The 54,695-nt window shown below is 66.9% G+C and carries 56 protein-coding genes, 1 tRNA gene and 1 pseudogene (1 of these 58 running past the window's edge); 27 read left to right on the top strand and 31 right to left on the bottom strand.

What is annotated here, in order from left to right:
* The 4 genes from HWY37_RS28790 to HWY37_RS28775 form a co-directional block, all read right to left on the bottom strand.
* Window positions 1–932: the start of a xanthine dehydrogenase family protein molybdopterin-binding subunit gene (locus HWY37_RS28790; protein ID WP_176090369.1), read on the bottom strand. 1,360 nt of this gene lie to the left of the window's left edge; only the first 932 of its 2,292 coding nucleotides appear in the window; the start codon lies at window positions 930–932; its stop codon lies beyond the left edge, outside the window.
* Window positions 929–1,402 (bottom strand): (2Fe-2S)-binding protein, encoded by a 474-nt coding sequence (locus HWY37_RS28785; protein WP_176090368.1) that lies wholly within the window; start codon window positions 1,400–1,402, stop codon window positions 929–931. The genes HWY37_RS28790 and HWY37_RS28785 overlap by 4 nt, the downstream gene beginning before the upstream one ends.
* A gap of 284 nt (window positions 1,403–1,686) precedes the next feature.
* On the bottom strand, window positions 1,687–2,487 hold the full coding sequence (locus HWY37_RS28780) for a phytanoyl-CoA dioxygenase family protein (RefSeq protein ID WP_175206082.1): 801 nt from the start codon (window positions 2,485–2,487) through the stop codon (window positions 1,687–1,689).
* Between the two features lie 106 nt (window positions 2,488–2,593).
* Window positions 2,594–3,115 (bottom strand): DUF1697 domain-containing protein, encoded by a 522-nt coding sequence (locus HWY37_RS28775; protein WP_176090367.1) that lies wholly within the window; start codon window positions 3,113–3,115, stop codon window positions 2,594–2,596.
* A gap of 141 nt (window positions 3,116–3,256) precedes the next feature.
* Here HWY37_RS28775 and HWY37_RS28770 point away from each other — a divergent pair, with 141 nt between their 5' ends.
* The 7 genes from HWY37_RS28770 to HWY37_RS28740 all read left to right on the top strand — a co-directional run bounded on the left by HWY37_RS28770 (window position 3,257) and on the right by HWY37_RS28740 (window position 7,145).
* The gene (locus HWY37_RS28770) at window positions 3,257–3,829 is read left to right on the top strand and encodes a methylated-DNA--[protein]-cysteine S-methyltransferase (protein ID WP_175206084.1); all 573 of its coding nucleotides are present in this window, start codon (window positions 3,257–3,259) and stop codon (window positions 3,827–3,829) included.
* Complete coding sequence (locus tag HWY37_RS28765; RefSeq protein ID WP_176090366.1) at window positions 3,826–4,557, top strand: 2OG-Fe(II) oxygenase; 732 nt, start codon at window positions 3,826–3,828, stop codon at window positions 4,555–4,557. Before HWY37_RS28770 ends, HWY37_RS28765 begins: the two co-directional genes overlap by 4 nt.
* Window positions 4,558–4,559: 2 nt before the next feature.
* Window positions 4,560–4,751 carry a hypothetical protein gene (locus HWY37_RS28760; protein WP_176090365.1) on the top strand — a complete coding sequence of 64 codons (192 nt, stop codon included), beginning with the start codon at window positions 4,560–4,562 and terminating at the stop codon, window positions 4,749–4,751.
* Window positions 4,752–4,827: 76 nt separating this feature from the next.
* Window positions 4,828–5,532, top strand: coding sequence for a 2OG-Fe(II) oxygenase (locus HWY37_RS28755; RefSeq protein ID WP_176090364.1), 705 nt, complete (start codon window positions 4,828–4,830; stop codon window positions 5,530–5,532).
* Window positions 5,533–5,546: 14 nt separating this feature from the next.
* Window positions 5,547–5,855, top strand: a complete 309-nt coding sequence (locus HWY37_RS28750) for an Ada metal-binding domain-containing protein (RefSeq protein WP_176090363.1) — start codon at window positions 5,547–5,549, stop codon at window positions 5,853–5,855.
* A complete protein-coding gene (locus HWY37_RS28745) occupies window positions 5,852–6,610 on the top strand; it encodes a 2OG-Fe(II) oxygenase (protein ID WP_176090362.1) in 759 nt (252 codons plus the stop codon). Before HWY37_RS28750 ends, HWY37_RS28745 begins: the two co-directional genes overlap by 4 nt.
* A gap of 139 nt (window positions 6,611–6,749) precedes the next feature.
* Window positions 6,750–7,145, top strand: coding sequence for a hypothetical protein (locus HWY37_RS28740; RefSeq protein WP_175206090.1), 396 nt, complete (start codon window positions 6,750–6,752; stop codon window positions 7,143–7,145).
* Between the two features lie 3 nt (window positions 7,146–7,148).
* On the opposite strand, the gene HWY37_RS28735 is transcribed toward HWY37_RS28740, so the two are convergent.
* Window positions 7,149–8,204: a LexA family transcriptional regulator gene (locus tag HWY37_RS28735; RefSeq protein WP_176090361.1), complete on the bottom strand. Its 1,056-nt coding sequence runs from the start codon at window positions 8,202–8,204 to the stop codon at window positions 7,149–7,151.
* Window positions 8,205–8,421: 217 nt separating this feature from the next.
* Here HWY37_RS28735 and HWY37_RS28730 point away from each other — a divergent pair, with 217 nt between their 5' ends.
* The 3 genes from HWY37_RS28730 (at window position 8,422) to HWY37_RS28720 (ending at window position 10,930) form a co-directional block, all read left to right on the top strand.
* Window positions 8,422–8,775, top strand: coding sequence for a hypothetical protein (locus tag HWY37_RS28730; RefSeq protein WP_176090360.1), 354 nt, complete (start codon window positions 8,422–8,424; stop codon window positions 8,773–8,775).
* Between the two features lie 63 nt (window positions 8,776–8,838).
* Window positions 8,839–9,252: a hypothetical protein gene (locus HWY37_RS28725; RefSeq protein WP_176090359.1), complete on the top strand. Its 414-nt coding sequence runs from the start codon at window positions 8,839–8,841 to the stop codon at window positions 9,250–9,252.
* Window positions 9,227–10,930 (top strand): glycosyl hydrolase family 28-related protein, encoded by a 1,704-nt coding sequence (locus HWY37_RS28720; protein ID WP_175206094.1) that lies wholly within the window; start codon window positions 9,227–9,229, stop codon window positions 10,928–10,930. The genes HWY37_RS28725 and HWY37_RS28720 overlap by 26 nt, the downstream gene beginning before the upstream one ends.
* 161 nt (window positions 10,931–11,091) lie before the next feature.
* Here HWY37_RS28720 and HWY37_RS28715 read toward each other — a convergent pair whose 3' ends face one another.
* From HWY37_RS28715 to HWY37_RS28700, 4 genes are all read right to left on the bottom strand, one after another.
* A complete protein-coding gene (locus tag HWY37_RS28715) occupies window positions 11,092–11,697 on the bottom strand; it encodes a hypothetical protein (protein WP_176090358.1) in 606 nt (201 codons plus the stop codon).
* Window positions 11,698–11,753: 56 nt separating this feature from the next.
* The gene (locus HWY37_RS28710; RefSeq protein WP_176090357.1) at window positions 11,754–12,872 is read right to left on the bottom strand and encodes a glycosyltransferase family 4 protein; all 1,119 of its coding nucleotides are present in this window, start codon (window positions 12,870–12,872) and stop codon (window positions 11,754–11,756) included.
* Entirely contained in the window at window positions 12,847–13,803 is a 957-nt protein-coding gene (locus HWY37_RS28705; protein ID WP_176090356.1) for a glycosyltransferase family 9 protein, read from the bottom strand. Before HWY37_RS28705 ends, HWY37_RS28710 begins: the two co-directional genes overlap by 26 nt.
* 176 nt (window positions 13,804–13,979) lie before the next feature.
* The gene (locus tag HWY37_RS28700; RefSeq protein ID WP_246302428.1) at window positions 13,980–14,342 is read right to left on the bottom strand and encodes a hypothetical protein; all 363 of its coding nucleotides are present in this window, start codon (window positions 14,340–14,342) and stop codon (window positions 13,980–13,982) included.
* Window positions 14,343–14,726: 384 nt separating this feature from the next.
* Here HWY37_RS28700 and HWY37_RS28695 point away from each other — a divergent pair, with 384 nt between their 5' ends.
* Window positions 14,727–15,125 carry a PRC-barrel domain-containing protein gene (locus HWY37_RS28695; protein WP_176090355.1) on the top strand — a complete coding sequence of 133 codons (399 nt, stop codon included), beginning with the start codon at window positions 14,727–14,729 and terminating at the stop codon, window positions 15,123–15,125.
* 12 nt (window positions 15,126–15,137) lie between these two features.
* Here HWY37_RS28695 and HWY37_RS28690 read toward each other — a convergent pair whose 3' ends face one another.
* From HWY37_RS28690 to HWY37_RS28645, 10 genes are all read right to left on the bottom strand, one after another.
* On the bottom strand, window positions 15,138–15,374 hold the full coding sequence (locus HWY37_RS28690) for a DNA-3-methyladenine glycosylase (protein WP_175206100.1): 237 nt from the start codon (window positions 15,372–15,374) through the stop codon (window positions 15,138–15,140).
* A gap of 66 nt (window positions 15,375–15,440) precedes the next feature.
* Window positions 15,441–15,998, bottom strand: a complete 558-nt coding sequence (locus tag HWY37_RS28685; RefSeq protein ID WP_175206101.1) for a DUF4142 domain-containing protein — start codon at window positions 15,996–15,998, stop codon at window positions 15,441–15,443.
* Between the two features lie 102 nt (window positions 15,999–16,100).
* Complete coding sequence (locus tag HWY37_RS28680) at window positions 16,101–16,358, bottom strand: hypothetical protein (protein ID WP_176090354.1); 258 nt, start codon at window positions 16,356–16,358, stop codon at window positions 16,101–16,103.
* A gap of 80 nt (window positions 16,359–16,438) precedes the next feature.
* Window positions 16,439–17,557, bottom strand: a complete 1,119-nt coding sequence (locus HWY37_RS28675; protein WP_176090353.1) for an NAD(P)/FAD-dependent oxidoreductase — start codon at window positions 17,555–17,557, stop codon at window positions 16,439–16,441.
* Window positions 17,554–18,942 carry an FAD/NAD(P)-dependent oxidoreductase gene (locus HWY37_RS28670; protein ID WP_176090352.1) on the bottom strand — a complete coding sequence of 463 codons (1,389 nt, stop codon included), beginning with the start codon at window positions 18,940–18,942 and terminating at the stop codon, window positions 17,554–17,556. Before HWY37_RS28670 ends, HWY37_RS28675 begins: the two co-directional genes overlap by 4 nt.
* Entirely contained in the window at window positions 18,933–19,235 is a 303-nt protein-coding gene (locus tag HWY37_RS28665; RefSeq protein ID WP_176090351.1) for a (2Fe-2S)-binding protein, read from the bottom strand. Before HWY37_RS28665 ends, HWY37_RS28670 begins: the two co-directional genes overlap by 10 nt.
* Window positions 19,232–20,917 (bottom strand): thiamine pyrophosphate-dependent enzyme, encoded by a 1,686-nt coding sequence (locus HWY37_RS28660; RefSeq protein ID WP_176090350.1) that lies wholly within the window; start codon window positions 20,915–20,917, stop codon window positions 19,232–19,234. Before HWY37_RS28660 ends, HWY37_RS28665 begins: the two co-directional genes overlap by 4 nt.
* Window positions 20,914–22,650 carry a hydantoinase B/oxoprolinase family protein gene (locus HWY37_RS28655; RefSeq protein WP_176090349.1) on the bottom strand — a complete coding sequence of 579 codons (1,737 nt, stop codon included), beginning with the start codon at window positions 22,648–22,650 and terminating at the stop codon, window positions 20,914–20,916. The genes HWY37_RS28660 and HWY37_RS28655 overlap by 4 nt, the downstream gene beginning before the upstream one ends.
* A 10-nt stretch (window positions 22,651–22,660) precedes the next feature.
* Window positions 22,661–24,736 carry a hydantoinase/oxoprolinase family protein gene (locus HWY37_RS28650; protein ID WP_176090348.1) on the bottom strand — a complete coding sequence of 692 codons (2,076 nt, stop codon included), beginning with the start codon at window positions 24,734–24,736 and terminating at the stop codon, window positions 22,661–22,663.
* A 124-nt stretch (window positions 24,737–24,860) separates the two neighbouring features.
* Entirely contained in the window at window positions 24,861–25,805 is a 945-nt protein-coding gene (locus tag HWY37_RS28645; protein ID WP_175210567.1) for a LysR family transcriptional regulator, read from the bottom strand.
* Between the two features lie 130 nt (window positions 25,806–25,935).
* On the opposite strand from HWY37_RS28645, the gene HWY37_RS28640 reads away from it, so the two are divergent.
* The gene (locus HWY37_RS28640; RefSeq protein WP_175210569.1) at window positions 25,936–26,907 is read left to right on the top strand and encodes a Bug family tripartite tricarboxylate transporter substrate binding protein; all 972 of its coding nucleotides are present in this window, start codon (window positions 25,936–25,938) and stop codon (window positions 26,905–26,907) included.
* Window positions 26,908–26,945: 38 nt separating this feature from the next.
* Here the strand turns inward: HWY37_RS28640 and HWY37_RS28635 are convergent, their stop codons facing one another.
* From HWY37_RS28635 to HWY37_RS28620, 4 genes are all read right to left on the bottom strand, one after another.
* Window positions 26,946–27,419, bottom strand: a complete 474-nt coding sequence (locus HWY37_RS28635) for a DUF4148 domain-containing protein (protein ID WP_175210571.1) — start codon at window positions 27,417–27,419, stop codon at window positions 26,946–26,948.
* A gap of 198 nt (window positions 27,420–27,617) precedes the next feature.
* On the bottom strand, window positions 27,618–28,958 hold the full coding sequence (locus HWY37_RS28630) for a heavy metal sensor histidine kinase (protein ID WP_175210573.1): 1,341 nt from the start codon (window positions 28,956–28,958) through the stop codon (window positions 27,618–27,620).
* Entirely contained in the window at window positions 28,958–29,647 is a 690-nt protein-coding gene (locus HWY37_RS28625) for a heavy metal response regulator transcription factor (protein ID WP_175210574.1), read from the bottom strand. The genes HWY37_RS28630 and HWY37_RS28625 overlap by 1 nt, the downstream gene beginning before the upstream one ends.
* A gap of 157 nt (window positions 29,648–29,804) precedes the next feature.
* On the bottom strand, window positions 29,805–30,146 hold the full coding sequence (locus HWY37_RS28620) for a DUF4148 domain-containing protein (protein WP_176090347.1): 342 nt from the start codon (window positions 30,144–30,146) through the stop codon (window positions 29,805–29,807).
* Between the two features lie 245 nt (window positions 30,147–30,391).
* Here HWY37_RS28620 and HWY37_RS28615 point away from each other — a divergent pair, with 245 nt between their 5' ends.
* From HWY37_RS28615 to HWY37_RS34810, 5 genes are read left to right on the top strand one after another with little or no spacing between them, the layout of a single operon-like run.
* Window positions 30,392–31,642, top strand: coding sequence for a TolC family protein (locus HWY37_RS28615; RefSeq protein WP_176090346.1), 1,251 nt, complete (start codon window positions 30,392–30,394; stop codon window positions 31,640–31,642).
* A gap of 14 nt (window positions 31,643–31,656) precedes the next feature.
* Window positions 31,657–32,856, top strand: a complete 1,200-nt coding sequence (locus tag HWY37_RS28610; RefSeq protein ID WP_175210577.1) for an efflux RND transporter periplasmic adaptor subunit — start codon at window positions 31,657–31,659, stop codon at window positions 32,854–32,856.
* A gap of 14 nt (window positions 32,857–32,870) precedes the next feature.
* The gene (locus HWY37_RS28605; RefSeq protein ID WP_176090345.1) at window positions 32,871–36,065 is read left to right on the top strand and encodes a CusA/CzcA family heavy metal efflux RND transporter; all 3,195 of its coding nucleotides are present in this window, start codon (window positions 32,871–32,873) and stop codon (window positions 36,063–36,065) included.
* Complete coding sequence (locus HWY37_RS28600) at window positions 36,062–37,081, top strand: glycosyltransferase family 2 protein (protein ID WP_175210579.1); 1,020 nt, start codon at window positions 36,062–36,064, stop codon at window positions 37,079–37,081. The genes HWY37_RS28605 and HWY37_RS28600 overlap by 4 nt, the downstream gene beginning before the upstream one ends.
* Window positions 37,072–38,541: an ArnT family glycosyltransferase gene (locus HWY37_RS34810; protein WP_175210581.1), complete on the top strand. Its 1,470-nt coding sequence runs from the start codon at window positions 37,072–37,074 to the stop codon at window positions 38,539–38,541. The genes HWY37_RS28600 and HWY37_RS34810 overlap by 10 nt, the downstream gene beginning before the upstream one ends.
* 84 nt (window positions 38,542–38,625) lie before the next feature.
* Here HWY37_RS34810 and ggt read toward each other — a convergent pair whose 3' ends face one another.
* Window positions 38,626–40,221: a gamma-glutamyltransferase gene (ggt, locus tag HWY37_RS28590; protein WP_217706412.1), complete on the bottom strand. Its 1,596-nt coding sequence runs from the start codon at window positions 40,219–40,221 to the stop codon at window positions 38,626–38,628.
* A 24-nt stretch (window positions 40,222–40,245) separates the two neighbouring features.
* The gene (locus tag HWY37_RS28585; protein ID WP_175210583.1) at window positions 40,246–41,220 is read right to left on the bottom strand and encodes a Bug family tripartite tricarboxylate transporter substrate binding protein; all 975 of its coding nucleotides are present in this window, start codon (window positions 41,218–41,220) and stop codon (window positions 40,246–40,248) included.
* 193 nt (window positions 41,221–41,413) lie between these two features.
* On the opposite strand from HWY37_RS28585, the gene HWY37_RS28580 reads away from it, so the two are divergent.
* Both HWY37_RS28580 and HWY37_RS28575 read left to right on the top strand, forming a co-directional pair.
* Window positions 41,414–42,070, top strand: coding sequence for a GntR family transcriptional regulator (locus HWY37_RS28580; RefSeq protein WP_175210585.1), 657 nt, complete (start codon window positions 41,414–41,416; stop codon window positions 42,068–42,070).
* Between the two features lie 52 nt (window positions 42,071–42,122).
* A complete protein-coding gene (locus HWY37_RS28575) occupies window positions 42,123–42,611 on the top strand; it encodes a cupin domain-containing protein (RefSeq protein ID WP_175210587.1) in 489 nt (162 codons plus the stop codon).
* A 24-nt stretch (window positions 42,612–42,635) separates the two neighbouring features.
* Here HWY37_RS28575 and HWY37_RS28570 read toward each other — a convergent pair.
* Window positions 42,636–43,534, bottom strand: a pseudogene (locus HWY37_RS28570) (DMT family transporter).
* Between the two features lie 343 nt (window positions 43,535–43,877).
* On the opposite strand from HWY37_RS28570, the gene HWY37_RS28565 reads away from it, so the two are divergent.
* A complete protein-coding gene (locus HWY37_RS28565) occupies window positions 43,878–45,146 on the top strand; it encodes an MFS transporter (RefSeq protein ID WP_176090344.1) in 1,269 nt (422 codons plus the stop codon).
* Window positions 45,147–45,208: 62 nt separating this feature from the next.
* Here the strand turns inward: HWY37_RS28565 and HWY37_RS28560 are convergent, their stop codons facing one another.
* Window positions 45,209–46,081: an NAD(P)-dependent oxidoreductase gene (locus tag HWY37_RS28560; RefSeq protein ID WP_176090343.1), complete on the bottom strand. Its 873-nt coding sequence runs from the start codon at window positions 46,079–46,081 to the stop codon at window positions 45,209–45,211.
* Between the two features lie 161 nt (window positions 46,082–46,242).
* On the opposite strand from HWY37_RS28560, the gene HWY37_RS28555 reads away from it, so the two are divergent.
* Window positions 46,243–46,671, top strand: coding sequence for a PaaI family thioesterase (locus tag HWY37_RS28555; RefSeq protein WP_175210592.1), 429 nt, complete (start codon window positions 46,243–46,245; stop codon window positions 46,669–46,671).
* Between the two features lie 12 nt (window positions 46,672–46,683).
* Here the strand turns inward: HWY37_RS28555 and cls are convergent, their stop codons facing one another.
* A complete protein-coding gene (gene cls / locus HWY37_RS28550) occupies window positions 46,684–48,141 on the bottom strand; it encodes a cardiolipin synthase (protein WP_176090342.1) in 1,458 nt (485 codons plus the stop codon).
* 184 nt (window positions 48,142–48,325) lie between these two features.
* Here cls and HWY37_RS28545 point away from each other — a divergent pair.
* Both HWY37_RS28545 and HWY37_RS28540 read left to right on the top strand, forming a co-directional pair.
* Window positions 48,326–48,401, top strand: a tRNA-His gene (locus HWY37_RS28545).
* A gap of 308 nt (window positions 48,402–48,709) precedes the next feature.
* Complete coding sequence (locus HWY37_RS28540; RefSeq protein WP_176090341.1) at window positions 48,710–49,210, top strand: DUF4189 domain-containing protein; 501 nt, start codon at window positions 48,710–48,712, stop codon at window positions 49,208–49,210.
* A gap of 35 nt (window positions 49,211–49,245) precedes the next feature.
* On the opposite strand, the gene HWY37_RS28535 is transcribed toward HWY37_RS28540, so the two are convergent.
* The 3 genes from HWY37_RS28535 to HWY37_RS28525 form a co-directional block, all read right to left on the bottom strand.
* Complete coding sequence (locus HWY37_RS28535) at window positions 49,246–49,683, bottom strand: acetyltransferase (RefSeq protein ID WP_176090340.1); 438 nt, start codon at window positions 49,681–49,683, stop codon at window positions 49,246–49,248.
* Between the two features lie 68 nt (window positions 49,684–49,751).
* Window positions 49,752–50,840, bottom strand: a complete 1,089-nt coding sequence (locus HWY37_RS28530) for a glycosyltransferase family 9 protein (protein ID WP_176090339.1) — start codon at window positions 50,838–50,840, stop codon at window positions 49,752–49,754.
* A gap of 193 nt (window positions 50,841–51,033) precedes the next feature.
* Entirely contained in the window at window positions 51,034–52,119 is a 1,086-nt protein-coding gene (locus HWY37_RS28525; protein WP_176090338.1) for a S24 family peptidase, read from the bottom strand.
* Window positions 52,120–52,409: 290 nt separating this feature from the next.
* On the opposite strand from HWY37_RS28525, the gene HWY37_RS28520 reads away from it, so the two are divergent.
* The 4 genes from HWY37_RS28520 to HWY37_RS28505 are packed head-to-tail and all read left to right on the top strand — an operon-like array spanning window position 52,410 to window position 54,576.
* Window positions 52,410–53,240 (top strand): YdaU family protein, encoded by an 831-nt coding sequence (locus HWY37_RS28520; protein WP_176090337.1) that lies wholly within the window; start codon window positions 52,410–52,412, stop codon window positions 53,238–53,240.
* A 40-nt stretch (window positions 53,241–53,280) separates the two neighbouring features.
* On the top strand, window positions 53,281–53,970 hold the full coding sequence (locus HWY37_RS28515) for a hypothetical protein (RefSeq protein ID WP_246302441.1): 690 nt from the start codon (window positions 53,281–53,283) through the stop codon (window positions 53,968–53,970).
* A complete protein-coding gene (locus tag HWY37_RS28510; protein WP_175206795.1) occupies window positions 53,963–54,319 on the top strand; it encodes a hypothetical protein in 357 nt (118 codons plus the stop codon). The genes HWY37_RS28515 and HWY37_RS28510 overlap by 8 nt, the downstream gene beginning before the upstream one ends.
* Window positions 54,316–54,576 (top strand): hypothetical protein, encoded by a 261-nt coding sequence (locus HWY37_RS28505; RefSeq protein WP_175206794.1) that lies wholly within the window; start codon window positions 54,316–54,318, stop codon window positions 54,574–54,576. The genes HWY37_RS28510 and HWY37_RS28505 overlap by 4 nt, the downstream gene beginning before the upstream one ends.
* The last annotated feature ends 119 nt before the right edge of the window (window positions 54,577–54,695 follow it).

Genomic DNA, 54,695 nt, shown 5'->3' with positions numbered 1-54,695 from the left:
TAGCTGCCGTTGGGGCCGTCGTCCCATTCGATCTCCAGCGCGTCGCGGCCTTGGCGGGCCGCCCAGGTATTGCGCGCGACGACCGCGACGCCGCCCAGGGGCTGGAACGCGGGCGCCCCTTGCATCGGCGGAATCTCCACCACCTTCAGCACGCCGGGCACGGCCAGCGCCTTGGCGCTGTCGAAGCGGCGCAGCTTGCCGCCGACGACCGGGGGGCGCGCCACCACGGCATAGACCATGCCGGGCAGATGCATGTCCATGCCGTAGCTGGCCTGGCCCTTGCCGATGGCCTCCAGGTCCACCAGGCGCACCTGGTCCTTCCCGATATAGCGGAACTCGGCCCGATCCTTGAGCTTGAGCGCATCGCCCGCGGGAACCGGCTGTTTGGCCGCGTCGGCCGCCAGCTCGCCATAGGCCAGGCGGCGTCCGGTGGGTTGATGCAGCACCTCGTGCTGAACCGCCTTGACCTCGGCCACGGGAACGGACCAGCGCGCCGCCGCCGCGGCTTCCAGCATCTGGCGGGCGGCGGCGCCGACGCGCCGCATGGGCATCAGGAAGTGGCGCACGCTGCGCGAGCCATCCACGTTCTGGTTGCCATAGCGCGCTTCATCGGCCTGCGCCTGCACGATCTTTACGCGGTCCCAGCGCGCTTCCATCTCGTCGGCCACCACCATGGGCAGGCTGGTGCGCACGCCGGTGCCCATTTCGGCCCGGTGCGCGACGATGGTGACCGTGCCGTCCGCCGCGATACTGACGAAAACCAGCGGGTCGTCGACGGTGCCGCCGGGCATGCTGTCGGCGCCGTACTTCTGGGCGCCGCTCTCGGCGGCCCAGGCGGTCGTGACCAAGCCCTTGGACGTGACTGCCAGGGTCAGCGCGCCCAGGGCGCCCTGCAGAAAGCCGCGCCGGGAAAGTTGAGCGGTGTGCGTCATTGCTTGCCTCCCTGGGCCAGCAGCTTGGCAGCCTGCTGTATGGCTGCGCGGATGCGGGGGTAGGTGCCGCAACGGCAGATATTGCCGCTCATGGCGTCCTCGATGTCTTGATCCGTCGGCTGCGCCGTGGCCTTGAGCAGGCTGACCGCGGTCATGATCTGGCCCGCCTGGCAGTAGCCGCATTGGGCAACGTTCTGCTCTATCCAGGCTTGCTGCACCGCCCGGCCGACCGCATCCGCCTCTATCCCTTCGATGGTCGTGATGTTGTGGCCAGCCACGGCCGAGAGGGGGGTGAGACAGGAGCGGATCGGCGCGCCGTCCATGTGCACGGTACAGGCGCCGCACAATGCCATGCCGCATCCGAACTTGGTGCCAGTCATGCCGAGCTCATCCCGCAGCGTCCAGAGCAAGGGCGTTTCGCCGGGGACGTCGATATCCTTCGCCTGGCCATTGATTTGAAGTTGGGTCATAGGAGGAATCCTTGGAGGGCGGACCTGGCAGGCGGGGGGGGGCTTGCCTGAACCTAGAGTGAAGCATCTTTTTATATCGGAATTTCTGCCTAAAAATTCAAAATTTCTGCCTAATTGTTCCAAACGGAATCATGGGCGCTCCCGGAAGGATCTGCTACTGCAACCGCTGCTTCAACAGCTGATACAGCTCCTGCGCGCGGCCTGGCCTCGTGTTCAGCGGGATCGGAAAGATGAGGGTGGCGGTGCGTTGAAGCCGGGGCCGCCTGCAAGAACTCGGGCGGTCCTCAAGCCCGTGGGAACGACAGCCCGCAAGCTTGCCGTATGGCGACCTGCACCGCGGAGGGGGGCCGGGCCGGATCAAACTCGCCCTTGGGCAGGAGCGGCGGTTGCGCCATGAAGCGCGGCCGTTGGCCCCGGTGCGGTTGCGCGGCATGGACCAGGAACGGGTGGCACAGATAAACCGTGCCTGCCGCGCCGGTCGCCAGTTCCACTTCGCAATCCTCGGTCGAAGCGTAGCCGCCGGCGGAGAGCTGCCGCAGCGTCGCGCCCGTTGCGCCATGCGGCAGCAGTTCCCGCGCAATGACGGCATGCGAGCCTTTGCGTATCCGCGTCGGCGCGTCGTCGGGGCCCACGTCCGAAAACAGGAACAGCATCAGCAACGCGCGTCCGCTGCTTTTCACGTTGGCCCGCCACTCCATGAAATCCGGGTTGTCCGTGCCAAAGCTTGCGTCCACGTGCCAACCATCGTCGCCAGGGGATTCGTGGGAAGGAAAGCGGATCGGAAACGTTCCGAGGCCATTGGGAGCAAGCCAGCGGCCTTCGCCGGCGAGCTGATCGTACGCATCGTGCAGTTGGGGCGTGTTGGCGGCTTCGACGAAGGCGGGCGAGAACTTGAATCCCACGCGGATGACGGGTTGAGTCCACTTTTCAGGCTGGTCCGGGGACAACCCGATATCGGCCCACAATTCGTCCCTGCATCGCCGTGCAAGATCGGCGCTGAAAGCGCTCTCGATCTTGACGAAACCATCGTCTATGAAACTCTGGACCTGGCTGTGAGTCAGGCCGATACGCTCGATTCTGGGCATTGCAATGCTCCGTTCGGCCTGCGCGCCGGGTGCGGCTGTTTTGGTCCGATTGGCGGGCAGGCGCCGGAACCGCCTTCAGCCTTTCAGATCGGCGGGAAGGATGCCGTCATTTGCCGCCAGGCGTGGCTGCGAGTTCAGCTAGCTTGGCTATGGTGTTGATGTTGCGGGCCGTTCCGTCAGCCCCGGCCGGGATCCTGAGTTTCGACCGGCCCATGCCCGAGCCGTAAGCGACATAGATTTCCCGCTTGCCCAGGCGGACCTCCTCATCCTGCCTGCCCTTTATCGCCTCCAGCGTGCCGGCGGGGGGCGGAGCATCCAGAAAGATGGCGACGGTCCAGTTGGGAGGGGCATCGGGGAATGGATTGGCCTTGAGCACTGCGGCCATCTCTTTCGCGCTGCGCACGATGACGCCCACCGGCTTTTCGGCATAGGCCAGCAGACGCCGTTCCAACGCCGCCTTGACTTCAACCTCGGACCCTTCGGCCGAGAAGACGACATTGCCGCTGGCGATATAGGTCTGAATATTGCCGAAACCTTCAGCCGCGCACATCGCCTTCAGGTCGGACATCGGCAACTTGCCCGTTCCACCGACATTCACGGCGCGCAATAGGGCAACATATGAGGTCATCTGGTCTCCTTGTTGCGCCATTCTACGTGACGCGTGCCTTGCGGCCAGCCGGCGGCCTGGCAATCCGGAGCAAGGAGCGGAGTTTCAGGAAGACGGTGAATTCCTACACTGGCCTTGTCAATCAATCGCCAGGAGATTTCCATGAAGACCCTTTCCACTGCCACGTTCAAATACGACTTCCGCGCGCCGGGCAGCCAGGTGGAAGGCCCTGTCCGCTACGCCATCGGCCAGACGGTGCTGGGCAAGGTGCTGGTGGCCCGCAGCCAGCGCGGCGTCTGCGCGATCTTCCTGGGCGAAGACGAGCCCGCGCTGCGGGATCAGCTGATCGCCGAATTCCCGGACGCGGAGACGCGCGCGGATCAGGCATTGCTGGCGCGTGAGCTCAACCAGGTGGTCGGATTCATCGACAAGGACACGGCCGAAGGCGTGATCAATCTCGATATCGGCGGGACCGCTTTCGAGCAGAAGGTCTGGCACGCGCTTTGCGGCATACCTGCGGGCAAGACGCGCAGCTATGGCGACGTGGCGCGCGATCTGGGCGTGCCCGAGGCCGTCCGCGCGGTGGCCGGCGCCTGCGCCGCCAACGTGCTTGCCATTGCCATACCCTGCCACCGCGTGGTGCGCCGCGACGGCTCGATCTCCGGCTATCGCTGGGGCGTCGAGCGCAAGCGCGCCCTGCTGGCCGGCGAGGCGGGCGCGGAGCCCGCGGCATGAAACGCGTGGCGGGCCCGGGCGTTGCCGCGCAGGCGGATGCCTGCGAGGGCTACGATTGGGCGCAGGTGGGCCGCATGCTGGATGCGCACGGCAATGCCGTGCTGCCCGGCCTGCTGAGTGCCCGTCTATGCAAGGCGCTGGCCGCGCGCTACGCCGGGGACGAAGGTTATCGCACGCGGATCGTCATGGCTCGCCATGGATTCGGGCGCGGCGAGTACAAGTATTTCGCATACCCCTTGCCGCCGCTGCTCGACCAGCTGCGCATTGCGCTCTACCGCCGGCTGGCGCCGATCGCCAATCGCTGGAATCGCAGCCTGGGACTGGACGCGCGGTATCCGGACGAGCTGGACGAATTCCTGCAGCGCTGCCATCAGGCAGGCCAGACGCGGCCGACGCCGCTGATCCTGCAGTACGGGGAGGGCGACTACAACTGCCTGCACCAGGATCTCTATGGAGACCACGTGTTTCCGCTGCAGGTCGCCATTCTGCTATCCCGGCCCGGCGAGGACTACACCGGCGGCGAGTTCGTGATGACCGAGCTTTCGCCCCGCGGCCAGCGCGCGGAGGTGGTGCCGCTGAGGCAGGGCGATGCCTTGGTCTTCACCGTCAACCAGCGGCCCGTGGCAGGCTCGCGCGGCGTCCACCGTGTCGCCATGCGGCATGGCGTCAGCCGCATTCGCAGCGGCCATCGTCATACCCTGGGCCTCATCTTCCATGACGCGAGGTAGCGGTGCTGACGGACCGTGCGGATCTGACGGACCAGGTTTCCGAAGCGCGCCGCGAGATCGAAGCGCATTGCCAGTCGCTGGTGGATGCAGGCATTGCGCAATGGCGCATCAACGCCGACGGCGGCCGGGAATTGCACATGGGTAGCGGAGAGAAGTATCTGTTCGCTTGCGATGGCGTGACGCGGTTGAAGTAGCCCGCGGACTGTTCACTGCGCGCGCCCGGGCGCGAACCGTGACGCCGCGAACCAAAGATTGAGGAGTACCTGTTTCATGATTTCATTCGACACCGTTCTCGACGGCCTGGATTGGGCGGGCATTGAATCCGAGCTGGACGCCGAGGGGTACGCCGTGTTGCCTGGGTTGATGGGCGTCGAGATGGCGAAGGACCTGGCGCGAGGGATCGCGCCGTCGGCCGGAAGGCGCGTCACGCTGGAGTCCGGCGGCCTGGGGCGCGGCGAATCGTTCTACTTCGACGCAGGCCTGCCCGAGCCGCTGGAGCAGTGGCGCGCCGCGCTCTACCGCCGCCTGGCCGCCTGCGCCAATCGCTGGCAGGCGTTAATGGGCCAGGAATTCCGCTATCCGCCGGAGTTGCAGGATTTCCTGGATGCCAACCGGATCGCCGGCCACACGCGCGCGCTTTCCCACCTTAGCCGGCTGGACGTGGAGGACCATGTGTTGCTGCATCAGAGCAACGAGGGCGCGCAGGTGTTCCCCTTGCAGGTCGTTGCCGTGCTCTCCGCGCCGGGCGTCGATTTCCATGGCGGCGAGTTCGTCATGACCGAGCAGCGGCCGCGCATGCAGTCGCGTCCCATGGTGGCGCCGCTGCAGCTGGGAGATGTCGCGGTCATCGCCACGGCGGAGCGTCCATTCAAGGGCGCCAAGGGCTACTACCGCGTCAATCTCAAACATGCGATCAGCCGCGTGCGCCAGGGCGAACGCATCGGGCTGGAGCTGTCGTTCCACAATGCGCCATGACGCGGAACGCAACCATGCCGGAGCCAGCCATGACCTACCTCCTGCTGGGAGGGGACGGCAGACCCTATGCGAGCTCCGTGCCAGGCGCTTTCGGAGGCCACCGCGGCGGTAAGCGCTATGGCCGCCTCGACTGCCGGGCCGCGTTGCAGGCGCTGGCCCGCGGCGGCTATGCAAGACACCGCGTATTCTTTGCCGACGAGGCCACGGCCGTCGCCGCCGGCTACCGGCCGTGCGCCGTCTGCCTGCCCCGGGAATACGCGCTTTGGAAACAAGGCCAGCCGGTCCGCGAGACCGGCGGCAACCGCAAGAGGCCCTGCCCATGAATTCACGATGCTTCCACGCCGCGCAAGCGGAACCTCTTACGCATGGCGGCCAGCCCGAGAGCCGCATCGCGGCAGTGGATTGGGGCGCGGTCGAGGACGGGCTCGGGCGCGACGGCTTTGCCGTGCTGCCCGCGCTGCTGACGCCGGCCCAGTGCGAGCAAATAGCCGGCGGCTTCGCCGACGAGTCGCGCTTTCGCAGCCGCATCGTCATGGAGCGCTACGCCTTCGGCCGCGGCGTATACAAGTATTTCAGCTATCCATTGCCCGATATGGTCGGCCGCCTGCGCCAGGCCCTGTATCCCCGGCTGGCGCCCATCGCCAACCGCTGGCATGCGGCGATGAAGCTCGATGAGCGCTTTCCGGCCAGCCATGACGAGTTCCGGGACATCTGCCATGCCGCCGGCCAGCGGCGGCCCACGCCGCTGTTGCTGCGCTACCAGGCCGGCGATTACTGCTGCCTGCACCAGGATCTATACGGCGATCACGTCTTCCCGTTCCAGGCCATCTTCCTGCTGAACGAACCCGGGCGTGATTTCCAGGGCGGCGAACTGCTGCTGGCCGAGAGCAATCCCAAGGGGCCGGGCCGGGCGGACGTGGTGCACCTGAGCCAGGGTGACGCCGTGGTGCTGGCGGTGAACCACCGCCCGGTCCGCTCGGCGCGCGGCTATTACCGCGCAAACTTGCGCCATGGCGTCAGCCGGCTAAGCCATGGGCAGCGGCACACGCTGGGCATCATCTTCCACGACGCGGCATAGCGCAGCGTCTGACTTGTTCCTGAATTTCGCCATATATATAATTTCCGGCCATCCCAAACATCTCCCTGGACGCTGCGTGAAAAACCGAGATGTTCCCCGGAAACGCGCGGCATCGTCGCGCAAATGGAGATAAGACGAAATGCCAGGAAAAGTCCTGAAAGCCAGCGCCGCGGCGATTCTTTCCATCAGCCTGGCCGGCTGCGCCATGGAGGCCTACGACAGCAAGGCGCGAAGCGACGCGATGTCATGGATCGGCGAACCGATAGCCAAGGTGATCAAGCGCTTCGGCCAACCGGAATCGGTATCCGGAGATGCGGCCAAGAAGAAGTACGTGTGGAAAGAGTACGAGAACTACAGCAACGACTACACCTACACGTACTACGAACAGGGGCACGGCTCGACCCCGAATAGCACCGTGCTGAACCAGAAGACGGGAACAGGGAACCAGAGCGGGTACTACACCTGCATCTACGTGTTCTACGCCGATGCCTCGGGAACGGTGGTCGACGCGACCGCCAAGGGCGAGTGCAGGTAGCGCTCAGGAACGCACCCACTGCTCGCCTTCGTCGCCCTTCAGGCGGGCGCCAGACCACACGACCTGACCCAGCACGCGTACCGGCGTGCCGCTTTCCAACGGTATGTCCTGGTAGGCAGGGTTGAACGAGCGGGCGACCCAGCGCTTGGTCAGACGGTCCCGGGTCACGGTCTTCACGATCATCTTGCCGTCGTAGTTGATGGCGTAGACGCCGCCCGCCGCCACGTCGCGCAGCGTGAGGCTTTCATTGGGCACCACGAGCAGGGCCGCGCCGTCGCGAATGACGGGCTCCATGCTGTCGCCCTTGGCGTACACCACGCATGCGTTGCCATTGTCCGCGCCGACGGATTTCAGAAACGACCGGCGGAACTGCACCATTCCGGTCTGATCCTCGTTGTAGTTTTCGATGCCATCGCCGGCGGCCAGACGCACGTCGGCAAGCTCCGGGACTTTTTGGAACCCGTCGTTGGCCGCTAGCGTTTCGCCCAGGCCGACATTGGCGATCACGCCGGTCTGCGTGCTAATGCGGATCCGGTTTTCACGCTCGGCCTGGGATGTCGTCTTGCCGCCGTTCCATGGCTCGGCCGCCAAGCCGTCGATACGCATAGGGAAGGGATCGTCCGCAGCGTCCAAGCTTGTTAACGGGCTTCGCGCGGAGCCTGCCTGAGAGCCCGCCACAGGGCTGGAGACATTGATCCCCAGCTTCAGTTGAGCAATCGCGAGAGCGATCGCGCCCTCCAGGGCGCTTAGCTGGGTGATGCCCAGCGCGCGCACTTCGTCCTCGGGGATGGAGGAGAAAGGCCAGTCGGCGGAACGGGGGCGTTTCTTCGCCGGCTCGCCATCTCCGGCTCCTCGTTTTGGTCCGCTGCCATCCATCAGCCATTCGACGTTCACGTTGAGCGCGCGCGCCAAGTCCAGGAACAAGGACGATCCCTTGTTCCGGCCGCTTTCAATGCTGGCGATCGTGGATTGCCCCGCGCCTACGGCTTTTGCCAGTTGGGCCTGGGACAGGCCTGATTCAGTTCTTGCCTGTGCAAGACGGTCTTTAAGAGGGCTCATATCGCAATTGTGATACACCGACCAATCGCAATGGTACTTGAATGTTGATCGCAATTGCGATTAAATGGTGCGTAGCCTGGAAACGAGGCATACGCGGATTGCGAGTGACCGGCCAGGCCTCAACGGCCCGATCGCGAATGCGATGGGCAGCATTGCGTAGACCTTCGCATCGAGGGGACGCGCAACGACTTTCAAAACCGGCAATGGAGCGCAGGTCATGGCATTCACCAGAAGCGTCGAAGATTCAAACAAACATATGCGCAATGCCGCGATCGCGCGCTTGCGCAACGAGCACGGCATCACGCTTACGAAGCACAACCGCTGCGCCACCCGGATCGCGGATGCGATACGGGTGGCCGAGCCCGACCTGCACGCGAAGGACGCGATGGCCCTGATCCGCATATGGGTGGGGCTGAAACCGTCGGACGCGGTCCCGAGCCGCCTGGCTTTTGCCACCGGCAGGCCGTACGTGTTCGACGAGCGCATGCGCATGGCCGCGGCGAGGGTGCGCGGGCTGCCTCGCCTGATGTCCATGAGCAGCAACGTCCTCTACAAGCCGGACGTAGCATGAACGGAGCCTTCGGGTTGCAAAATTGCAGCACTGGAACGAGCACTGCCCCATAGCGAGGATCACATGACTGAAGCGGAAAGCGAGGAACTCGAAGAATTGCTCATGACCTGGCACCGCTGGGCCAAGGCTTATCGGGAGCATCTGGGATATAGCCGCGTCGCTCCCGGATTTCGTGATGTGTCGGACCAGGACGGCTACGGAGATGACGACGAGACCGCCGCTCGCCTGAATCGCCATGTGGCGGAGCAGGTCGATGCGTGCTTGAACGCGTTGCCGCTGGATCTGCGCGCAGCCGTCGGGATCAGCCTGCGCAACAAGGATGCGCCGCAGCGGGTGTTCCGCAATCCTCGCTGCAGTCCGGAAGAACAGCAGCGCAGATATCGGGAAGCGCAGTCCCGTCTGCTGCCGATGTTGCGTCGGCAAGACGTGATGCAGGTTGCCGCACAAGGTCTTGCATACGCTGTACCGGCTCACTAAGATGAAACCAAGTGGACGGCGCACGTTCACGATAAACGAAGCCTCGGCATTTGCCGGGGCTTTTTTCATTTCTACCAACCCCGCCCTGGCGGGGTTTTTTATGGGCATTCAAATGACAACCGAAATTGGCATTCAACAGCAATCGCAAGGCGCGCAAGCAGATCTGGCCGCGGACGATCCGACGCTGCGCCAGGAACTGGAGAGTTCGTCGGGTTCTTCCATGGTCGGGTTCCTGCAGCGGGGCATGGGCGCCGTTGCGCGTCCTGTCGAGAAAAAGCTCCAGGATTTCATCAGCGTGTACGACTTCGGCGCGGACGGCAAGGGACAGATCGACGATACGGCCGCGATCAACGCGGCGCTGCAGGCGGCATTCGCGGCCAAGCTTCCCCTCAATCTGGGAGGCGGCACGTTCAAGGTCGACGACCCTGCGGGCCTGGGCTATGCCATTCTCAATCCGGGCGTGTCGGTCTATGGCGCGGGCAAGCAGAACTCGGTGATCGTGCCGGCGGCGACGATGCCCAATACGTCGCAAATCATGCTGGTGAAGCCGGCGGCGAATGTGCCGCTGGATTTTCTGTACATGCGTGATTTCATGATCTATCCGGGCTGGTCGGGCACCGTGCGCGGAAGGTCCGCCATCAAGTTCGACACGACCCAGACCACAAATGCAGGATGTGTGCACTTGCGCGGCCTGCATCTGATGCCGGGCAATTACTACTCCATAGACTGGGTCAACGACGGGGCCGTGAATGCGCAGGGTTGTCCCTCGAACTCGGTGATCGAAGGCTGCTCGATCTGGGATGGGCTGCTGTTCACGGACGCGGGCGACAACATCCGCATCGTCGACAACGCGATCCTGACCACCGAAGGCTCGTTCCGCCCGGGCGTGCAGTTCACCGCGGTGCACGCAGGCGGCGGCGTGGCTGGCGGCCTGCACATTGCCCGCAATGCAGGCAACTGCGACGGCGGCCTGTTGCTCATGCACGCCGGCCACATGCCGAGCATCGTCGGGAACAACTATGAGCAAAGCAAGGGTAGCGGGTCGGGTAACGGGGCCATGATAGATCTCGCGGGCGACGTCCGGCAGATCGGCGGCGCCATCGTAAGCGGTAATTTCTTCGGCGTCTTCGGCACGAGCACGGCGGCGAGCGCCATCCGGATCGGCAATGTGGTGGGAGCCCACGTCGAAAAGAACCGCATGATTTCCGGCAAGACGGTCGCCGTCGGCATCGCCGTCACTTCCGATGCGCTTGAAACCCGTCTCGGCGCCAACCAGATCTCGACCATGTTCTCCACGCCGATCGCTTCGGCAGGACCCGGAACGTCCGGCGTCACGCTGGCGCTGTATCCGCAGAATGGTTTCGTGAATGCGGGAGGGGGAAATGCCAACGCTTCGTTCTGCAAGGGAACCACGGGAGAAATCCAGCTGGCGGGCTTTGTGGTTCATCCCACGGGCGTTAGCGCAACCACGCAGATCTGCCAGCTGCCTCCCGGCTTTCGCCCCTTGCTCAGCCAGACGGCGATTGCCTATGCGCTGGTCAACGGCTTGCCGGGCACCTGCGCGGTGCATATCGACACTCAGGGGAACGTAAAGATCGATCCCGTGGGATTGGTCACGCAGGTCTCATTGGCGGGAATCAGCTTCCTGACGACGTCGGTCATTTCCAGCAACGCTTGATGCGCTGACTTGGCCTGCCTTGCAGCAAGGCAGGCCGCAAGCGCCAGAGGTCAGAGAAATCAAACCGGTAATCAACAATACATGAAGGAACCAAGCATGTCTGATCTTGCCTTGAATGCACCGCTCTTGGGGCGCGCCAGGCCCGGGTGTATAGCCCCTACCTACTGCCCGAACTCATAAACATAACTATTCGCCGACCCCGCCTTGCGGTTGTACACCGGGCACCAGCCATTGACCGGGGCCACTTCGCAGTACCGGTTGCGGCCATAGACCTGGGCGATTTTCCAGTCCTGGGTCTTGTCGGCGCGTTCCAGCAGGTATTGCATGCGTACGCCCCTGTCCTTGCGCTCGCGCTCGTCGGCGTCCACCGGGAAGCCGGGCGTGGAGGGCGTGGAGTTGCGGATCTGGGCGACGACGAAGGCGCGCGTGTCGGACTGGACGTCGACGTTGACGATGCTGCGCTCGTAGGTTTCAAGGCTGCACTTTTCGCTGCCGTTCTGCTTGGCCTGAAGGTCCGGCGTGGTCAGGGTGTCTTCCGCGCTGCTGAAGGGGCGGTACAGCTCGGCCATTTCCTTGCAGGCGGTGACGGTGTAGCGGTCGTGCGCGTCGCGGACCTGCCACCAGGATTTGACCGCCGCGTCCGGCGTGTTGGCGGCCAGCTGCAATTGCGGTGTCGCGGCTTGAAGCCGGGCCCAGGGTGTTTCTTCCTGCTTGGAGCAGCCCGCCAAGGCAAGGGCCAGGGCGAGCAGGAGGACGAGCTTGGTCACGGTACTGAATCGGGTAGATAAATCGGGGCACCATGATACCGCTTCCTCCCCGCCGCTCAGCCGCCGGCTAGTGTCCGTTTGTATGCTTCCAAAGTGCTGAACATCTTGCCGGCCAGCCGGAAGTTGGTTTCCGCGTAGGCCCTGGCGTTCGCGACCAGGATCCCGGCACGTTCGGGCTGGCTGCGTATCTGCATGATGCGATCCGCAAAGCCCGCGATGTCGCCCGGCGGCGCCAGCCAGCCCGTCAGGCCGGGGGCGACGATTTCAGGCAGTCCGCCGACTTCGCTGGCGACGACCGGGCGGCCCGCGGCGTAGGCTTCGGGCACGATGCGGGACCAGGCCTCGGTGGCGGACGGCACCAGGATCACGTCGGCGGCGCGGATCGTCTCCGACACATTGTTGCGGTGTCCGGCAAAGATGGTGTGCCGGACGATGCCCAGGTCCGCGGCCAGCTGGTGCAGCGCCTGGCCATAGGATTGCGTGCTGGCCGTCGGCCTGCCGACCACCAGCGCGGTCGCCGGCAGGCCCAGGCCGCGCAGGCGCTGCACCACGCGCAGCAGGTCGGCCTGGCCTTTCTCGGGGCGCAACATGCCTATGGTGGCGATGACGCAGGCGTCCTCGGGGGCGTCGATTCCCAGCGCTTGGCGGGTGCGCAGGCGCGCATGCGGGTCCTCTTCGCGCAGGAAGAATTCGTCCGCGGCCCATTCGCCGACCACGCTGATCCGATTGTCGGCCGCCAGGCCCGCGGCCAGGATTTCCTGCTTGCCCATGTGGCTGGTGGCGATGACGTGGTCGCAGCCGAGCTTCCATTCCAGCCGGCGGCGCGGCGAGCTGCGCATGGACTTGGCGAAGTGGCGCGTCCTGACGACCGCGCACAGGTCGCGGCAGAGCGCGGCGGTCTTGCCGTCCGCCCGGCTGTGGCTGTCGATGACGTCGATGCGCAGCGCCTTGACGGCGCGGCGCAGCTTCAGGATCGTCGATGGCGAATAGGCGCGGCTGAAGTCGAGATCCACGGTGCGCAGGCCACGCTGCCGGGCCACGCGGCTGATTTCACTGTCGGCGGGCGCGGCGATGGCGACTTCGTATCCATGGCCATGCAGCCAGCCTGATTGTTCGAGAACGCGGAACTCCAGGCCGCCCAGGCTGCGCTCAGCCAGCGTATGCAGGATGCGCATGATGCTCCAGGACTTTGCGGCAGGCGCCCAGCACGTCATCGGGCGTGATGGAGTTGATGCCGTCCCGCGGATGTTCGGGCACGACGGCGGCCGAGTAGGGCCGGTCCCAGAACCATTCGGGATTGGCTTCGTTGAAGATGCCGACGTAGGGCACGCAGGCCCCTTGCGCGATATGCGAGGGGCCGCAATCGTTGGACACGACCAGGCGCGCCCGCAGCATGATGGCGCTGAGCTCGCGCAGCGGGCGGCAGAAGGCAATGGAGAACTCCGGACGCCGCATGGTTTCCAGCTTCTGGCGTTCCGCCGCTTCCTGCGCGCCGAGCACGAACAGGAAACGGGTGTCCGGTCCCAGCAGCAGCTTGAGCCTCTCGGCCAGGCGCAGGTAGTTCAGCAGGCTCCAGCGCTTGAATGCGCCGGCGCCCCCGCCTGGAATCAGGACCACGTCGGCGCCCAGGACGTCGTGCCGGTGCGGATGGGCCAGCGTCTGGAAGCAGCGGCGGGCGGCGGCTTCGGCGTCGAAGCGCCGGTACGACGCCAGCAGGCGCAGGTTGGCCAGGCCGATGTATTCGCCAATATTCTTGCGGTGGCAGTGGGTCCAGACCAGGTCGCTGAGCCGCGCATTGCGAAAGCCGAAGCGCATGGCCGGCAGGCGCAGCAGGTTGAGCAGGCCGAAGCGTTCGCTGCTGTGATGCAGGCTCACGCAGACCCCGGTGTTTTTCTTCAGGCTGCGCAGGTAGTCGCCGAAGGTGGCGGCGCGGACGAACTCGTCGACCCAGGGAACCGAGCGATAGAAGCCGCCCAGGTCGTCGCGGGCGACGACCCGGATCCGCTTCGATGCCCACCAGGTCTTGAGCTGGTAGAGCGTGGGCAGGGCGACGATCTGGTCGCCCAGCTGCGGCTGGCTTCTGACATAGACAACGACTTCCGGCATGGACGACCTCGATTGGGCGGCTTTGTTTTCCGGTCTGGAGGACCGCAGCCGCGCAATGTATCGGCCGAGCAGGCCGAAACTTTTCGGGGTTCTTTAAGGAATGTGAAGAACCGGCCAGTCGCACTGCACACAAGTAAACAACTTGTCTTTCAAGCCGTTGCCCGTCGCGCCGCCGCCTACTTGGAACCACCGGTGTTCGGGTATCCCGGCGGCGGCGCGGAACCCCCGCCAGGGGTGCCCGGCACGTTGTCATTGGCTTCACGATGGTGACCCGGCTTTTCGTTGGGGTGCCTGTCCGGGTCCATGTGGCCGCGACGGTCCAGGTTGGGCGGATTGCTTGGCGTGTTGGGCGCCGCGTTGGGCGCCGGCGGCACCTGTCCCGGCGGCACGGGCCGGTTGGGCGGAACCGCCGTGCTGTCGTTGGGCGTATTGGAGGGAGAGGTGGGGGCCGCGGACTGCGCCAACGCGCTGGCCGATGTCAGGGCGGCCGCAAGGGCCAGGCCGTGGGCGAGGGTACGGATCTTCATCGATGCCTTCATGGATGCGCTCCTTTTTGAGAGTGGCGGGATCGGACCCGCAAGCGCCATTCCTGTCTCCATCTCCAGGCTGGCGCGGCGCTTGGCGGCGTCGGACCTGGCCCGCGCGGACCGGAGCCTGCCGAGCCGCGGATTGCGGCCTGCCGCTGGAACGGGCGCATCGGAAAAATCTACCGACGGCATGGCATGCCTGCGCGCGGAGCCGCCGGCGCTGTCACGACGGGCGGACTCACTCGATCCCGCCCGCGCGCATCCCTGCCGCACGGGTACGCCGCTTGCTGTAGCCATCTGCTCGAATCCGGAAACCTCCGGCCGAGGAATGATGGCGCGCCAATGCCGCCGTCATCGAAGTTCAACGCGGGGATGGTCCCCGCACAGGAGAGACGCATGGAGCATCAGACCAATATCGTTGGCGAATTCAAGGGCGCGGGCTCGGGGCCCGGTCCTGAAGTCATGGCGGCGGATACCCTGGAGGGCAACGACGTCGTCAATGGGGCAGGGGAAGGGCTGGGGTTCATCAAGGACATCATGATCGACGTGCCGCGCGGCCGGGTTGCCTACGCGGTGTTGTCCCGCGGCGGCATACTGGGCATGGGCGACAAGCTCTACGCCATTCCCTGGTCGGCCCTGACGCTGGACACGGACAACAAGCGCTTCATCCTGAACGTGGACAAGGAAGTCCTGAAGAACGCGCCTGGTTTCGACAAGGACGACTGGCCCAGGATGGCGGACGAAACCTGGGCCACGAGCCTGCACAAGTATTACAACCAGGATCCTTACTGGTAAACCGCTGGACGGCTAGGGCGGCGTGTTGCCGTCCCACACCGACGCGCGCCGGTATTGTTCGGCGCGCGCCAGCGTGCGGTAGAAGTCGGCGCCTACCCGGATGAGCTCCTCCATCTCCTCGCGCCGCAGCCGCAACTGGAGCGCCGCGAGGCATTCCGCGTAGTTGGCCAGCACTTCGGGCCATTCATGGAAACTCCGATCCGCCGCTGGCGTGGCGATCATCTGGGCCAATAGTTCCTCATGATCCATATGCGTGTCCTGCGGCAGGCGTATTGGTCTGGCTACACCTGCGGTTTGCGCCGGAGCCGGCGGGGCTTATTTCTTGGACGCGTTGGCCTGCTGCTGTTGCAGCTCGGTCGCCTTGTCCAGGTGCTGTTGCAGCACCGGCAGGGTCTGTATGGCGAACTGTCTGACGTCGGGGTCCTTGGCTTCATTGGAAGCCTCTGTGAAGAGCTTCACCGCATCCTGGTGCGCGGATACGCCGATTTCATCGATGTAGGCCGAGTCGAAGCTGTCATCCCGCAGCCCCAGGGCCTTCAGCTTGGCCTTCTGCACCAGGGAGGGCTCGCCGGGAGCTTCGTATCCCTTGCTTTGGGCCAGCGACGCCAACTGCTGGCCGGCCTTGCCGTGGTCATCGATGATCTTCTGCGCATAGGCCTTGATGTCCGGGCTGCGGGCCTTCTCCAGGGCAAGCTTGCTGCCCGCGATTTCCGTCTGACCGGCCTCGGCCGCGCTTTCCAGGAAGTCGCGGTCGGCGCTGTCGAGTTTCGCCTCCGAGGCGGCTGCGGGGGCAGGGGGCGGCGCCGTTTGCGCCTGGGCGGCGGCCAGCGCCGTCCAGGAGAGGATGGCGGCGGTCAGGTAACGGGTTTTCATGGGAACCTCCAGATAAGCTGCGGGGCTCTCGGCGAGAGCGCAATGCCGATAGCGGGCCAGCAATTGCCATGCCTGGCAGCGTTTCGGCGCTGCGTCGTGGGGCTAGCCCGGGCGCTTGCGCACGACGCCGGCATGCTCCGCGTCGGTGACGCGGTCGGCGGCGATGTCCGCGCCCTCGTGGTCGCGGTCGCGTGGATTGGCGCTTTCACGATCCCCGGTACCCTGCGCGTCGCTGTCCGTATGGACCAGATCCGGCGGCAGGTCGCTGGCCGAGTCCGAGGAATCGCTCGGGCCCAGGTCGGGGCGGCTGGATTCTTCGACGCCGTTTTCGGCGGGAGGGAAAACGCGGGGGCGGGTCATGGCGATACTCCGGATGGCCGCGATGGGGCGGGCGACAGCAAGCAGCGCAGCAAGCGGCATGCCCGGCTGGCGCGTCGACGCTATCCCGCCGCCGCCTCCCAACGGCTGGCCGAGTAGCGCTCGGCCATCATCAGGCCGCCTCGGCCCGTGGCCATTTCGGCGATGACCTCGCCCACCGCCGGCGCGATCTGGAAGCCCCCGCCCGAGAAGCCGAAGGCGTGCAGCAGGCGCGGCACCCGGGGGCTGAAGCCGATGACGGGATTCTTGTCGGCGAAGTAGCCTTCGATGCCCGACCAGCAGCGGATGACGCTGGCGCAGGCCAGGGCGGGCAGGACGGCGGGCGCCGCAAGGCCAAGTCCGGCCAGCGCCGCGCGGCCGGGGCGGCTGCGGTCGCCGGGCAAGGCCGTGCCGTAGCCGCCGCCCATGACGATATTGCCGCGCGCCACCTGGCGGGCGTAGAAACCGCCGCCTTCCACCCCCAGCGACACGCCTATCTGGGGTGTGAGTGGCTCGGTGACCAGCATGGTCGGATACTTGACCTGCAAGGGCAGATGGTCGCCGAACCAGCCCGCGACCGCGGCGCCCCAGGCGCCCGCCGCGTTGATGACCGTGGCGGCGCGGATGCGCCGGCCGTCGGCCGCCGTCAACAGGAAATCGCCGCCCTGGGTGTCCGCATGGGCGATGGCGCAATGTTCGAGCACGCTGGCGCCGGCGCGCGCGGCGGCCAGCGCGAAGGCGGGAGCGACCAGGCGCGGATTGGCCTGGCCGTCCTCCGGGCAGAGCGAGCCGCCCACGATGTCCGGGCTCAGCGCGGGATAACGGCGGCGCAATTCGGCGCCCTCGATGATCTCCAGGCCCAGGTCGAAATCGCGCACCTTGTCGCGGTAGGCGCAGAGCTTGTCCAGGTCGGCTGCGGTGCGGGCCAGCTTCAGGTGGCCGCTGCGCACGTATTCGGCGCTGGTGCCGATGAGTTCGGGCAGGCGCGCCCAGATGCCGTGGGCACGCTGCGCCAGGTAGAGCTGCTCGATGGAGCGGCCCTGCCGCCGCACGCCGCCGAAATTGACGCCGCTGGCGCGGGCGCCGCTTGCGCCGCTATCGATCAGCGCGGTGGCGACGCCGGCGCGGCGCAGCGCCAGGGCGGCGCTGGCGCCCACCAGGCCGGCGCCGATGATGGCCACTTCCGTGTGCAGAGGGGTCATGATTCCACCTTGCCCAGCATGGCGAGGTTCAAGGGCTTGACCGGCGCCTGGCCGCGCAGGCGGCCTATGTCCGCCAGCGCCACGCCGCGGCAGTCGGCCAGCAGCTCGGCGGCGCCGGCCTGGCACATGCGCCCCTGGCACAGGCCCATGCCTATGCGCGTCAGCGCCTTCAGCCGGTTGAGATCGTCGATGGCGTACTCCCTGGCGGCGGCGCGCAAGGCGCCCGCGCTCACTTCCTCGCAGCGGCAGACCATGACCGCGTCGTCGCAACCGCCGCCCGCGCCGGGCAGCGGAAAGGCCCGGTCCAGGCCGTGGCGGAAGCGCGCCAGCCGGGCCTGCCGGCGGGCCAGCGCCCGCACCCTGGCCGGGCTGACTGTGATGCCGCTGTCGGCCAGCATGGCCAGCGCGGCGCGCTCGCCCGCCAGCTCGGCCAAAACCGCGCCGCCTATGCCAGCTCCGTCGCCGGCCAGGTAGACGCCGGCTACCGAGCTGCGGCCGTCGGCGTCGCGGCGCGGCAGCCAGGCGCGCTGGGCCGGATCGAATTCGAAGGCGCAGTCCAGCAGATCGGCCAGCTGGGTTTCCGCGCGCAGTCCGTGGCCCGCGGCCAGCGCGTCGCAAGGGATCAGGCGTGTCTCGCCGCCGATGCGGGCGCGCACGCCCTCGACCCGGGATGCGCCCTGTGCGGATTCCAGTTGCGCGCCGTGGTGCACGGGCACGCCGCGGGCCCGCAGCCAGCCCAGGTAATACAGGCCCTTGGCCAGCATGGCGGGCTGGTTCAGCATCGCCGGCACGGCGCGGGCCTGGCCGCTCATGGGGGCGCTGTCCAACACTGCCTGCACCTGGGCGCCGGCGCGCGCGTATTGGTAGGCGACCAGGTAGAGCAGGGGGCCGGTGCCGGCGAACACGATGCGCGGTCCGAACACGCAGTTCTGGCTTTTCAGCGCGATCTGCGCGCCGCCCAGCGAGTAGACGCCGGGCAAGGTCCAGCCCGCGAAGGGCAGCACGCGGTCGGTGGCGCCGGTGGCCAGCAGCAGACGGGAATAGGGCAGCGTTTCCAGTGCGCCATCGCGGACCAGGTCCAGGTTGCCTGGCGCGGCATTCCAGACCGCCGTGCCCGCCAGATAGTCGGCGCGGGCGGCGAGGTCGGCGCCGGCGGCGTGGATGGCCTGCGCACGGCGCCATTCGAACCCGTAGCGCTGGCGCGCGCTGCCGCGCGGCGCAGCGCCTTGGCGGTAAATCTGGCCGCCGGCCCGGGCGGCCTCGTCGACGATCACCGGGCGCACGCCGTGGCGCAGCAGGGTCTGCGCGGCGCGTACGCCGGCCGGGCCGGCGCCTACCACCACCATGCGCGGCGCGCCGCTGGAGCCGGGCGGATTCAAGGGCATGGGAGTTCTCCAGGCAAGGCGCTGACCAGGACCATGCCGTCCTCGGCCTGGGTGGTACAGGCGCGCAGGCGTGCTCCGGCGGCCGTCTGCAACCAACAGTCCTGGCAGGCGCCCATCAGGCAGAAGCCTGCGCGCGGCGCGCCTGCGCCCAGCGTGATGCGCAGTTGTTGCTGGGCCAGCAGCACGGCCGTCAGCACGGTGTCGCCTTCGTGCGCCTGCAGCGGCTGGCCATTCCAGCTCAGCCGTAAGGGCGGCGAGGCGGGCGCCGATACGCGGCGCAGCAGCGGCTTCATGCAGCTGTCTCCGCCGGCCGCAGCTGCGAGAGCGTGCGGTCGGGCAGGATGATGTCGGCGTCGTAGCGCAGCTCGACGATGGCCGGCATGCGATGTTCCCGCGCATAGGCCAGCGCGGCGTCGTAGGCCGGCGCGAAATCCTCGCTGCGCTCGACCGCGGCGCCGTAGCCGCCATAGCTGCGCGCCAGCAGCGCGAAGTCGGGGTTGACCAGGTCGGTGGCCAGGGCGCGGCCGGGATAGGCGCGTTCCTGGTGCAGCCGGATGGTGCCGAACAGCCCGTTGTTGAACACCAGGACCACGATGCCCAGCCGGTACTGCGCGGCGGTGGCCAGTTCTTGCATGGTCATCTGGAAGCAGCCGTCGCCGGCGAAGCAGATGACCGGCGCATCGCGGCGGCGCAGCTTGGCCGCGATGGCCGCCGGCAGGCCGTAACCCATGGCGCCGACCGCGGGCGCCAGCTGGCTGCCGGGGCCCTTGAACGCGATGTGGCGGTGCGCGTAGAGCGCATAGTTGCCCGCGCCCACCGTGACGCAGGCTTGCGGCGGCAAGGTGGCGGCGACGTGGCGCGCCGCCGCGTTCAGGTCCAGCGGGCCGGGCGTGGGCGACAGCGTGGGCGCGGGCGCCGCGGCCTCGGAACCGCGGCGGCGCGGCCGCCAGCCCGGCGTCGGCGTCAATTGCGCGGCGGCCTGGGCGAAGCCGTCCACGCTGGCGACAATGCCCAGCGCCGGCAGGCACAGCCGCCCGATCTCGTTGGCGTCGGGGTGGATGTGCACCAGCGTCTGGCGCGGCGTGGGCGAGGCCAGCCATTCATAGTTGATGGTGGTGGGCTCGCACAGGCGCGTGCCCAGCGCGATCACCAGGTCGCTGTCCATGACGGCGCGCTTCTGGTGCGCGGGCATGCTGGCGCTGACCTGGCCGACGAAATTGGGATGGTCATTGTCGAACAGTTCCAGGCGGCGCCAGGCGGTGGCCACGGGCAGGTCGAAGCGCAGCGCGAAGTCGCGCACGGCGAGGCGCGCGGCGTCCGGCCAGCGCGAGCCGCCGAGCAGCAGCAGGGGGCGTTCGGCCGCTTCCAGCAATTCGCGCAGGCGCTGCATGTCGGCAACGGCGGGCTGCGACCGGGGCGCGGGCGGCAGAGCGGCCAGTTCGGCATGCGCCAGGCTGGCCAGCATGTCTTCCGGCAAGGCCAGCACGACCGGCCCCGGCCGGCCGCCGGTGGCGATGGCCCAGGCGCGTGCCAGGTATTCCGGGATGCGGTCGGCGCGTTCGATCTGCGCGACCCATTTCGCCAGCGGCGCGTACATGGCGCGGTAGTCCACTTCCTGGAAGCACTGGCGGTCTACGGTGTCGCTTCCCACCTGGCCGATGAACAGGATCATGGGCGTGGAGTCTTCGCGGGCGGTGTGCACGCCGATGGCGGCGTTGGTCGCGCCCGGGCCGCGCGAGACGAAGCAGATGCCCGGTTGGCCGCTCAGCTTGCCGTGGGCTTCCGCCATGTAGGCCGCGCCGCCTTCCTGCCGGCAGACCACGGTTTCGATCAGGTCGCGCCGGGCATGGAGCGCGTCGATGCAGGGCAGGAAGCTCTCGCCCGGCACCATGAACACGCGCTCCACGCCATAGGCCTGCAACTGCGCGACCAGCAGTTCGCCGCCGCTGCGCGGGGCCGGGGCGGACGCGCTCATGCCGCGTCTCCCTGCAACGCCCGCGCCACGCGTTCGGCGCCATAGTCGCGCTCGGCCGCGGCGCGGCTGACCTTGCCGCCCAGTACGTCGTTGCGGATGGCGGCCGCGCCGCGCTCGGCCGGCGCGCCGTAGCCGCCGCCTCCAGGCGTTTCCAGGCGCACCGACTGGCCGCTGGCCAGGGCATGTCCGGCGATCTTGTTGGGCAGGCGCTGCTCGTCCGCGCGGCCCGGGTTCTGCACCACGCGCGAGGTGCCTCCCGGCAATCCGCCGTTCAGGCCGGCGGCGCCGAACAGCGCCGCGTCGCAGCGGATGGTGCAGATCAGTTGCTCGTGCAGCGAGCGGATCTGGCGGGCGATGCCCATGCCGCCGCGGTGGCGGCCGGCGCCGCCGCTGTCGTTGACCAGCGCGTATTCCTCGACCAGCAGCGGGTATTCGATCTCCAGCGCCTCGGCGGGCAGGTTGGAGGTATTGGTCACGTGCACCTGGATGCCGTCCATGCCGTCGCCCTGAGCGCGTCCGCCCGCGCCGCCGCCCAGGGTTTCCAGATAGACGAAGGTGCCCTTGCCGTCCTGCATGGGCACGGAGAACAGCATCGAGGGCATGACGTCGTTGCACGAGGCCATGGCGCGGTCGGGCGGAAGCAGCTGGCCCAGGGCGCCGATGACCGTGCCGGCCACGCGCTGCGCGGTGGTCACGCGCGCGCCCACCGCCGCCGGAAAGCGCGGGTTGGTGATGGTGCCTTCGGGGGCGGTGATGGTGATGGGCTGGAACAGGCCGTTGTTGGGCATGAGCTCGGGATCGAGCATGGCCTTCACGGCGAAGTAGACGCTGGCGTTGAGGGCGCTGGCGGGCAGGTTGAAGGCGCCGCGCGCCTGCTTGCCGGTGCCGGTGAAGTCCACATAGAGCTGGCCGTCGCGCGCGTGCACATTGGCCTGGATGGTGACCGGGTCGCCGCCCATGCCGTCGTCGTCCATGCGCTCGGTGAAGGAATAGGTGCCCTCGGGCAATTGCGCGATGCGGTTGCGCAGGCGCCGCTCCGTGTACAGCATGATGCTGTCGATGGCGGACAGCACGGTCTGCAGTCCGGATTGCTGCACCAGGTCCAGCATCAGCTTCGCGCCCTTGTCGTTGGTGGCGATCTGGGCGCGGATGTCGTGCATCCGGTTGTCGGGTTCGCGGGTGTTGTGCGCGATCATTTCCAGCAGGTCCAGGTCCAGCTCGCCTTCGCGCACGATGCGCATGGCGGGCAGGCGTATGCCTTCCTCCCAGACGGTCTTCAGGTGGTGCGAGGTCGAGCCGGGGACGGCGCCGCCCACGTCGGTATGGTGGCCGATGTTGGCGGCGAAAAAGCGCAGCACGCCATCGTGGAAGATGGGCGTGATGACCGTGATGTCGGGCGCGTGGGTGCCACCCGCCAGATAGGCGTCGTTGCACAGGAAGGCGTCGCCCGGCCGCACGCCGGCCGCGCCATAGCGCCGCAGCACGGCGTCGATGCCGCCGGACAGCGAGCCCAGGTGCACCGGCACGTGGGCGGCCTGCGCCACCAGGCGGCCGGCCGCGTCGAACAGCGCCACGGAGCAGTCCTTGCGCTCCTTGATGTTGGTGGAAAAGGACGAGCGGATCAGGGTGTTGCCCATTTCCTCGGTGATGGACAGCAGGCGGTTGCTGAAGACCTCCATTTCTATGGGGTCGAAGGTGTCCGTGCCGGCGGCGGAAATCGATGAGGTGGTCATGGGGGGCGCCTTAGGGATTGAGGTTGACGATGAGGTTGCCGTATTCGTCGGCGCGCGCCTGCTGGCCCGGCAGCACGACGGTGGTCGAGCTCATTTCCTCGATCACGGCCGGCCCGTCCACCGGCGCATCCACCGGCAGCAGGGCGCGGCGCAGGATGGGCGTGTCGACCCATCCCGCTCCCTCGAAATAGACCTGGCGGCGTTCCTTCAAGGCGCCGGCCAGGCTGGCGCCGCCTGCCACGCGGGCCAGCGGCGCGCGCGGCACCAGGCCGGTGGCGCGGACCCGGCAGTTGACGATCTCGACCTGGCGGCCGGCCGCGTCGTAGCCATACTCGCGCACGTGTGCCGCGCTGAAGGCCGCGATGAATTCCTCCAGCGGCATCAGCCGCATGCCGTCCAGCGGCACCGCGATCTCGAAGTTCTGGCCCTGGTAGCGGGCGTCGATGACGGCGGACAGGCGCTGCTGCGCGTCGTCCACGCCTTCGCTGGACAGCCAGGCGCGCGCCTTGCCGGCCAGCGCGTCCAGCGCCTGCCGCACGGCGGCCCAGCCGTCGGCGGTGCCGTAGGCCATCAGCGTCTGTACGAAGTCCATGGAGATATCGGACAGCAGGATGCCGCGCGCGCACATGGTGCCGGGCTCCTGCGGAATCAGCAGGGTGCCGATGCCGCAGTCCCGCGCCAGTTCCGCGGCGTGCAGGCCGCCCGCGCCGCCGAAGGCGCACAGGGCGAACTTGCGGATGTCGTGGCCGCGCTCGGTCGAGACCGCGCGCACCGCGCGCGCCATGTTGGAGTTGGCGATGCGCAGGATGCCGTAGGCCGCTTCCTCCACGCTCAGCCCCAGCGGGCGGGCGATCTGCGCCTCCAGCGCTTCGCGCGCCTGGCGGGCATGGACGGCCATGCGGCCTTCCAGCAAAGCCACCGGATTCAGGCGCCCCAGCACCACGTGCGCGTCGGTGATGGTCACGACCTGGCCGCCGCGGTTGTAGGCGATGGGACCGGGCACCGCACCCGCGCTTTGCGGGCCGACCTTCAGGGCGCCCGCGTCGTCGATGCGGGCGATGCTGCCGCCGCCCGCGCCGATGACGTGCACGTCCACCATCTGGGTCTTGACCGGATAGTCGGCCACCAGGCGGCTGGAAGTGAACAGCGGCCGCAGTCCCGCCACCAGCGACACGTCGGTGCTGGTGCCGCCCACGTCGAAGGTGATGAGGTTGGGGAGGTTCGCCACGCGGCCCAGTTCCGCCGCGCCGATCACGCCGGCGGCAGGGCCGGACACGCAGGTACGCACGGGCGCGGTCAGCACCGAATCCACCGACATCAGGCCGCCATTGGAGTGCACGGTGGTCGGCTCGGCGGCCACGCCCATGGCGCGCACGGAGCTCACCAGGTTGCGCATGTACCCGGCCATGCGCGGGCCGACGTAGGCGTTGAGCGCGGTGGTCGACATGCGCTCGTACTCGCGGAATTCCGGCAAGATCTCGCTGGACACGCTCAGGTAGGCGTTGGGCAGGTGCTCGGCCAGGATGTCGCGGGTGCGGCGCTCGTGTGCATCGTTGCGGTAGCTGTGCATGAAGCAGATGGCTACTGACTCGATGCCGGCCGCGGCCAGCTCGCGCGCCACGGCCACCACCTCGTCCTCGTTCAGCGCCTGCAGCACGGCGCCGTCGGCGCCGATGCGCTCGGTGATCTCGAAGCGCCATTCGCGCGGCGCCAGCGGCTGCGGCTTGGTGACGTTGTAGTCGTACAGGTGGGGGCGCGTCTGCCGGCCGATCTCCAGCACGTCGCGAAAACCGCGCGTGGTGACCAGGGCGCAGCGCGAGCCCCTGCGTTCGATCACCATATTGGTGGCGACGGTGGTGCCATGCCCCACGTGCGCCAGTTCCGAGCCTGCGATTTCGTGTTCGCGGATCAGGTGGGCCAAGCCGGACTGGATGGCCTCGGATGGATCGTGCGGTGTCGAAGGCACCTTGAAGTAATGCAGTTCACCGGTGTGCTCGGCTAGCAGGGTGAAATCGGTGAACGTGCCGCCTACGTCGAAGCCGACGCGAAAACGGCGGGCGCCCGGGGCGGATGCGGTCTGGGTCACGCTGGTCTCCAGGATGCTGGCGCACAAGGCGCCGGGAGTGGGATGACCAGAATCCTATTGATGCCCCATCATTCGGTCCAATCAATGATCGGTATCAGGCATTATCATTTTGGTGAATTATAGTTCAGTAAGGGTGGGATTCCGCAGGCTGCGCCTGGTCGAACACCATCCCCTGCGCCTGGCAGACCTTGAGGATCTCTTCCCGCAGCCAGCGGTGCGCGGGGATATTGTCCGAGCGCTCGTGCCAGATCAGATTGACGGTGCGTTGGGCGAAGGGGAAGGGCGCTACGACCGCTTCCAGCAGATGGCTGTAGGGACTGTTGCGCACGGTGTTCAGCGGCACCACGCAGATCAGGTCGGTCTCGGCCAGCAGGCGCGGGGCCAGCGCGAACTGGTTGATGGTGAGCACCACGTTGCGCTTGTAGCCATGGGGCGCGAGCTCATGGTCGATCAGGGTCGGCGTGCCCAGCAGGCTGACCATCAGGTGCCGCGCGCGCAGGAAGCTGTCCAGGGTGAAGCGCGGCTGCGCCAGCAGCGGATGGCCCTTGCGCATGGCGCAGACGTAGGTCAGCGTTTCCAGCGGCAGGGTGCGCAGGGACGAGCCGAAATTCGAATAGACGCCGGCCGCCATGTCGACCTCGCCCTTCTCCAGCAGCACACCGGCGTTGTCCAGCGAGTAGGGATGCAGGTGGATGCGGACATTGGGCGCCACCGTCTGCTGCTCTACGAACAGCGGCCGGATCACCTGGTCCGCCACATAGTCGGACATGGCCATGCGGAACACGGCCTCGGAGCGCGCCGGATCGAAATCGTTGCGTTCCAGGGTGTCGGCGATACGGGCCAGCGCGTCGCGGATCGGCGGCCATAGCAGCTCGGCGCGCTGCGTCGGCAGCACGCCGCCCTGGATCTTCACGAACAGCGGATCCTTCAGCGTCAGCCGCAGCCGGTTGATGGCATTGCTGACCGCGGGCTGGGTCATGTGCAGGGCGGACGCCGCGCGCGTCACATTGCGTTCGGTCATGACCGCGTCGAAGATGCGCAGCAGGTTCAGGTCCATGGAGGTCAGCATCGCAGTCCCGGTTGGTTATCAACGTTGGTGATGAAGATCTATTTTAATTGTTGATTAGCCATATAACACGGGACCGCTTACTCTTCCCCGGGTGCAAGCGCAGTCGTTACACAACGAGGGGAACTCATAGATGGTTAAGTACCTGAAAACTCTGGCCGCTGCCTGTCTGGCGGCCGGGATCGCCACACCCGCGCTGGCCGCGGACAGCTATCCCAGTAAGCCGATCACGATCATTCTTCCGTACGCCACCGGCGGGTCCGCCGACATGCTGGCGCGCTTCGCGGCGCAGGCCCTGCAGACCGAGCTGGGCAAGCCGGCCATCGTCGAGGCCAAGGCGGGCGCCGGCGGCGTGCTGGGCACCGAGTACGTGGCGCGCGCCGAGCCGGACGGCTACACGCTGGCGCTGACCGCCAGCGGCACCATGGCCGTCAACCCCTACGTCTACAAGCTGCGCTACAAGCCGCTGGAAGACTTCAAGCAGATCACGGTGCTGGTCGACCTGCCTTTCGTGGTGGTCACGAACAATGAGTTCCCGGCCAAGAACCTGCAGGAGTTCATCGACTACGGCCGCAAGAATCCCAACAAGATCACCTTCGGCAACGCCGGCCTGGGCACGCAGCAGCACCTGACCCAGCTCATGTTCGCCCGCGCCGCGGGCATGCAGGTCAACATCGTGCCCTACAAGGGCAGCAGCCCGGCCATGAACGATCTGCTGGGCGGCCATATCGACGCGGTGCTGGACAACACCGGCGTGCAGACGCCCTTCATCAAGGCGGGCAAGGTGCGCCCCTTGTTCGTCACCAACCCGGAGCGCGTGGCGGCCTTGCCGGACGTGCCCACCGCGCCCGAAGCCGGCCTGCCGGGGTTCTCGGCCGTGGCCTGGTTCGGCCTGGCCGCGCCCAAGGGCACGCCGGACGCCATCATCGACAAGATCCAGCAGGCCCTGGCGCGCGAGTTCGCCAAGCCTGAAATGAAGCAGCGCCTGCTGGACCTGGCGATGATCCCGCGCGTGTCCACGCCGGCCGAAACCACGGCGCGGGTGAAGAACGATCTGGAAACCTTCGGCAAGATCGCCAAAGAGGTCGATCTCAAGCCGATGTGAGGGACGGCGCGCGGCGCCATGCCGCGCGCCTGCCGCCATCACTGCTTGCGGTTCTCGATCTCCAGCTGCTGCTGGTACTCCGCGCCCGTGCGCATCCGCACGTATTCGGCGTAGCGCTCGCGGTACTTGCGGCTGAACACGTCCGGTCCTTGCGATCCGCGATAGAGCGCCGCCATGCCCGAGCGCTTCCACAAGGCCAGGTCGGCGCGCACTTCGGCGCGCGTCTTCGACGCGCCGCGCGGCTGCGGCGGCGGGTAGTCCTGCTCGCCGTAGGTGACCAGGCCGGCGGCCTTGGCGCGCTGCAGTTCGGCAGCGACCTGCTCGCGCGTCTTGCCGGACGCGGACGGCGCGATGGACGGCGGATAGTCTAGTTCGCCGAACGTGACCTGGCCGGCGTTCTTCGCCTGTTCGAGCTCGATCCTGACCTGTTCGCGGGTCTTGGTTTCGGCTTGGACCGCCGGCGCTGCCACGGCAACGGAAACGGCGAGAATCAACAGGGACAGACGGTTCATGATTTCTCCATAAAACAGTTTCGGCGCTCGTGAAAATCGGAAGAAGACAGGTTCGTCTCCTCGAGGCCGAAGCCCTGCAAGCCGCTATCGCAACGGGCTCGTCAGGGGCATGGAAAGATTCTATGGAGGGGGTACGGACAGAATCCGGACAGGCAGATTAGCTTTCTGTAATGTGGCCGCCGCGCCGCGCACGCGGCCTCAGGCGCCGGTCGCGATGCTGAAGCCTATCGTCGTGATCCGGTTGGCCGAGCGGGCGAAGCTGCGTCCGCCATGCATGCGGGCGATGGCCGCGACGATGGCCAGCCCCAGCCCATGGTGGTTGGCGTCGAACTCGCGCGCGGCGTCGCTGCGGTAGAAGCGGTAGAAGAGCCGCGGCAGGTGTTCTTCCGGTATGGGTTCGCCGGCGTTGCGCACCGCCAGCAGGACTTCGCCGGGCTCGCCACGTGCGATCTCGACCTCGATCACGCTGCCTGGCTCGGCATAGCGCACCGCGTTGGAGACCAGGTTCGACACGGCCCGCTGGAACAGCGTGCGGTCGACCTGGGCCGGCGCGTCGCCGACCACGGCGATCTCCACGCCCGCGTCCAGCGCCTCGGCCTCGTGGTACTGCGTGACTTCTTGGACGATGCCGGCCAGGCTGGCCTGCCAGGCGCCCCTGGCCTGCGCGCCGCGGTCGGCCTGCGACAGGAACAGCATGTCGTTGACGATGCTGGAGATGCGCTGCAGCTCTTCCAGGTTGGATCCCAGCGTTTCGCGCAGCGCCTGCGGCGACGGGCGGGTGCTCAGCGCCAGCTCGGTCTCGCCGATCAGCGTGGCCAGCGGCGTGCGCATCTCGTGGGCGACGTCTGCGTTGAATCCTTCCATCTGCACGTAGGCGCGTTCCAGGCGTTGCAGCACGGCGTTGAACTGGCGCACCAGCGGCCGGATCTCGGTGGGCTGGCCGCTTTCGTCCAGCCTTTCGCCGATGCGGTCGGGGGACAGCTGCGCCGCCTGCCGCCCCAGCGCATCCAGCGGGGCCAGGCCCCTGCGCACCAGCAGCGTGCCCACCGCGGCCACGACGATCGCGCCCGCCAGCGCGCAGGCGAACAGCGTCCAGGCCAGGGCGCGTCGCAGGCGGATGTCGGATGAGATGTCCAGCACCAGCTCCGCGTTCATGGCGTCGCCCGGCGCGCCGGGCAGGGGCAGCGAAAAGGCGATGCGGCGTTCGTGCGCGGTGTCGTCGTCGCCGGCAATGGGGCTGCCGTAATAGACCCGCTCGCCGTCGATCTCCAGCACCAGCGAGAAGTCGGGACGGCCGTAGAAGAAGTCGCTCAGCTTGTGGCGCAGGCGGGTGGAGTCCTGGCTGGCGGCGTTCTCTTCCACCAGATGGCGCACGACTTCCACCTTCTGCTGCAGCAGCGCTTCCTGCCGGCTGGCCAGGTTGAGATTGGTCGCGTAATAGACCGCGGCGCAAACCAGGCCCAGCGCGATGAAGGTCTGTATCGCCAGCCAGCGCGACAGCCAGCGGCGCAGCGACTTGGGATGCCGGCCCGGGGGCATCAATCGCTCCGCAGTTCCAGCACGTATCCCATGCCGCGCACGGTGTGCAGCAGCTTCTTGTCGAAAGGCTCGTCGACCTTCCCGCGCAGGCGGCGGATCGCGACCTCGACCACGTTCGTGTTGCTGTTGAAATTGATGTCCCAGACCTGCTCGGCCAGTTCCAGGCGCGACAGGACCTCGCCCTGCTTGCGCATCAGCAGCGCCAGCAGCGTGAATTCCTTGGCCGTCAGGTCCAGCCGCAAGCCGTCGCGGGTGGCGCGCCTGCGCAGCAGGTCCAGTTCCAGGCCTTCGATGCGCAGCACGTTCTGGCCGATGTTGTCGGGCTGGCCCTGGCCGCTGCGGCGGCCCAACGCCAGCACGCGGGCCAGCAGTTCCGACAGGGCGAAGGGCTTGGCCAGATAGTCGTCCGCGCCGTCGCGCAGGCCCTTGACCCGGTCTTCGAGCTTGTCGCGCGCCGTCAGCATCAGGACCGGCACGCGGCTGGTCTTGCGGATTTCAGAGAGGACGGAAAATCCGTCCATGGCGGGCAGCATCACGTCCAGCAGGACGAGGTCGTATTGGCCTTCGCGCACCAGGTGCAGGCCGGTGACGCCGTCGTGGGCCACATCGACCACGTAATTGTGTTCGGTCAGCGCTCGCCGCAAGTACTCGGCGAGTTTTTTTTCGTCTTCGATTACGAGTACTTTCATATCAGCGGGGTCAACAAAAAAAGTGCGCGGAAGTCCTCGGATTCTGCGTCCTATTCTAGGCGCAATCGGTCGGGCGCAAGAAACGCGCGCAGAGGGCGGCCGGGCCGCCCTGCGGGCGTTGCGGGCCGGCGGCAGGCATGCCGGGCCCCTTGCGCGCTCAGCCCGGCGTGTAGATCTCGGCCAGGCGCGCGCGCTCGGCCGGGGTCTGGGCCTGGATTTCCGCCATCGCGTCGGCGCGGGTGCGCGAGGTGCCCTGCTTGGCCCAGCCCGGCTTGCCCAGGTTCAGATTGGTCAGGAACCATTGCTTGGGATCGGACTTGGCCTCGGCCAGTTCGGCCTTGACCTCATCGCGGGTCTTGCCGGGCGCGGCATGGTCCGGCGCGATGGCGTAGCCGATTTCCGTATTGGTCTGATGCCAGGTTCCCGACGCTTGAGCGGCGTAGGGCAGGGCAAGCGCCGAACCCAGGACGAGGGCGGCGGAAACGGTGCGGATCTTCATGAGTATCTCCTTGGTTGAGCGGTCCGCCGGGCGAGTCCGCCCGGCCGGCGCATACACGTTTTTTGTGTAGCGACGGTGACACTCTACGTAGCCCAGCCCGTCAATTCGCAGACACCCTGATTACGATTTTGTAAGGCGCGCGGACCTTACGGAATTGTCATTTTTCTGTCGGCCGATTGACGAGGGGGCCTGGATACATTGCCGGCTCGCACTCAATTTCCGTCCAGGTCTCTCTTGGTTGAACCATGCGCTTATCCGTACTGCCGCTGACGCTTGCGGCCTTGTTGATCGCCTCGCCTGCATCCGGCGAGGGCGCGGGCGGGACCCGCACTCCCGTTCCTCTTGAGCAAGGCGGCGCCGTGCTGACGCTGGAAAGCGCCTTGTCCGCCGCGCTTGAACGCAATCCGGGCTTCTCGGCCGCGCGCAATGAAGCAGAGGCGAGCGTGGGCTTGCTGGCGCAGGCCGGCGTGCTGCCGAACCCGTCCATCGACGTAAGCGTGGACGACACGCAAAAGGCCACGCGCACCACCACCGCCATGTTGAACGTGCCGGTGGAAACCGGCGGCAAGCGCGCGGCCCGCGTCAAGGCGGCCGAACTGTCCCGCGATATGGCGCGCCAGGGCGTAGAGGATGCGCGTGCCGGCCTGCGGGCCGCGGTCATCGCGGCCTTCTTCGACGTGGCGGTGGCGCAGGAGTCCGTGCGCGTGGCGCGCGGCACCGTGGACATCGCTGGCGGCGCGCTGCGCCTGGCCGAGAGGCGCGTGGCCGCCGGCAAGGCGCCGCCGCTGGAAGGCAGCAAGGCGCAGGTGGCGCTGGCGAATGCGCGCATCGAGGCGCGCGCGGCGGAAGCGGCGTTGCTGGATGCGCGCCGCAAGCTCGGCCTGCTCTGGGGCGAGGCCGAACCCGCTTTCGCCAGCGTGGGCGGAGACCTGAACGCGCTGCCGCAGCGGGCGCCCATCGACGAGCTGCGTTCGGCCCTTGCGGCCTCGCCCAAGATGCAGGGCGGAAAGCTCTCCGTCGATCTGGGGCGCGCGCAGCTGGAGGTGGAGAAAAGCAAGCGCTATCCGGACGTCACGCTGAGCGCGGGCGTGGCGCGCGACAACGAAGCGGGCCGCAACAAGGCCCTGCTCGGGGTTTCGATTCCGTTGCCGATATTCGACCGCAACCAGGGCAATGTCTACGCCGCTTCCATGCAGGCCTACAAGGCCCAGGACCTGTACCGGGAACTGGAGTCCGGCCTGATGGCGCAGCTGCTGCAGGCCGTCAGCCGCTTCGACCTGGCCGTGGGCTCCGCGCGCGAGTACCGCAAGTCGGTGCTGCCGGGCGCGACAGAGGCCTATGAGGCGGCGCGCAAAGGCTTCGAAGCCGGCAAGTTCGGCTTCCTGGAGGTGCTGGACGCGCAGCGCACCTTATCCGACGGAAACATCGCCTACCTGACGGTGCTGGCATCCGTGTACCAGGCATCCGCCGATATCGACCGCATTCTCGGACGTTGAAACGAGCATAAGAAATGGCAGAACAGAAAAACAAGCGATACCCCATGACGAAGGCCGCCACGGCGGCGAGCCTGTGCGCGGCCCTGCTGCTGGCGCCGGCCTACGCCGCGCAGGCCGCGGGCGAGGCGGACCACGGCCATGCCGAAACCGAGCAGGCCGCGCCAGGCGGCGAGTCCGCCAACGAGAAGGAGAAAATCGCGCTGACGCCCGAGCAGATCGCGCTGGCCGGCATCAAGTCCGAAGCCGCCGCGCCCGCGGTGCTGGCGACCTCGGCGCAATTTCCGGGAGAGATCAAGTTCAACGCCGACCGGACCGCGCACGTGGTGCCACGCATGGCCGGGGTGGTGCAAGGCGTGTCGGCCGACCTGGGCCAGCAGGTCAGGAAGGGCGACCTGCTGGCCACGCTGTCGAGCTCGGCGCTGTCGGAGCTGCGCAGCGAATGGCTGGCGGCGGCTAAGCGGCGCGACCTGGCGGCGCAGACCCACAAGCGCGAGCTGCGCCTGTGGCAGGAGAAGGTCTCTGCCGAGCAGGACTACCAGGCCGCCCGCACCGCGCTGCAGGAGGCGGAAATCGCCGTTCAGAACGCGGAGCAGAAGTTGCGCACGGTCGGCGCGGAGCCGCGCTCCAAGGACCTGGGCAGCCTGGAGATCCGCGCGCCCTTCGACGGCGTGGTGGTGGAAAAGCACATCGCGCTGGGCGAGGCCCTGCCCGACAACGCCAGCATCTTCACCTTGTCGGACCTGCGCACCGTGTGGGCCGAATTCGTGATCGCGCCCAAGGACCTGCAGGACGTGCGCGTGGGCGAAAGCGCGAGCGTCAGCTCCGCGGCCTTCTCCGGCAAGGCGGAGGGCACCGTCTCCTACATCGGCTCCCTGCTCGGACAGCAGACTCGCACGGCGACCGCGCGCGTCACGCTGGAGAACCCGGACATGGCCTGGCGTCCCGGGCTCTTCGTTTCCGTCGACGTGGTGACGCGGAAATCCGACGCGGCGGTTGCGGTGGCTGCCGACGCGGTCCAGACCGTCGATAACGAGCCCGTCGTATTCGTCGAGGTGGAAGGCGGCTTCCTGGTCCAGCCGGTGAAGCTGGGCAAGGCCTCGGCCGACAGGGTGGAGGTCCTGTCCGGCCTCGCGCCCGGCACGCGCTACGCCGTCGAGAACACCTTCGTCCTCAAGTCGGAGCTGGGCAAGGCCGGCGCCGAGCATGCGCACTGAGACGGGGGAGCAGCATGTTTGAACGCTTGATCCGCTTTGCCATCGAACAGCGCTGGCTGGTGCTGTTCGTCACCCTGGGCATGGCCGCCATCGGGGTCTACAACTACTCGAAGCTCGCCATCGACGCGGTGCCGGACATCACCAATGTCCAGGTCCAGATCAACGTCGGCGCGCCGGGCTATTCGCCGCTGGAAACCGAGCAGCGGGTCACCTATCCGATAGAAACGGTGATGGCCGGCCTGCCGGGCCTGCAGCAGACGCGCTCGGTGTCGCGCTACGGGCTGTCGCAGGTGACCGTCATCTTCAAGGACGGCACCGACATCTATTTCGCTCGCCAGCTGGTGAACCAGCGCCTGCAGGAGGCCAGGGAAAACCTGCCCGAAGGCGTGACGCCGGCCATGGGGCCGATATCCTCGGGCCTGGGCGAGATCTACCTGTGGACGGTGGAGGCCGATGACGACGCCAGGAAGCCGGACGGCACGCCCTACACCCCGATGGACCTGCGCGAGATCCAGGACTGGGTCATCAAGCCGCAGCTGCGCAACATCTCCGGCGTGACCGAGATCAACGCCATCGGCGGATTCGCCAAGGAATACCAGGTGGCGCCCAGCACCGAGAAGCTGGCGTCCTATGGCTTGGCGCTGACCGACATCATGACCGCGCTGGAAAGGAACAACGCCAACATCGGCGCCGGCTACATCGAGCGCAAGGGCGAGCAATACCTGATCCGCGCGCCCGGCCAGGTCAGGTCCATGGACGATCTGCGCGACGTGGTGCTGGCCACGGTCGAAGGCCAGGCGATACGGATACGCGACGTGGCCGAGGTCTCCATCGGGCGCGAGCTGCGCACGGGCGCGGCCACCAGCAACGGCGAGGAAGTGGTGCTGGGCACGGTGTTCATGCTGATAGGCGAGAACAGCCGCGCGGTGTCGCAGGCCGTGTCGGTCAAGCTGGAAGCCATCAACAAGTCGCTGCCGCCCGGCGTGAAGGCGGTGACGGTCTATGACCGCACCACCCTGATCGACAAGGCCATCGCCACCGTCAAGAAGAACCTGCTGGAGGGCGCGGCGCTCGTCATCGTCATCCTGTTCCTGTTCCTGGGGAACATCCGGGCCGCCCTGATCACGGCGATGATCATCCCGTTGTCCATGCTGTTCACCTTTACCGGCATGGTGACCTACAAGGTCAGCGCCAACTTGATGAGCCTGGGTGCGCTGGACTTCGGCATTATCGTCGACGGCGCGGTGGTCATCGTGGAGAACTGCGTGCGGCGGCTGAGCCATGCGCAGGCGCACCACGGCAGGCCGCTCACGCGCAGCGAGCGCTTCCACGAGGTCTTCGCGGCCGCGCGCGAGGCGCGGCGTCCGCTGTTGTTCGGCCAGCTGATCATCATGGTGGTCTATCTACCCATCTTCGCGCTGAGCGGGGTGGAAGGGCGCATGTTCCATCCCATGGCGCTGACCGTGGTGCTGGCGCTGCTGGGGGCGATGATCCTGTCCGTGACCTTCGTGCCGGCGGCCGTGGCCATGTTCATGGGCAAGCACGTGGCCGAGAAGGAAAACCGCCTGATGGCCTGGGCCAAGCGCCGCTACGAGCCGCTGCTGGAAGTGGCCCTGCGCCGCACGCCGTTGATCCTGGGCGGGGCGACCCTGTTCGTGGTCCTGTGCGGCGTGCTGGCGGCCCGCATGGGCAGCGAGTTCATCCCCAGCCTGAACGAAGGCGACATGGCGATCCAGGCGCTGCGGATTCCGGGCACCAGCCTGACGCAGTCGGTCGAAATGCAGAAACAGCTGGAGACGCGGCTGAAGGAGAAATTCCCCGAGGTCGAGCGCGTGTTCGCCCGCACCGGCACGGCGGAGATCGCGTCCGACGCCATGCCGCCCAGCATTTCCGATGGCTACATCATGCTCAAGCCGACGCACCAGTGGCCCAGCCCGAGGAAGACCCGCGCCGAGCTGCTGGCGGCGATCCAGGAAGAGGCCGGCAAGGTGCCGGGCAACAACTACGAGTTCTCCCAGCCCATCCAGCTGCGCTTCAATGAACTGATTTCCGGCGTGCGCAGCGACGTCGCGGTCAAGGTGTTCGGCGACGACAACGAGGTGCTGAACCGGACGGCGGCCGAGATCGCCGAGGTTTTGCAGACGATCCCCGGAGCCTCCGAGGTGAAGGTGGAGCAGACGACCGGCCTGCCCATGCTGACGGTCAACATCGACCGCGCCCGGGCCGCGCGCTACGGCCTGAGCCTGGCGGACGTGCAGGATACCCTGGCCATCGCCGTGGGTGGGCGCGAGGCGGGCACCTTCTTCCAGGGCGACCGGCGCTTCGACATCGTGGTGCGCCTGCCCGAGGCCGTGCGCGAGAACCTGTCCGCGCTGCAGAAGCTGCCCGTGGCCCTGCCCAGGCAGGAAGGGCAGGCGCAGGCCGCCTACATCCCGCTGAGCGAGGTCGCTTCCTTCGACCTGGCGCCTGGCCCCAACCAGATCTCGCGCGAAGACGGCAAGCGCCGCATCGTGGTCAGCGCCAACGTGCGCGGCCGCGACCTGGGCTCGTTCGTGTCCGAGGCCACCGCGGCCATAGGCGAAAAGGTGCAGGTGCCTGCCGGTTACTGGACGTCTTGGGGCGGCACCTTCGAACAGCTGCAATCGGCGGCCAAGCGCCTGCAGATCGTGGTGCCGGCGGCCTTGCTGCTGGTGTTCGCGCTGTTGTTCGCCATGTTCGGCAATGTGAAGGACGGCCTGCTGGTCTTCACCGGCATTCCGTTCGCGCTGACCGGCGGGGTGATCGCCCTGTGGCTGCGCGGGATTCCCTTGTCCATCACCGCGGCGGTGGGCTTCATCGCGCTGTGCGGGGTAGCGGTGCTGAACGGCCTGGTGATGCTGTCCTTCATCAGCGCCCTGCGCGAAGAGGGCAGGTCCGTCGCCCAGGCCGTGCGCATCGGCGCCTTGACGCGCCTGCGGCCGGTGCTGATGACGGCGCTGGTGGCCTCGCTGGGCTTCGTGCCGATGGCGATCGCCACCGGCACGGGCGCCGAGGTGCAGCGTCCGCTGGCGACCGTGGTGATCGGCGGCATCATTTCGTCGACCATCCTGACGCTGCTGGTGCTGCCGGCCCTGTACCGCCTGGCGCACAGGAACGACGACGCCGAAGAGCTTGAACTGTCGAAACCGGCCGTGGCCGGCAGCCGACCTGATCCGGAGGCCAGCAGATGAATGCTCGACCCGATATCGCCGCGCTGGGCGCGGCCAGCCCGATCCAGTTGTCCGTGATCATCCCTTTCCTCAACGAACGGGAGGTGTTGCCGGCCTGCTGCGCGCGGCTGCGGCGGGTGCTGCGCAGGCTGGGGCTGTCGTACGAGATCGTGTTCGTCGACGACGGCAGCAGCGATGGCAGCGCGGAATACCTGCTGGAGCTGCTGCGCGAGGAAAGCGGCATCAAGCTGGTGCGCCTGAGCCGCAATTTCGGCAAGGAGGCCGCGATGACGGCGGGGCTGGAGCATGCGGCCGGCGCCGCGGTCATCATGCTGGACGCCGACCTGCAGGATCCGCCGGAGGTGATCCCCGACATGGTCCGGGCCTGGCAGGAGGGCGCGGACGTGGTCAGCATGCGCCGGCGCAGCCGCGCGGGCGAAAGCGCGCTGAAGCGGCTTTCCGCCTATGCCTACTACCGTTTGCTGAGCCGCCTGAGCCGGTCCGCGATTCCGCCCGACACCGGCGACTTCCGGCTGATGAGCCGGCGCGCGGTCGTGGCGCTGTTGCAGCTGCCCGAGCGCTGCCGCTACATGAAGGGCCTGTATGCCTGGATCGGCATGCCGACCCGGATCATCGACTACGACCGCGCGCCGCGCGCGGCGGGCACGACCAAATGGAACTACCTGGCCCTGTTCAGGCTGGCCATGGAAGGCATCACCTCGTTCTCGACCGCGCCCCTGCGCTGGGCGACGGGACTGGGCGCGGTGGCGGCCCTGGCCGGGGCCGTGTTCGGCCTGGGCATCATCTTCAAGACCTTGATGTTCGGCGACGAGGTGCCGGGCTATCCCTCGCTGATGGCGGTGATCACGTTCATGGGGGGCATACAGCTGATCACCATCGGCCTGCTGGGCCAGTACGTGGGCAAGACCTATATGGAATCGAAGCAGCGGCCGGTCTACCTGGTGCGCGACGTGCAGCACAGCGGAGCCGCCAACATGGCGGTGCCGGGCTACGGGAGGGACGCGGCTTGCGATTGAGCGCCAGGGCGGTGATCGCCGGCCTGACGGCGATCCTGGGGCTGCGGCTGCTGGCGATGGTGGTGGTGCCGTTTGCGGACACGTCCGAACCGCGCTACGCGGAGATCGCCCGGCTGATGGCGCAAACCGGCGACTGGATCACGCCCTGGTTCGCGCCGGGCGTGCCGTTCTGGGGCAAGCCGCCGCTGGGTTTCTGGGCGGAGGCGCTGTCGATCCGGCTGCTGGGCCTGGGCGAATTCAGCGTCAGGCTGCCGTCCCTGCTGGCCGCGGCGGCCACGCTGGCCATTCTGTACGCGCTGGGCCGCCGCTTGTATTCGGTCCAGGCCGCCAGATGGGCCGTGCTGGTGTACGCCTCCATGTTCCTGCCGCTGCTCGCGGCGGGGGCGGTGCTGACCGACCCCTTTCTGGCATTGGGCGTCACCTTGAGCATGGCCTCCTTCATCCTGGCGCGCGGTCCGGGGTCGGCCGGGTGGCGCTATGGATTCTTCCTGGGGCTGGCCATCGGGCTGCTGTCCAAGGGGCCGTTGGCCGCGGTGTTGGTGGCGGGCGCCATCGTGCCCTGGATGCTGTGGCACAGGAACGCCAGGGCCTGCCTGCGGCGCCTGCCCTGGGTGACGGGGAGCCTGTTGACGGCCGTCCTGGTCCTGCCCTGGTACGTGGCTGCGGAGCTGAAGACGCCCGGCTTCATCCAGTACTTCATCGTCGGCGAGCATTTCCTGCGTTTCGTGGATCCGGGCTGGAGCGGCGACCGCTACGGTTCCGCCCATAGCAGGCCCTATGGCGCCATCTGGCTGGACTGGATTCCGGCGTCGCTGCCGTGGGGGCTGTTCGGCCTCTGGCTGCTGGCGCGAGGCTGGCGCCGCCGGGGGCAGGGCAGCTGGGGGCACCGCAGTCGGCGGGTGAGATGGCTGCGCCGTCCGCGCTGGACCTACCTGCTGGCCTGGGGCGTGGCCACGCCGCTCTTCTTCACCCTGTCGGGCAACATCCTGTGGACCTATGTGTTGCCGGCCTTGCCGCCGCTGGCCCTGGCCATAGGCGTCTGCCTGAGCCGCAGCCGCGCCGTGGCTCCGGCTCGCGCAGCCCTGGTTTGCACGGCGCTGGCGCCGGCGGCGGTGCTGGTCTTCTGCGGGCTGCTGGCCGCGAATCCGGAACGGCTCAAGACCGAAAAGCAGTTGGTGGCGCGGGCCGAGGCCATGATGGCGCCCGGCGAAAAGCTCTACTTCGTGGACAGCCGGCCGTTCTCGGCGCGTTATTACACGCGCGGACAAGCGGGGCAGGTGCCGCTGGAACGGCTGGCGGACGTGCTGCCCCCGGCTGGGGAAAGGGTGTTCCTGGCGGTGGAAAAGGGCGATCTGCCGCGGGCGCGGGAGCTGGCGGCGGGGGCGCTTGCACCGGTCTATTCGAGCCGGCGCTATACCTTGCTGATCGCCGGGCCTGCCGCGCCCGACGCGATCCGATAGCCTGAAATGCGCATCGCCGCCCAGTGCGGCGGCGATGCGTGCAGAGCCGGCTCCGTCCAGGCAGGGCGCCCGGCCTGACAGGACTCAGAAGCCCACGGCCTGGCCGTCGCGGCGCGAGTCCGAGGCCGCCACGTAGCCGCCCTGTGGCAGACGGCAGATGAGCTGCGCGGAACCGAACTCCAGGCTGTCGGCGGGCGCCACCGCGACATTGTGGCCGCGCGCGCGCAGCGCATCGACCACGTCCGCCGGCAGGTGCGATTCGACGTTGACCACCGGGCCCTTTTCCACGCGGAAACGCGGCGCGTCGCTCATGGCCTGCGGGTTCTGTCCGAACGCGGCCAGGCGCGTGATCATCTGCAGATGGCCTTGCGCCTGCATCGATCCGCCCATCACGCCGAAGGACATCAGCGGCTGGCCGCCGCGCGTTACGAACGCCGGGATGATGGTGTGCATCGGCTTCTTGCGCGGCGCGACCTGATTGGCGTGGCCGGGCGTGAGCACGAAGTTCAGGCCGCGGTTGTGCAAGCTGATGCCGGTGTCGGGCACTACCACGCCGGAACCGAAGCCGTGGTAGTTGGACTGGATGAAGGACACCATGGTGCCGCTGGCGTCGGCCGCGGTCAGGTACACGGTGCCGCCGGTGGCGGGCGTGCCCGCGACCGGCACGCTGGCGCGGTCCATGGAGATCAGGCGAGCGCGTTCGGCCAGGTAGCCGCGGTCCAGCAGCGCCGTGGCGCTGGTGCGCATGTGGCGCGGGTCGGCGACGTGCTGATGCAGGTCGGCGAAGGCCAGCTTCATCGCTTCGATGCTGACGTGGTAGTAGTCCGCGCTATCGCGGCCCATGCTTTCCAGGTCGAACTGCTCCAGCATGCCCAGCGCCATCAGCGCCGAAATGCCCTGGCCGCTGGGCGGGATCTCGTGCAGCTCGTAGCCGCGGAACGACTGCGAGATCGGCGTCACCCATTCGGGGCGGTGCTCGTCCAGGTCCTGGGCGCTGAGCGCGCCGCCGGTCTGGCTGGCGAAGTCGGCAATCTTCCGCGCGAGTTCGCCGCGGTAGAAGCTATCGCCGCCGCTTTCGGCGATGGCGCGCAGCGTCTTGCCCTGCGCCGGAAAGCGCCACCATTCGCCGGCCTGCGGCGCGCGGCCCTCAGGCAGGAAGGCCGCGGCAAAGCCCGGCTCCTGCGCCAGCTTGGGCGCCTGCGTTGCCCACTGGCGGGCGATGGTGGGCGATACCGCGAACCCTTCCTCGGCATAGGCGATGGCCGGCTCGAACAACTGCGCGAAAGGCAGCTTGCCAAAGCGGTCCGACAGCGCCTTCCAGCCCGCGACCTGGCCCGGCACGGTGACCGTGCCCCAGCCGGTGCCGGGCATGGCGTCGCGGCCGGCGAAGTATTCCGGCGTCCACGCCGCGGGGGCGCAGCCGCTGGAATTCAGGCCGTGCAACTGGCCGTCATGCCAGACCAGCGCGAACATGTCGCCGCCGATGCCATTCATGACGGGTTCGAGCACCGTCAGCGCGATGGCGGTGGCGATGGCGCTGTCCACGGCGTTACCGCCCGCCAGCAGCATGCGCAGCCCGGCTTGCGCCGCCAGCGGCTGGCTGGTGGCGACCGCGTTGGCGGCCAGGACCGGCATCTTGCGGGAGGCGTAGGGGAAAGACCAATCGAAGGGTGAGGACATGGGACTGGAAACTCGTAGTGAAAATTACTGCGGCGTGATGCCGGCCTGATCGATCAGCTGCTTGGTGCGCGGGATTTCGGCCTTGATGAAGGCGGCGAACTCTTCGCGGCTGCCGCCGCGGGGCTCCGCGCCGGCTTCCGCGAGCTTACTGCGCAACGCCGGATCGGCCAGCACTTTGTTGACCGCGCGGTTGAGCTTGTCGAGCACCGGGGCCGGCGTGCCTTCGGGGGCGACCAGGCCATACCAGGGCGCGATGTCGTAGCCGGCATAGCCCTGTTCCGCGATGGTGGGGATCTCGGGCGCCAGCGCCGAGCGCTGCGCGTTCGACATGCCCAGCGCCAGCAGCGCGCCGCCCTTGACCTGAGGCAGGCCGGTCATGATGGTGTCGAAGTACATCGACACCTGGCCGCTGAGCAGGGCGGGGATGGCTTCGCCCGCGCCCTTGTACGGCACGTGCAGGATGTCGATGCCGGCGATGGACTTGAGCATTTCGCCCGCCATGTGCGAGGTGGTGCCGGTGCCGAACGAGGCATAGGTCAGCTTGCCCGGGTTGGCACGGGCGTAGGCCACCATTTCCGGCAGGGTCTTGAACGGCTGCGACGGGTTGGCCAGCAGGATGTTGGGCGTGTAGGCCACCATCGACACCAGGGCGAAGGCGTCGGGATCGTAGGCCAGGCGCTTCTGCAGGAAGCGGTTGGTGACGATGGCGGCGGGGCCGCCCATCAACAGCGTGTAGCCGTCGGGGGCCGAGCGCGCGACCGAGGCGCTGCCGATGGCGGCTGCCGCCCCCGGCCGGGCTTCGACGACGAAGGGCTGGCCCAGTTCCGTCGACAGCGCGGCGCCCAGCTGGCGCGAAATCAGGTCGGTGGCGGAACCCGCCTGGAAGGGCACGACGATGCGCACCGGGTGTTGCGGCCAGTCGGTAGCCTGGGCGCCCGCTTGGGCGGCGCAGGCCAGGGCGGCGGCGCCTGCCAGCGCCCGGATGAGACGGAACTTCATGGATTTCCCTTGATCGCGTTATGGAGTGCGTGCAGGGATTAGACGCAAGCCCGGCGTTCTGGACCATTAGGATTTGCATCCATGGATCACTGGATCCAATTTGTGTTATTTTTGCGTTTATCTATCATGGCGGCTTTCGTAAGGCCTGAGCGGCGCTTTCCGGCGTGCGCAGGCCCCAAGCCCAGGGATCCCAATGCTGCAATTCCAGAAGACAGCGATCAGCGCCGAAGACGAGGCCTACCTGCACCTGCAGCGCGAAATCCGGCTGGGCCGCTACGCGCCCGGCCAGCGCCTGGTGCCCGAGGTGGTCGCGGCCGAGATCGGCACCAGCCGCATGCCGGTGCGCGGCGCATTGCGCCGGCTGGCGTCTGAAGGGCTGGTCGAGATCCGCGCCAACCGCGGCGCGGTGGTGCGCGGCCTGAACCAGCAGGAAATGCTGGAAGTGTTCGAAATGCGCTCGGTGCTGGAAGGCCTGGCCATGCGCAACGCGGTCGCGCACATGAACGCCGAGCACATCCGCCGCCTGTCCTATCTGCTTGAACAGCTGGAGCAGGGGCCGGGCGAAGCGCTGGACTGGATCGGCGCGCACCGCGAATTCCACGAATACCTGTGCAGCTTCTGCCAGCAGCCGCGGCTGCTGCGCCAGATCTCCGAGCTGCATTCCGTGGTCGAGCCCTACATGCGCCTGTGGGTGGCCCAGCCCGGGCGCGTCCTGCGGGTGCGCGAATCGCACCAGGAACTGATAGACGCGCTGCAGACGCGCGACCCGGCACGCTGCGAAGCAGCCATGCGCCAGCATGTGCTGAACACGGTGCCCGCCCTGCAGGCGTTTCTGGAACAGGCGGGCTAGGGCGCGCGGCTTTGGTCTAGACTGGCGCCATCCTCCACGCGCCCGTCCCGCCATGACCGCTTCCGCCGCTCTCATCCGCCGCCTGGACCTGCTGCCGCACCCCGAAGGCGGCTACTACCGCGAAACCTATCGCGCCGCCGATCCCGTGACGCGCGGCGACGGCGCGCGCCGTTCGGCCAGCACCGCCATCTACTACCTGCTGTGCGACGGCGCCTGGTCCGCCTGGCATCGCATTCGGTCGGATGAACTGTGGCATTTCCATGCGGGCGATGCGCTGCATATCCATGTGCTGGCGCCGGATGGCGGGTACGCGTGCCTGCGCCTGGGCGACGCCTTGAAGGATCCCGGCGCCGCGTTCCAGGCGGTCGTGCCTGCCGGCTGCTGGTTCGCGGCCGAGCTGGCCGATCCGGGCGGTTACGCGCTGACCGGTTGCACGGTGGCGCCTGGCTTCGAGTTCAGCGAATTCGAGTTGGCCGATGCCGCCGAACTGCAAGGCCTGTACCCCGCGCAAGCCGGCCTGATCGCGCGCCTGGCCCGCTAGCCGGCCGTACAGGACTTTGGCCCGCTAGCCAGCTCCTTCGGTACCCTGGGCTGCGGCTTGCGGCTTTTTCCTGCGCGCAAACTTGGCTTCGCTGGCGAGCACACCGGCCACGATCAGGCCCGCGCCCACCAGCGCCAGTGCCGGCAATCGGTCGCCCGCCAGCCGGCCGACGATGCCGCCCCATACCGGCTCGCCCGCATAGATCACGGTGGCGCGGGTTGGCGACACGGACTTCTGCGCCCAGTTCATGGTCAGCTGGATGATGGGCTGGCCAGCCCCAGGCCGATGGCGGCCCCGGCCCACAGCCACGAGAATTCGGGCACCGCTTCGCCCATCACGGGCATCAGCGCGAACGACACCAGGCCGGCCGTCAGCAGCTGCACGAAGGTGACGCGCCGGCTGTCGACCTTCCTGGCGAAGTACGCGATCAGGATGATCTCGGCGGCGATCGCCGCGGCGCCCGCCAGCGTGGCCGCTTCGCCCGCGCTGAAGCTCGGGGGCCCCGCTTGCGGACCCGCCAGCAGGACCAGGCCGATGAAGGCCAGCGTCACGCCGACCCAGCTCATCAGGCCGGGCGGCTTTTTCAGCACGGCCCATTGCAACAGCGGCACGATGGGCACGTACATCGCCGTGATGAAGGCGGACTGGCTGCTGGTGATGGTCTGCAAGCCATAGGTCTGCAGGAAGTAGCCCAGGAACAGGGCGCAGCCGATGGCGATGCCCGCGCCGACCTCCAGCCGCGTGATCGCCGCCATGCGCTTGCGGAACATCAGCAGCGCCATCAGGCCGGCGATCGTGAAGCGCACGCCCACGAAGAACAGCGGCCCGCTGTGCTGCATGGCGATGTGGATGATGAGGAAGGTGCTGCCCCACAGCATGGTGACCAGCACCAGGGCGATTTCCTGGCGGGACAGGGCGAACATCGATGTCTTGGACTTCACGGTCTGCTTCGGGCGCTACGAAATGGTGAGCAATATACAGCGCCTGGGGTACAGCGCTTCGCGACAGGCCCGGCGATGCGCACATGCGCGCGGACGTCGCCCCGACGACCGCTGACCGAACAGATTCCGCCATTTCGGGCGGAGCAGGCATATAGCCAGGAGTAATATGACGCGTCCGGCGGAGTTTGTCCGCCGGCGCCTAGAAGCCGATTCACGCCTCGATCTTCCCGCCCCTGCCGCAAGCGCAGCTCTTTCGCGCCTTCCCGGCGGCGTCCGCGAACCCCGGCGCGCAAGCGGCCAGAGAAGATATCGAGGAGAAGCACAAGTGGAGAAGCAAGAGTCGGGCGGCTGGTATTTCGGCTGGAACATCGTCGGCGCCGCGACGTTACTCACCCTGTTGACGGTCGGCCTGCGCATGGGCATCGGGCCGTTCTTCCTGCCCATCGCGGAAACGCTAGGCTTCACGCGCAGCACGCTGTCCGGCATCGTCGCCATCGGCATGCTGTGCTATGGCCTGGCCATGCCGCTGGCGGGCTATCTGGTCAGCACCCGTGGCACCCGCTTCGTGCTGCTGACGGGCGCCGCCATCGTCGTGCTGTCGTCGATCTGGACGGTGTTCGCGCGCGGTCCCATCGAATTCCTGTTTTCCTTCGGCGTGGCCTTGTCGATCGGCCTGGGCTTCACCAGCCCGGTCGCGCTGACGCCCGTGATCAGCCGCTGGTTCACCCGCCAGCGCGGCATGGCGCTGTTCTTCCTGTCCACCGGGTCCATGGCCGGCATCGCCCTCATGACGCCGACCCTGACCTTCGCGATCTCGGCCGTGGGCTGGCAGGAGGCGCTGCTGGGCTTTGCCGCGCTGTTCGCCTTGCTGACGGTGCCGGTGGCGCTCTTCGTCATGCGCGACGAAGCGCCCGAACACACCGACCTGCTGCCGCACCAGATACCCGACAAGGCGGCAAGCCCCGCCAAACCCGCGGCCAAGCGTCCCGCGCCCAAGGTGCGGGACGCGTTGAATTCCTTGCCCTTCTGGCAGGTGGCGCTGGGCCTGTTCGCCTGTGGCTTCAGTATGAACCTGCTGGGCACGCATGGCGTGCCCATGCTGATGGACCATGGCTTCGACGCCACCACCAGCTCGCTCGGCATCGGCCTGATCGGCCTGGTCGCCATCTTCAGCACCCTGGTGCTGGGGCGCATGTCCGATCAAGTCGAGCGGCGCGCCATCCTGGCCACCATCTACCTGGTGCGCGGACTCGGGTTCTTCGCATTGGTCATGGTGGGGGCGCACTGGGAACTGTATGCGGCGGCCACCATCGGCGGCGTGGTCTGGGCCGGCAGCATCGCGCTGTCGTCAGCCATACTTGCGGATGTGTACGGCGTGCGCCTGGTGGGCGTGCTCTATGGGCTGGCCTATCTGGGCCACCAGGTGGGCGGCATGATCAGCTCATGGCTGGGCGGCTGGGCCTACGAGACCTTCGGCACGCATTGGGTCGCCTTCGGGTCGGCGGGCGTGCTGCTGCTGGCCGCCGCCCTGATTTCCCTGCGCCTGCCGGCGCGGGGCATGCCGCGCGCGGTGGCGGTGGCCGCCGGGCGTTGAGGTCTTGCGCCATGCCCGCCATCGCGCCCGTATGGGCGGACGCGATGGCGCCGGCGGTCTTCCTAGCGGTCCTTCAGCAACGACACCAGCTCGGGCACGTAGCGCTCGCCGCCGCCCTGCGTGACGGCCTGGTCGAAGGTGTGCTGCACGGCTGCGCCGATCTCGCGCACCGCGCCCGTTTCCGCGGCCATGGTGTTGTAGTAGGACAGGTCCTTCTGCGCGTTCGACATGAAGAACTTCAGCGACGTCGGGTCCTGCTCCAGCAGGTAGGGCTTGATGCGTTCCAGCGCCACGCCACCCCCGCCGCCCTTGGCCAGAACCTCGGCGAACACCGCCGGATCGATCTCCGCGCGCAGCGCGCAGGCCGCGGCTTCCGACAGCAGCGCGACCACGCCCAGCGACACGTAGTTGTGCAGCAGCTTCATGCGGTGTCCGGCGCCGACCGGGCCGGCGTGGGTGATGTTTTCGGCGAAGCAGGCCAGCAGCGGCTTGCATTCCTCGAACAGCGCGGCGTCTCCGCCCACCAGCAGGTTGAGCCGGCCTTCGGCGGCTTCCTTGGGGGTGCGCGTCATCGGCGCGTCCAGGAAGCGGCCGCCGGCATCCGTCACCGCCTCTGCCACCTTCACGGTGGACGAGGGAATCGCGGTCGAGCAGTCGATGATGACCGTGCCGGGCCGCAGGCCCGCCAGCACGCCGCCTTCCGACAGCAGCACGGCTTCGACCTGGGGGCTGCCGGTGACGCAGAGGATGATCACGTCAGACTGGGCCGCCAGCGTGGCGCCATCGGTGACGCTGGTCGCGCCCGCGGCCTTGAGCGCGTCCAGGGGCTGGTTGCCCGGATGCTCCAGCACCGTCAGCGCGTGACCGTGCTTGACCAGATTGCTTGCAATGCCATGGCCCATGAGGCCGATACCAACCATGCCGACTTTCGCCATCTTCCACTGCTCCTGCCATGTAGGGGTGATTGTTATGGCGTAAATCTTACTCTGACTTGCGCATCGTCCGCGCCGCGACCAGTGCCTTGCACCAGGCCGCGCCGGCTGCGGTCTTCTTTGCGATACTTGAGGCATTCCGCGTGAAAAAAACAGGCCCGAGCATGACAGACTCCATTCCCTCCGGTTTCGCGCCCTGGCGCCCGAGCAGCCCCTTCATGGAGCACCTGGCCGAACTCGGCGCGCTCTACAAGCGCGACGCCGATTGCGTGTTGGCCCTGCGTGTCGGACAGGCGCATACCAATATGCACGCCATCGCCCACGGCGGCCTGCTGGCCACGCTGGCTGACAGCGCGTTGGGCCACACCATCGCTGAGCAGGCGCAGGCCTCGGTGGTCACGGTGCAGATGTCGGTGGAATACCTGAATCCGGTCAAGCCCGGGGACTGGCTCGAAGCCCACGTCCGCATCGACAAACAGGGCCGCCGGCTGATCTACGCGACCTGCCTGTTGCAGGTGGCGGGTCGCGTCATGCTGAAGGCCAACGCGGTCTTTGCGGTACGCGCCGCGCCCGCGCCGGCTTCGGACGGCTGAGGCCGGCGCTACCTATAGATAAGGCGTGGCCAGCCAGATCACCTTGTTGCGCAGGCGCTTGGCGAAGGACGCGCGCTGCAGGTTCTCCAGCGTCTCGCGGCGGCCCTGCGCGATCAGCCCGTCGACCCGCGCGCCGATCCAGCGCGCCACGCCCGGATCGTAGATTTCCGTGTCCAGCTCGAAGTTCAGCCGCAGGCTGCGCGGGTCCAGGTTGGACGAACCCACGTACGCCCAGGCGTCGTCCACCGTCATCAGCTTGGAGTGGTCGAACGCGCCCTGCGAACGCCACACCCGGCAACCCGTGCGCACGACCTGGTCCAGCTGGGCCGTCATCGCGTAGTCCACCAGCCGCAGGTTGTTCTTGCCGGGAATCACGATATCCACCACCACGCCGCGCCGCGCCGCCGTTGCCAGCGCTCCGATCAGCGTCTGGTCGGGCAGGAAGTAGGGCGACTGAATGCGCACATGGCGCTGCGCCACCGCCAGCGCGCCCAGCAGCATATTGTGCGTGCTGCCCAGCGCGCGGTCGGGGCCCGAGGGCACGCAGCGCATCGGCACGTCGCCCGTCGGCGGCAGGGCGCTGGGATCGAACCAGGGCTTGGCCGCCAGCGATTCGTGCGTGGTGAAGTTCCAGTCGTGCGCGAACACCGACATCAGCTGCGTCACGATCGGCCCTTCCACGCGGAAGTGCGTGTCGCGGTTGGTATCGGGACCGGCCAGCGCGCTGACGAAGGCCGCGCGCACATTCATGCCCCCCGTGAAGCCCACGCGGCCGTCGATCACCAGCACCTTGCGGTGGCTGCGCAGGTTGGCGTAGGGCATGCGCAGCACCCCCAGCGGATTCGTCATGAAGCGCGCCACCGGCACCCCGCCGCGCGACAACATGCGCACGATGGGCGGGCGCGAATACTTGGAGCCGATGGCGTCGATCAGCACCCGCACTTCGACGCCGCGCTCACGCGCCTCGATCAGCGCCTGGGCCATCTCCCGCCCGATGGCGTCGTTGTCGAAGATATAGCTCTGCATCGCCACCGCGTGGCGCGCGTCGCGGATCGCCTGCAGCATCGCCGGATAGGCCTCGTCGCCGCCGGCCAGCGGCTGCACAGCATTGCCGCTCAGAAGACGGAACCGGCTGACCCGGTCGCCCAGCACCTTCAGCGAAGCAAACTGGTGCCCCGAGATCGGCGCCACGTCCACCGGCGCGGTCTCGACCTGTTCCGCATCCACCAGCATCGCCTCGTCGCGCTGCTGCGACAGCCGCGTCTTGCGGATCCGGTTGATGCCCGCCACGAAATAGAACAGCGCGCCGAACAGCGGCGAAAACAGCGCCACCCCCACCCAGCCTATGGCCGCCCGCACGTCCTGCTTGGTCATCGCGGCATGCACCGCCGCGCCGGTCCCGGCCACGATGCTGATGGCAAATACCAGATGGGGCCAGTAATCGATCAAGATTGCGTGTATGCGGTCCATGGCGATGGCGTAAGCGCGGCCTCCGTAGATAATCAATGGCGAAGGATAGCAAGGTGGCCCGCCCTGGCAAGTGGGGCAGCGGGGGCTGTTTTCACATCTTCAAAAAAACGTGCTAGAATTCGGCCTCTTCGTTGTTGAGCAGCTTCAAGAAGCGGCGCGGCAAGGAAGAAAAGCAGTATCAGAGGTGGCTGTAGCTCAGTTGGTAGAGTCCCGGATTGTGATTCCGGTTGTCGTGGGTTCGAGCCCCATCAGCCACCCCAAGAATTCAATGAAGATAAGGCACTTACGCGAAAGCGGGGTGCCTTTTTTCATTGGGCGATCCTGATTCGCAGCCCGCTGCAGCGTTTGCGTGTGCAGCTAGGTTGCAGGCTTCTGCCGCTGGCCCGTCCAAATCCGCAGAGAAGGGGCTTCGCTCGTCCTTCCTGCATGCCTGCAGACGAACGACGCCATCCTGCTCCGTTGGGCAGGGGATAGGTTGATAGTCCCGCCGCGCTATATAAAATCGGATTCGAAATCAGATCAGGCGTTTATTTGGACGTCTGGGGTTGTCAGCCACAAGGAGCGGGGGATGACAAAGCGAGCTTGGGCTACAGGATGGGTTTTCTTGATTTGCGGCGTAGCTTTCCAACCTGCGTTTGCAGAGCAGGGATGCCCTGACGGATTCACCCCGAATGCTGCAGGAACGCCAGGGCAGCAGTGCATCCCGATAGGCGGTCAAACTCGGCCAGGATCGGCCGGGCCTGCCGACCGTTGGGAGACTCGTTGGGGAGCCATTGCGACGGACAAGGAGAGTGGCAAGGTAGGCATCTTTGGCGACACGACGACCAGGAGAAAGGCCGAAACGGGCGCCATCGCTCAATGCCAGCGCAAGGGCGGCGCTGACTGCAAATTGCAGCTCACCTATTACAACCAGTGCGGCGTTCTTGCGTGGGGTAATGGCAAGATGAGCACGGCCAGCGCGCCTACGGTCGAAGAGGCCTCGGAGCTGGCCTTGAACGAATGCGAACGGGTTGGCAAGAACTGCGAAATTTTCTTCTCTGACTGTAGCTATGCCAAGAAGGTTCGATAGGGCAATTTGCTGATGCAAATGCTGCGCGAAATTACCTACCCCTGATACTCGAGGTGAATAATCGGATACGGCCGACCTTGGTCATCAACAGGCGAACGCCCAATTCGCTTGAAACCCATCCTTTCATAGAAGCCGACTGCCTGGGCGTTTTGCTCATTGACGTCAGTCGTCATTTTGGGATGCAGTGCGAGGCCATGGCGCACCAGTCCGGCGCCGACTCCCGTGCCGCGAACGGCGGGATCAACGAACAGTGCCTGCATGTGGCCGTTGTCGATGAGCATGAAGGCTATGGGGTGGTCATTGCTGTCCACCGCCAGCCAAAGCGGCACCTGGGGCAGGAAGCCGCACACCATTTCGTCGATGGCCAGGCGGTCTTGTTGCGATAGGAAGTCATGAGTTGCGTCTACTGCGGCTCGCCAGATTTCAACTGCGCGCTCACCTTCGCCGGGGCGGGAAGTTCTAATTTTATTCATTCACACATTATATAAACTGAAAATCGGCCTCGGCTGCCAGTACTGCCGGGCGATTTCATGCCCGTCCGCTATTTCAATAGCAAGGCGTTGTCCGCGCCTGTCTGAGGCCGGTCAGCCGGATGAGTCGGCAGCGCCCGCGAACTGGCTTCCTCCAAACGCTTCCAGATCGCCTCGGCCACCGTCTCCGGCGCTATGCCGGCCATGTCGCCCTTCACGGCGGATTCAATGGGATGCAACCAGGGCACGTGCCGCATCACAGGGGTGGCTCCGAACAGCCCTATCGTCGGTATTTCGTGGGCCACTGCGATGTGCATGCCCATGCTGTCGTTGGAGACAAACACCGAACAGTGTGCGATCAGCGCATGGCTGTCGCATATATTCGTGACCTGCTGGGTCGTATCCAGCAGGGCTATGGACTCAGGCAACGAGGCGCGCATCTCTTGTGCAATGTGCTGGACATCGGGACCGCCCACCAATACAAAACGCAGCTCGCTATCCCGGGCATGCAAGATGCGCGCTACCTCCGCAAAAGCCTTGCCGCCATAGCGTTTGTACGGTCTTGAACCATTCAACCCGAATCCAACCGTCCGTGAATGTGGCGGGCAAAGCTGAATGGCCTTGCTGCTGGCCGAATCATTGCAGACCAGCGAGGGGTAGCGTGGCTTGCACTGATATCCAGCCTTTGCATATAGCAATGGCAGCCATGTATAGATGTCTGGGTGCGGGGTTCCCTTGCTGCGTACCCAGAGACGATGCGTAAGCAGTGCCGCGAAATGCGGTTGATGCATGCGCAGGAAACCGATGCGTCGCGGTATTCCCGCCAGGCGCGCCGCCAACGCCACATGAGGACGGAAGGTAAAGAAGAACAGCGTATCGAAGGCGCGGTCCGCCAATATCTGTCTTACGCGTGAGATTCGCTCCCAACCTCGCAAGCCGTTCTCCGTTCGCAGGGATATGACTTCCCGTACGTACGGCTGAGAACGAAACAGTTCCTGCGCCGGCTCCTTTTGGGTCAGAAGCAGTGAAACTGTCCCTCCGGTTTGTTCGGCCAGCGCTTGGGCAAAGACCATGCTGAGCACCCCGTCGCCGATGCCGCCGGAAATGTAGATCGCACAGTTACGAGCAGGGTCACATGAGACGGAGGGCAGAGTAGGCATGGCATCCAGTAAAAGACACTCACTACATTCTGGAAACGATCTCGAATTTCGAATCTATCAGTCTGGCGGTACGGGATTGCCTGCGTAGTGTGATGTCTTGACTGTGCAATAAGCGACGTGCGATGGCCTTTGAGGTGCGGTGATAGTACACGGAGTGCGGCGCGCGGGCGTCGCTTTTAGGACACAGGCCCCGCTAGGACTTCGCCCACTGTCCGACTTCGTCTTCGCGCAGCCGGGCGCCCGCCCACACGACGCGCCCCAGCACCCGCACCGACGCTCCATTCTCCAGCGGTATGTCAGCGTGCGAGGGGTTGAATGACCGCGCCACCCAGCTACCGCCCAACCGTTCCCTGGCCACCGTCTTCACGATCATCTTGCCGTCGTAGTTGATGGCATAGACGCCGCCGGATGCGAGGTCTCGCAGGGTCAGGCTTTCATTGGGGACCACGAGCAGCGCGGCGCCGTCGCGGATGACGGGTTCCATGCTGTCGCCCTTGGCGTATACGACGCGGCCCTTGCCGTTGTCAGCCCCCACTGATTTCAGGAACGACTTGCGGAACTGGATCATGCCGGTTTGCTCTTCGGCATGGTTCTCGATGGGCTCGCCCGCGGCCAGGCGCACGTCCGCCAGTTCGGGCACCTTCTCGAACCTGTCGTTTGCCGCGGGCGGTTCGCCCACGCCCACGTTGGCCACCACGCCTGTCTGAGTGCTGATCCGGACGCGCCGTTCGCGCTCTGTCTGGTAGGTGGTCTTGCCGCCTTCCCAGGGAGCTGCGGGCAGGCCATCGATGCGCATCGGAAACTCGTCCCGGTGCAGATACGTGTCTATAAGCGAGTCGCTACGCAAGACCGTGGAAACTGGCGGCGCGGCGGAAGCCGGAGCGACGTCGACCCCCAGCTTCAATTGAGCGATCGCCAAGGCAAGCGCGCCCTGCAGCTTGTTCAGCTGGTCCGGCGGCAACGCGCGCACCTGTTCCTCGGGGATGCCGGGAAAGGGCCACGGCGCTGGGGGAACGGCGGGCTCGAATCCATGGCGTCCGGGCCGCTTTGGAGCGGTGCCGTCGTACAGCCATTGTGGATGGACGCGCAGCAGCGGCGCCACCTTGAGGCAGGTCGCCATGTCCATGCCGTTCGACCCATTGAACCAATGCGTTGCCGCGCCGGAAGAGGCACCCGCGGCCTTCCACAGGTCTGTCTTGGTCAGGCGTGGTTCGGCGGCGTCCGCCCGGCGGGCCGACTCCTCGTTGAACGCCTGTGTGATTCGCTTTTGAAAGGTCATCTTAGGATGCTAAACAAAAATCTTCTTAGGTGGCTTGCATCAAGAATCTTAGCACTCTAAGATTCAAGCATGAAAGCAAAAACAGACGATTCCTCACTTATCGACGCCTTGGGCGGTACTGGCGCCGTCGCAGCGCTTTGTGGCCTTACCGCAGGGGCCGTGTCGCAGTGGCGCACGAAGGGCGTCCCGCGAGCCTGGAGGGAATTTCTGCGCCTGGCCAGGCCTTGGGCCTTCGAGGCCTGGGAGAACAGGCAGGCGAGAGAGAACAAGGCGGGGATGCGGGAGCAAGCATGAATTACTACAGCCACAACATCGGCGATTACGCGCAGGCCACGATGCATCTGAGCCTGGTGGAGGACGCCATCTACAGCCGGCTGCTGCGCCGTTACTACGCCGAAGAACAGCCCATCGTGGACAACATGCAGCAAGTGTTCCGCTGGGTGGGGGCCCGCAGCGAGGAAGAACGGGAGGCGGCGACGCAGATCCTGTGCGAGTTCTTCGTGCTGCGGGACGGACATTGGCACAACAAGCGCGCCGACGTGGAGATCGCCGCGTACCACGTCAAGGCCGAGACCGCCAAGGCCAACGGCAGGCGTGGCGGCCGGCCCCGGCTGAGCGGCCGCGATCCCGAGGAAACCGGCGGGTTTCCCATGGGTTCCAACGAAAAACCTGATCATGGTCCGCAAGCAAGCGGATCGGAAGCCAACCAGGAACCAGTAACCAGGAACCAGGAACCAAAAGAAAATTCCCCCAGCCCCCGCAAGCGCGGAGGCGGCTTCGATGCCTCCACCATCGAACTCCCTGACTGGCTGGCCCGCGAGGACTGGTGCAGCTGGATCGCCGACCGCAAGGCCCGCAAGAAGCCGGTGACCGAAGACGGCGCCAGGCGCCAGCTGCAGCAGCTAGCCGCCTATCTGGCCGAAGGTCACGCGCCTGGCGCGGTGATCGCGAACAGCATCGCGGGCGGCTACCAAGGCCTCTATCCGCCGCGAACCCGCCCGGCCCCGGCGCCGGGCATGGCGAAGCGGCTGGCCGACTGGACCGACGAACTGCGGGAGGCGCTGGCCGACGATGGCCGTCCTCGCGAGAGATTCATGGGGACGATCGATGCCACCCAATGACATCCAGCCCACCGCGCTAGGGGCCCTGGTAGTGAACGAAATGCTGTTGCTGTACGGCGCCAAGTTCGCGCAGCAATGGCAGGGGCTGACCGCCCGGGAACTGAAGGATTCATGGAACCGGAAACTGGACGGACTGGACGAGATCCAGGTACGCCGCGGCCTGCTGGCCTGCCTGACCCAGGAATGGCCGCCGACGCTGCCGCAGTTTATCAAGCTGTGCTGTCCGTGGATGGTGCCCGAAGTCGCCTATCACGAGGCGGTGCGCGGCTTGTCCGCTCGCAGGCGAGGCGAGCTAGGCGTCTGGTCGCATCCCGCCGTGTATTGGGCAGCGGTAGGCGTCAGCACGGTGGACCTGCTGGGCTGCACGTATGGCGCGATCAAGGCGCGGTGGGAGAAGACCTTGAACGAGGAGCTGGCAAAGGGCTCATGGCCGGATATCCCGGTGCCTCGTCCGGCGCTTCCAGCGCCTGGCCAGACGCTTGCGACGCGCGCCGAGGCCGAAGCGACGCTCAGGAAAATGGGCGCGGAAAAGGTGCTGAGACAGCAAGGCCGTCCGCATCGGAGCTGGATTGCCAAATGGGAAGCGCGTATCCAGCGCGGCGAGCATCCGAGCAAGGGCATTGCTGACATGCTCAAGCGAGCCAAAGGTGAAAGCGCGCAGGAGGCGGTTTTTTTCAAGAACGGTTCCTGCGCAAAGACATGCAAACAGTGCGAGGTGCTAGATGAATAAATTGACGGGCGACGACCTGCTCTGGAACTGGGCCCGGTGGACCTGGTCCGGTGAAACCGTGGGAAACATGGAGACCTATATCTCCGAAGAGGAGGACTACCGGCCCATCAACCACCACCACGCCATGGTGGTGGACGAGATGCACGCCGCGCTGCCCTGGCACGAGCGGATGATCATCATCGCCGAGTACCCGCAGAAGAACGTGAAGTTCGGCCAGCTGGGCGCGAAGGCGCGCAGGGAGAGGGCGCTGGACTGGATTGCCGATACCACGGGCATAGCCCTGACCGATACCGAATACAAACTGTACCTGGGCCTGTTTCGCGGCCTGGTCGAAAGGAGGCTGGCGTGAAGTACGCGCATGAAGTGATGGATTTGATGGCCTGCTATCCCGGCCGGTCGTTCCGATTGATGGAGCTGGTCCGCCATGTGTCGCATGGCCGGTCGCTGTCCATGCCTGAGAAGACGCGCCTGCAAAGAGGCATCCAGCGGGCCATGGATGCGCTGCAAGACACCGGCAGCGTAGTGATCCGGGAGCCTGAACAGGGCGGGCACGGGCGGACCTATGCATGGCGTGTGACGGTTTCGTCACAAGCACCCGCCACCTAGGTCACGCAATCGGTCACAATGGGTCCGGGGCATTGCGCCCCAAGCAAATGAAGCCCCGGCCGAGCGCCGGGGCTTTTTTCATTTGGCGCCTTGCCTTGTTTTCCTCTTCGGCATGAATC

It is taken from the genome of Achromobacter anxifer, assembly GCF_903652925.1.
GTDB classification, from domain to species: Bacteria; Pseudomonadota; Gammaproteobacteria; order Burkholderiales; family Burkholderiaceae_B; genus Achromobacter; species Achromobacter anxifer.
The sequence above is the reverse complement of the archived record's forward strand: the minus strand, read 5'-3'. Positions and strand labels throughout refer to the sequence as shown.

Coding starts and splice junctions, on each gene's coding strand:
- HWY37_RS28785 (WP_176090368.1), bottom strand. CDS start 1,402: ATGACCCAACTTCAAATCAATGGCCAGGCGAAGGATATCGACGTCCCC.
- HWY37_RS28780 (WP_175206082.1), bottom strand. CDS start 2,487: ATGCCCAGAATCGAGCGTATCGGCCTGACTCACAGCCAGGTCCAGAGT.
- HWY37_RS28775 (WP_176090367.1), bottom strand. CDS start 3,115: ATGACCTCATATGTTGCCCTATTGCGCGCCGTGAATGTCGGTGGAACG.
- HWY37_RS28770 (WP_175206084.1), top strand. CDS start 3,257: ATGAAGACCCTTTCCACTGCCACGTTCAAATACGACTTCCGCGCGCCG.
- HWY37_RS28765 (WP_176090366.1), top strand. CDS start 3,826: ATGAAACGCGTGGCGGGCCCGGGCGTTGCCGCGCAGGCGGATGCCTGC.
- HWY37_RS28755 (WP_176090364.1), top strand. CDS start 4,828: ATGATTTCATTCGACACCGTTCTCGACGGCCTGGATTGGGCGGGCATT.
- HWY37_RS28750 (WP_176090363.1), top strand. CDS start 5,547: ATGCCGGAGCCAGCCATGACCTACCTCCTGCTGGGAGGGGACGGCAGA.
- HWY37_RS28745 (WP_176090362.1), top strand. CDS start 5,852: ATGAATTCACGATGCTTCCACGCCGCGCAAGCGGAACCTCTTACGCAT.
- HWY37_RS28740 (WP_175206090.1), top strand. CDS start 6,750: ATGCCAGGAAAAGTCCTGAAAGCCAGCGCCGCGGCGATTCTTTCCATC.
- HWY37_RS28735 (WP_176090361.1), bottom strand. CDS start 8,204: ATGAGCCCTCTTAAAGACCGTCTTGCACAGGCAAGAACTGAATCAGGC.
- HWY37_RS28730 (WP_176090360.1), top strand. CDS start 8,422: ATGGCATTCACCAGAAGCGTCGAAGATTCAAACAAACATATGCGCAAT.
- HWY37_RS28725 (WP_176090359.1), top strand. CDS start 8,839: ATGACTGAAGCGGAAAGCGAGGAACTCGAAGAATTGCTCATGACCTGG.
- HWY37_RS28710 (WP_176090357.1), bottom strand. CDS start 12,872: ATGCGCATCCTGCATACGCTGGCTGAGCGCAGCCTGGGCGGCCTGGAG.
- HWY37_RS28705 (WP_176090356.1), bottom strand. CDS start 13,803: ATGCCGGAAGTCGTTGTCTATGTCAGAAGCCAGCCGCAGCTGGGCGAC.
- HWY37_RS28700 (WP_246302428.1), bottom strand. CDS start 14,342: ATGAAGGCATCGATGAAGATCCGTACCCTCGCCCACGGCCTGGCCCTT.
- HWY37_RS28695 (WP_176090355.1), top strand. CDS start 14,727: ATGGAGCATCAGACCAATATCGTTGGCGAATTCAAGGGCGCGGGCTCG.
- HWY37_RS28690 (WP_175206100.1), bottom strand. CDS start 15,374: ATGGATCATGAGGAACTATTGGCCCAGATGATCGCCACGCCAGCGGCG.
- HWY37_RS28685 (WP_175206101.1), bottom strand. CDS start 15,998: ATGAAAACCCGTTACCTGACCGCCGCCATCCTCTCCTGGACGGCGCTG.
- HWY37_RS28680 (WP_176090354.1), bottom strand. CDS start 16,358: ATGACCCGCCCCCGCGTTTTCCCTCCCGCCGAAAACGGCGTCGAAGAA.
- HWY37_RS28675 (WP_176090353.1), bottom strand. CDS start 17,557: ATGACCCCTCTGCACACGGAAGTGGCCATCATCGGCGCCGGCCTGGTG.
- HWY37_RS28670 (WP_176090352.1), bottom strand. CDS start 18,942: ATGCCCTTGAATCCGCCCGGCTCCAGCGGCGCGCCGCGCATGGTGGTG.
- HWY37_RS28665 (WP_176090351.1), bottom strand. CDS start 19,235: ATGAAGCCGCTGCTGCGCCGCGTATCGGCGCCCGCCTCGCCGCCCTTA.
- HWY37_RS28660 (WP_176090350.1), bottom strand. CDS start 20,917: ATGAGCGCGTCCGCCCCGGCCCCGCGCAGCGGCGGCGAACTGCTGGTC.
- HWY37_RS28655 (WP_176090349.1), bottom strand. CDS start 22,650: ATGACCACCTCATCGATTTCCGCCGCCGGCACGGACACCTTCGACCCC.
- HWY37_RS28645 (WP_175210567.1), bottom strand. CDS start 25,805: ATGCTGACCTCCATGGACCTGAACCTGCTGCGCATCTTCGACGCGGTC.
- HWY37_RS28640 (WP_175210569.1), top strand. CDS start 25,936: ATGGTTAAGTACCTGAAAACTCTGGCCGCTGCCTGTCTGGCGGCCGGG.
- HWY37_RS28635 (WP_175210571.1), bottom strand. CDS start 27,419: ATGAACCGTCTGTCCCTGTTGATTCTCGCCGTTTCCGTTGCCGTGGCA.
- HWY37_RS28630 (WP_175210573.1), bottom strand. CDS start 28,958: ATGCCCCCGGGCCGGCATCCCAAGTCGCTGCGCCGCTGGCTGTCGCGC.
- HWY37_RS28625 (WP_175210574.1), bottom strand. CDS start 29,647: ATGAAAGTACTCGTAATCGAAGACGAAAAAAAACTCGCCGAGTACTTG.
- HWY37_RS28620 (WP_176090347.1), bottom strand. CDS start 30,146: ATGAAGATCCGCACCGTTTCCGCCGCCCTCGTCCTGGGTTCGGCGCTT.
- HWY37_RS28615 (WP_176090346.1), top strand. CDS start 30,392: ATGCGCTTATCCGTACTGCCGCTGACGCTTGCGGCCTTGTTGATCGCC.
- HWY37_RS28610 (WP_175210577.1), top strand. CDS start 31,657: ATGGCAGAACAGAAAAACAAGCGATACCCCATGACGAAGGCCGCCACG.
- HWY37_RS28605 (WP_176090345.1), top strand. CDS start 32,871: ATGTTTGAACGCTTGATCCGCTTTGCCATCGAACAGCGCTGGCTGGTG.
- HWY37_RS28600 (WP_175210579.1), top strand. CDS start 36,062: ATGAATGCTCGACCCGATATCGCCGCGCTGGGCGCGGCCAGCCCGATC.
- ggt (WP_217706412.1), bottom strand. CDS start 40,221: ATGTCCTCACCCTTCGATTGGTCTTTCCCCTACGCCTCCCGCAAGATG.
- HWY37_RS28585 (WP_175210583.1), bottom strand. CDS start 41,220: ATGAAGTTCCGTCTCATCCGGGCGCTGGCAGGCGCCGCCGCCCTGGCC.
- HWY37_RS28580 (WP_175210585.1), top strand. CDS start 41,414: ATGCTGCAATTCCAGAAGACAGCGATCAGCGCCGAAGACGAGGCCTAC.
- HWY37_RS28575 (WP_175210587.1), top strand. CDS start 42,123: ATGACCGCTTCCGCCGCTCTCATCCGCCGCCTGGACCTGCTGCCGCAC.
- HWY37_RS28560 (WP_176090343.1), bottom strand. CDS start 46,081: ATGGCGAAAGTCGGCATGGTTGGTATCGGCCTCATGGGCCATGGCATT.
- HWY37_RS28555 (WP_175210592.1), top strand. CDS start 46,243: ATGACAGACTCCATTCCCTCCGGTTTCGCGCCCTGGCGCCCGAGCAGC.
- cls (WP_176090342.1), bottom strand. CDS start 48,141: ATGGACCGCATACACGCAATCTTGATCGATTACTGGCCCCATCTGGTA.
- HWY37_RS28540 (WP_176090341.1), top strand. CDS start 48,710: ATGACAAAGCGAGCTTGGGCTACAGGATGGGTTTTCTTGATTTGCGGC.
- HWY37_RS28535 (WP_176090340.1), bottom strand. CDS start 49,683: ATGAATAAAATTAGAACTTCCCGCCCCGGCGAAGGTGAGCGCGCAGTT.
- HWY37_RS28530 (WP_176090339.1), bottom strand. CDS start 50,840: ATGCCTACTCTGCCCTCCGTCTCATGTGACCCTGCTCGTAACTGTGCG.
- HWY37_RS28525 (WP_176090338.1), bottom strand. CDS start 52,119: ATGACCTTTCAAAAGCGAATCACACAGGCGTTCAACGAGGAGTCGGCC.
- HWY37_RS28520 (WP_176090337.1), top strand. CDS start 52,410: ATGAATTACTACAGCCACAACATCGGCGATTACGCGCAGGCCACGATG.
- HWY37_RS28515 (WP_246302441.1), top strand. CDS start 53,281: ATGCTGTTGCTGTACGGCGCCAAGTTCGCGCAGCAATGGCAGGGGCTG.
- HWY37_RS28510 (WP_175206795.1), top strand. CDS start 53,963: ATGAATAAATTGACGGGCGACGACCTGCTCTGGAACTGGGCCCGGTGG.